Origin of the sequence: Streptomyces sp. NPDC056160 (assembly GCF_042268205.1) — a bacterium.
Classification (GTDB): domain Bacteria; phylum Actinomycetota; class Actinomycetes; order Streptomycetales; family Streptomycetaceae; genus Streptomyces.
Map to the genome: position 1 here is coordinate 1 of NZ_JBHJUW010000061.1, position 46,155 is coordinate 46,155.

General features: G+C 73.1%; 33 protein-coding genes and 3 pseudogenes. 11 read left to right on the top strand and 25 right to left on the bottom strand.

Annotation, left to right across the window (positions count from 1 at the left end; translation table 11 throughout):
• Nucleotides 1-35 precede the first annotated feature (35 nt).
• From ACFC02_RS22720 to ACFC02_RS22740, 5 genes and pseudogenes are all read right to left on the bottom strand, one after another.
• The gene (locus ACFC02_RS22720; protein ID WP_376360166.1) at nt 36-2,792 is read right to left on the bottom strand and encodes an alkaline phosphatase family protein; all 2,757 of its coding nucleotides are present in this window, start codon (nt 2,790-2,792) and stop codon (nt 36-38) included.
• A 4-nt stretch (nt 2,793-2,796) separates the two neighbouring features.
• The gene (locus ACFC02_RS22725; RefSeq protein ID WP_376360169.1) at nt 2,797-4,200 is read right to left on the bottom strand and encodes an ABC transporter permease; all 1,404 of its coding nucleotides are present in this window, start codon (nt 4,198-4,200) and stop codon (nt 2,797-2,799) included.
• Between the two features lie 188 nt (nt 4,201-4,388).
• Nucleotides 4,389-5,327: pseudogene (locus ACFC02_RS22730) on the bottom strand (ABC transporter ATP-binding protein); the annotation flags it as partial.
• 112 nt (nt 5,328-5,439) lie between these two features.
• The gene (locus tag ACFC02_RS22735) at nt 5,440-5,781 is read right to left on the bottom strand and encodes a WhiB family transcriptional regulator (protein ID WP_376360250.1); all 342 of its coding nucleotides are present in this window, start codon (nt 5,779-5,781) and stop codon (nt 5,440-5,442) included.
• Between the two features lie 235 nt (nt 5,782-6,016).
• Nucleotides 6,017-6,895 (bottom strand): alpha/beta fold hydrolase, encoded by an 879-nt coding sequence (locus ACFC02_RS22740; RefSeq protein WP_376360171.1) that lies wholly within the window; start codon nt 6,893-6,895, stop codon nt 6,017-6,019.
• Nucleotides 6,896-7,313: 418 nt separating this feature from the next.
• Between ACFC02_RS22740 and ACFC02_RS22745 the strand changes: the two genes are divergently transcribed.
• Nucleotides 7,314-9,311 carry a BTAD domain-containing putative transcriptional regulator gene (locus ACFC02_RS22745; protein ID WP_376360253.1) on the top strand — a complete coding sequence of 666 codons (1,998 nt, stop codon included), beginning with the start codon at nt 7,314-7,316 and terminating at the stop codon, nt 9,309-9,311.
• A 187-nt stretch (nt 9,312-9,498) separates the two neighbouring features.
• On the opposite strand, the gene ACFC02_RS22750 is transcribed toward ACFC02_RS22745, so the two are convergent.
• The 4 genes from ACFC02_RS22750 to ACFC02_RS22765 all read right to left on the bottom strand — a co-directional run bounded on the left by ACFC02_RS22750 (nt 9,499) and on the right by ACFC02_RS22765 (nt 12,844).
• Nucleotides 9,499-10,350, bottom strand: coding sequence for a helix-turn-helix transcriptional regulator (locus tag ACFC02_RS22750; RefSeq protein WP_376360174.1), 852 nt, complete (start codon nt 10,348-10,350; stop codon nt 9,499-9,501).
• Nucleotides 10,343-11,221: a MarR family winged helix-turn-helix transcriptional regulator gene (locus ACFC02_RS22755; RefSeq protein ID WP_376360177.1), complete on the bottom strand. Its 879-nt coding sequence runs from the start codon at nt 11,219-11,221 to the stop codon at nt 10,343-10,345. The genes ACFC02_RS22750 and ACFC02_RS22755 overlap by 8 nt, the downstream gene beginning before the upstream one ends.
• Nucleotides 11,112-11,882, bottom strand: coding sequence for a sulfite exporter TauE/SafE family protein (locus ACFC02_RS22760; RefSeq protein ID WP_376360179.1), 771 nt, complete (start codon nt 11,880-11,882; stop codon nt 11,112-11,114). Before ACFC02_RS22760 ends, ACFC02_RS22755 begins: the two co-directional genes overlap by 110 nt.
• A gap of 170 nt (nt 11,883-12,052) precedes the next feature.
• Nucleotides 12,053-12,844: a GntR family transcriptional regulator gene (locus ACFC02_RS22765; protein ID WP_376360182.1), complete on the bottom strand. Its 792-nt coding sequence runs from the start codon at nt 12,842-12,844 to the stop codon at nt 12,053-12,055.
• 543 nt (nt 12,845-13,387) lie between these two features.
• On the opposite strand from ACFC02_RS22765, the gene proS reads away from it, so the two are divergent.
• Entirely contained in the window at nt 13,388-14,800 is a 1,413-nt protein-coding gene (gene proS, locus ACFC02_RS22770) for a proline--tRNA ligase (RefSeq protein ID WP_376360184.1), read from the top strand.
• Between the two features lie 142 nt (nt 14,801-14,942).
• Here proS and ACFC02_RS22775 read toward each other — a convergent pair whose 3' ends face one another.
• From ACFC02_RS22775 to ACFC02_RS22790, 4 genes are all read right to left on the bottom strand, one after another.
• Entirely contained in the window at nt 14,943-16,154 is a 1,212-nt protein-coding gene (locus ACFC02_RS22775) for a VWA-like domain-containing protein (protein ID WP_376360187.1), read from the bottom strand.
• Between the two features lie 314 nt (nt 16,155-16,468).
• Nucleotides 16,469-17,821, bottom strand: a complete 1,353-nt coding sequence (locus ACFC02_RS22780) for an AAA family ATPase (RefSeq protein WP_376360256.1) — start codon at nt 17,819-17,821, stop codon at nt 16,469-16,471.
• Nucleotides 17,822-17,948: 127 nt separating this feature from the next.
• Complete coding sequence (locus ACFC02_RS22785) at nt 17,949-19,625, bottom strand: hypothetical protein (RefSeq protein WP_376360190.1); 1,677 nt, start codon at nt 19,623-19,625, stop codon at nt 17,949-17,951.
• Between the two features lie 89 nt (nt 19,626-19,714).
• Entirely contained in the window at nt 19,715-20,317 is a 603-nt protein-coding gene (locus ACFC02_RS22790; RefSeq protein ID WP_376360193.1) for a TetR/AcrR family transcriptional regulator, read from the bottom strand.
• 97 nt (nt 20,318-20,414) lie between these two features.
• Between ACFC02_RS22790 and ACFC02_RS22795 the strand changes: the two genes are divergently transcribed.
• The gene (locus ACFC02_RS22795; protein ID WP_376360196.1) at nt 20,415-21,341 is read left to right on the top strand and encodes an SDR family oxidoreductase; all 927 of its coding nucleotides are present in this window, start codon (nt 20,415-20,417) and stop codon (nt 21,339-21,341) included.
• A gap of 203 nt (nt 21,342-21,544) precedes the next feature.
• Here ACFC02_RS22795 and ACFC02_RS22800 read toward each other — a convergent pair whose 3' ends face one another.
• Nucleotides 21,545-23,812, bottom strand: a complete 2,268-nt coding sequence (locus tag ACFC02_RS22800; protein WP_376360199.1) for an MMPL family transporter — start codon at nt 23,810-23,812, stop codon at nt 21,545-21,547.
• 288 nt (nt 23,813-24,100) lie between these two features.
• Here ACFC02_RS22800 and ACFC02_RS22805 point away from each other — a divergent pair, with 288 nt between their 5' ends.
• Complete coding sequence (locus ACFC02_RS22805; protein WP_376360259.1) at nt 24,101-24,361, top strand: helix-turn-helix domain-containing protein; 261 nt, start codon at nt 24,101-24,103, stop codon at nt 24,359-24,361.
• Nucleotides 24,362-24,372: 11 nt separating this feature from the next.
• On the opposite strand, the gene ACFC02_RS22810 is transcribed toward ACFC02_RS22805, so the two are convergent.
• The 3 genes from ACFC02_RS22810 to ACFC02_RS22820 all read right to left on the bottom strand — a co-directional run bounded on the left by ACFC02_RS22810 (nt 24,373) and on the right by ACFC02_RS22820 (nt 26,944).
• Nucleotides 24,373-25,722 (bottom strand): alpha/beta hydrolase, encoded by a 1,350-nt coding sequence (locus ACFC02_RS22810; RefSeq protein ID WP_376360202.1) that lies wholly within the window; start codon nt 25,720-25,722, stop codon nt 24,373-24,375.
• A gap of 188 nt (nt 25,723-25,910) precedes the next feature.
• Nucleotides 25,911-26,261 (bottom strand): hypothetical protein, encoded by a 351-nt coding sequence (locus ACFC02_RS22815; protein ID WP_376360205.1) that lies wholly within the window; start codon nt 26,259-26,261, stop codon nt 25,911-25,913.
• A complete protein-coding gene (locus ACFC02_RS22820; RefSeq protein ID WP_376360208.1) occupies nt 26,258-26,944 on the bottom strand; it encodes an RNA polymerase sigma factor in 687 nt (228 codons plus the stop codon). The genes ACFC02_RS22815 and ACFC02_RS22820 overlap by 4 nt, the downstream gene beginning before the upstream one ends.
• Nucleotides 26,945-27,670: 726 nt before the next feature.
• Between ACFC02_RS22820 and ACFC02_RS22825 the strand changes: the two genes are divergently transcribed.
• Nucleotides 27,671-28,855, top strand: coding sequence for a Cmx/CmrA family chloramphenicol efflux MFS transporter (locus ACFC02_RS22825; protein WP_376360211.1), 1,185 nt, complete (start codon nt 27,671-27,673; stop codon nt 28,853-28,855).
• 112 nt (nt 28,856-28,967) lie between these two features.
• Here ACFC02_RS22825 and ACFC02_RS22830 read toward each other — a convergent pair whose 3' ends face one another.
• Entirely contained in the window at nt 28,968-29,411 is a 444-nt protein-coding gene (locus ACFC02_RS22830; RefSeq protein WP_376360214.1) for a DNA-binding protein, read from the bottom strand.
• 384 nt (nt 29,412-29,795) lie between these two features.
• On the opposite strand from ACFC02_RS22830, the gene ACFC02_RS22835 reads away from it, so the two are divergent.
• A complete protein-coding gene (locus ACFC02_RS22835) occupies nt 29,796-30,806 on the top strand; it encodes a metallophosphoesterase family protein (protein WP_376360217.1) in 1,011 nt (336 codons plus the stop codon).
• A 129-nt stretch (nt 30,807-30,935) separates the two neighbouring features.
• Here the strand turns inward: ACFC02_RS22835 and ACFC02_RS22840 are convergent, their stop codons facing one another.
• From ACFC02_RS22840 to ACFC02_RS22870, 7 genes and pseudogenes are all read right to left on the bottom strand, one after another.
• Nucleotides 30,936-31,745 (bottom strand): hypothetical protein, encoded by an 810-nt coding sequence (locus ACFC02_RS22840; RefSeq protein ID WP_376360220.1) that lies wholly within the window; start codon nt 31,743-31,745, stop codon nt 30,936-30,938.
• Between the two features lie 261 nt (nt 31,746-32,006).
• Complete coding sequence (locus ACFC02_RS22845) at nt 32,007-32,210, bottom strand: hypothetical protein (protein WP_376360223.1); 204 nt, start codon at nt 32,208-32,210, stop codon at nt 32,007-32,009.
• Nucleotides 32,211-32,831: 621 nt separating this feature from the next.
• Nucleotides 32,832-33,125, bottom strand: a complete 294-nt coding sequence (locus ACFC02_RS22850; RefSeq protein ID WP_376360226.1) for an SCO0607 family lipoprotein — start codon at nt 33,123-33,125, stop codon at nt 32,832-32,834.
• Between the two features lie 299 nt (nt 33,126-33,424).
• Nucleotides 33,425-36,526: pseudogene (locus ACFC02_RS22855) on the bottom strand (alpha-amylase family glycosyl hydrolase); the annotation flags it as partial.
• Between the two features lie 175 nt (nt 36,527-36,701).
• Entirely contained in the window at nt 36,702-38,423 is a 1,722-nt protein-coding gene (locus ACFC02_RS22860; RefSeq protein ID WP_376360229.1) for a carbohydrate-binding module family 20 domain-containing protein, read from the bottom strand.
• A 417-nt stretch (nt 38,424-38,840) separates the two neighbouring features.
• Nucleotides 38,841-39,818, bottom strand: coding sequence for a dTDP-glucose 4,6-dehydratase (gene rfbB, locus ACFC02_RS22865; protein WP_376360232.1), 978 nt, complete (start codon nt 39,816-39,818; stop codon nt 38,841-38,843).
• Nucleotides 39,815-40,882, bottom strand: a complete 1,068-nt coding sequence (locus ACFC02_RS22870; RefSeq protein ID WP_376360235.1) for a glucose-1-phosphate thymidylyltransferase — start codon at nt 40,880-40,882, stop codon at nt 39,815-39,817. Before ACFC02_RS22870 ends, rfbB begins: the two co-directional genes overlap by 4 nt.
• A gap of 272 nt (nt 40,883-41,154) precedes the next feature.
• On the opposite strand from ACFC02_RS22870, the gene ACFC02_RS22875 reads away from it, so the two are divergent.
• The 5 genes and pseudogenes from ACFC02_RS22875 to ACFC02_RS22895 form a co-directional block, all read left to right on the top strand.
• Nucleotides 41,155-42,447 carry an aspartate aminotransferase family protein gene (locus ACFC02_RS22875; protein ID WP_376360238.1) on the top strand — a complete coding sequence of 431 codons (1,293 nt, stop codon included), beginning with the start codon at nt 41,155-41,157 and terminating at the stop codon, nt 42,445-42,447.
• A complete protein-coding gene (locus ACFC02_RS22880; RefSeq protein WP_376360241.1) occupies nt 42,444-43,517 on the top strand; it encodes an ATP-binding cassette domain-containing protein in 1,074 nt (357 codons plus the stop codon). The genes ACFC02_RS22875 and ACFC02_RS22880 overlap by 4 nt, the downstream gene beginning before the upstream one ends.
• A complete protein-coding gene (locus tag ACFC02_RS22885; RefSeq protein ID WP_376360244.1) occupies nt 43,514-44,395 on the top strand; it encodes an ABC transporter permease in 882 nt (293 codons plus the stop codon). The genes ACFC02_RS22880 and ACFC02_RS22885 overlap by 4 nt, the downstream gene beginning before the upstream one ends.
• Entirely contained in the window at nt 44,392-45,195 is an 804-nt protein-coding gene (locus tag ACFC02_RS22890) for an ABC transporter permease (protein WP_376360247.1), read from the top strand. The genes ACFC02_RS22885 and ACFC02_RS22890 overlap by 4 nt, the downstream gene beginning before the upstream one ends.
• 594 nt (nt 45,196-45,789) lie before the next feature.
• A pseudogene (locus ACFC02_RS22895) lies at nt 45,790-46,155 on the top strand (hypothetical protein); the annotation flags it as partial.

Consider the following 46,155-nt stretch of genomic DNA (forward strand, 5'->3'; position numbering starts at 1 on the left):
GCCGGGGGGTCCGCGTCGCGGTCGGGCGGCCCGGGTCAGCCGTCGGACTCCGCGGACGGGATGTAGGCGCCGGGTACGTCGTCCGGGGCGAAGATCCGCTGCTCGCCCGGGTACGGCTTCGTCCACTCGTGCGTCTGGTACCACGTGAAGTGGTTCATCTGGGCCGGGTTGGCGTAGTCGGGCCTGGCGTCGGGCCCGGTCAGCCGCTGCCGCGCCTTCCACGCCTCCCACTGCGCCGCGACCGCACGCTCACCCGCCGGTACCTTCGCCGACGGTGCCGCCGCCGCACGGGGGTTCTGCGGCGCCGGGGTGTCCACGCCGCAGGCGGGCGGGGTCTTCAGGCCGGCGGTCAGCGGGGTCCGGTTGGGCAGCGCCCTGAACGGGGTGGGGTCCGCCTTGCGGCTGAACGCCCCGGTCATCGGGCTGGCCGCGCTGTCCTTCTGGTTCATCGGGTGGATCCCGAGGATCTGCTCGATGGTACGGACCACCGTGATCTGGGAGTAGTAGCGGCTGTCGACGACGCCGTGCCGGGCCCAGGGGCTGATGATCTGGATCGGGGCGCGGTGGCCGTCGACGTGGTCGAGGCCGGCCTGGGAGTCGTCCTCGACGACGAAGACGGCCGAGTCCTTCCAGTACTTGCTGTGCGAGATCTCGTCCACGATCTTGCCGGTCGCCAGGTCGTTGTCGGCGACCTGCGCGGCGGCGTTCGCCGGCCCGCCGGTGTGGTCGCTGGAGAGCCAGAACATGTTCAGGTCCGCGGGGCCGTTCTTCTCGAAGTCGCGCTTCCAGATCTGGTACCGGTAGACGTCCGGGACGCTGGTGTCGAACTTCGGGAAGCCGTGCACCGACACGTCGTTGAGGGAGGGGATCGGCGACGAGGAGACCATGGGGTAGGCGGTGTCCTGCCCGGTGGCCGCCATGTTCCTGGCGTCGCAGTACAGGTTCTGCCAGCTCGCGCCCGCCGGTTTGGTCAGGAACTGCTGGAACTCGCCGAAGTCGCGCACGGACCTCCCGGCCGCCTGCGCGCCGGTCCACAGGAACCCGGTCCGCTGGTGGCCGAGGGCGTCGTCCTCGGTGTCGTAGCTGCGCTGGTACTCGCCGGCCGAGGACTCGGTGTACTCGGGGTTGTCGGACTGCATCAGCCAGTTGTGGCCCTCGGCCGAATTGGTGCCGATGTCGTACGTGTTGTCGTAGAGCCCGAACTGCCGGGCCAGCGCGTGCTGGTTGGGTGTAACGTTCTCACCGAACTCGGCGAGCGAGGCGTCGCCGTCGCCCTCCGGTACGTCGCCGAGGACCTGGTCGTAGGTCCGGTTCTCCTTGACGATCAGGAAGACGTGCTTGATCGTCGACGGGTCGCCGAGCCGCGCCGGGACCGGCACCGGACGCGCGTGTCCCTTGCCCTTGCTCAGGGTGACGGAACCGCGGTCCCAGCCGTTCTGGCGGAAGACGTCGGCCGTCCGGGCCCGGATGGCGCGGTCGCTCGGCAGCCGGAAGCGCTGCACGCTCGACGTGGTGTCGTGCGTGGCGTGGCCGGCCTTGTTCGTGGGCCTGCGGGCGTCGATACCGCGGGTGTTGGAGACCAGCACCTGGTCGCCGACGGTGGTGACCTCGGCGGGGAAGTAGTCCGTGGGGAGCAGGCCGACGTAGCTGACGGGCTCCTGCGGGGTCGTGTACCGGTAGACGGCGACCGCGTTGGCGCGGCCGAGCGTCACCAGCAGGTGGCCGTCGCGGGTGAGCGTCACCGCGTCGGGCTCGTAGCCCACCGACGCCTCGGGCCACGGCCGGGTGGCGATGGTCTGCACGACCTTGTCGCGGGCGGTGTCGATGACCGACACGTCGTCGCTCGCGGTGTCGGTGACGAACAGCGCCCCGCCCTTGGCGTACAGGGCGGTCGGGTGCAGTCCGACGTCGATGCTCGTAGCGGCGGCGGACGGGTGCGCCAGGTCGATGACGCTGACCGTGCCGGTGGTGGTGGCCGCGGTCACCGGGTCGGCGGGCACCTGGGTGTGGTACGAGTTGACGGTGGTGTCGCCGGGCCTGGCGGGACGTCCGCCCTCGTTGCTGACGTAGAGCCGGGAGCCGACGCGGACCAGGTCCCGCGGGGCGTTGCCCACGGCCCAGCTCTGCCGGACGGCACCGGTGGCCGCGTCCAGGGCGACCACCCGGTTCTGGCCGTTGACGGCGGAGTACACGGTGGAGCCGTCCGGGGAGAACACGGCCTCGCCGACCAGCGCGTGCCGGGGCCCGTCCGCGGGGATCGGCACGGACGTCGGATCGGCGACGCTGCCGTCGGGCCGTACGGTGAACCTGGTGTAGCCGTCGGTACGGCCCAGCCACAGCTGCGTGCCGTCGGGCGAGTAGGCGGGGCCTTCCTGCCCGACGTCGTTGGCGCTGATGCGCAGGTCCGCCGAGGCGTCGGTGCCGACGAGCTGCTGCACCTTCCAGGTCTTCAGGTCGACGACCGAGAGGGCCATCCCGCCGTCGGTGACGGAGGCGGCGAGGTGGGTGCCGTCCGGGCTGACCGCAGACGACATGATCTTGCCGTGGTCCAGGACGAGCCGGTCGCCGTACGGGGCGAGGTACTGGTCGCTGGAGACGACCTGGCCCTGCCGGGTCCGCTGTCCGACCTGCTCGGTGCCGAACTGGCGGGTCTGGGCGAAGGCGGTACCGGCCGCGGCGACGGCGAGGGCCGTGAGGCCCGCCGTCGCCAGGGGTATCCGGCGGCCGATGCGTCTGCCGAGAAGACCGGGGCGGTTCTCCCCGGCGCGCCTGCGGCGGCGCGTCACCTGCATGGAGTCATCCCTTCGAGGTGGCGTGGAGCAGTTCGACATTGCCGTCGAACTGCCAGAGCGGGTTCGGTGCGTCCCCGGTCGGGGTCCGCACCAGGAAGTAGCCGTTCACTTCCTTCGGTCCGTCGCCGTCGGCGACGAACCGCCCGTCGGCGGTGATGTCGAGCTGGTAGACGGCCGTCCCGGTGGCCGCGACGCCGGGCAGGTGCCAGGTGACGACGCAGCGCCAGTCGTTGCCCGGCCCGTGGGCGCCCGCCGCGACGTCGCCCTTGGTGCACGCCGCCGAGGTCTTCAGCCGGGCCTCGGTGACGTCGGGCCGGTTCAGCTGCCTCGTCTGCACGCGGTAGAGGTGGGCGAACTCGGTGGCCAGCGAACGCTGCACCTTGTCCTGCTCGATGCCCGAGCCCGTGGGCGCCGCGGCGGTCAGGCCGAGCACCGCCACCGTCGCGGCCGTCAGCGCGGCGAGCGGCAGCAGGGCGACGGCGAGGGCCCGGTGCCCCGAGCCGTCGTCGGCCGGGTTCGTGAAGTCGCGCCGCAGGAACAGGGCGTACGCCAGCGCGGTCGCGGTCACCGCCCACACGAGGCTGACGGCGACACCGATCAGGAGCGGGGTGAGCTGGGGCGGGCCGGTGAACAGGCCGTTCCAGGCGATGAAGGCGTAGCCGGGCAGGGCGAGGCGGACCGCGACGGGCAGCGGCAGCATCTGGGCGAGCTGCAGGGTGAGCGCGAGGAGCGCGGGCAGCAGCAGTCCCATCGGGGAGCGTCCCAGGACGACGGAGCCGAGGAGCCCGACCGCGGCGAGGGCGAGGGTCGGCGCGAGGGCGCAGGCCCATGCGAGCAGGACCTTGCCGGCCGCGTCCCCTGGCGTCAGCAGGTGGCCGTCCAGGCCGACCAGTGGCTCGTCGCCGACCGCGAGCACGCCGCCGGCCGCGCTGGAGCAGACGAGCCCGGTGACGAGCAGCAGGATCACGGTGAGACCGGCCAGGGCCTTCGCCGCGAAGATCCGCCGCGGTGAGCGCACCGCCACGAGCAGGTGGCGCCAGGTGCCGAGCCGGTCCTCGGCGGCGAACACGTCACCGGCGACCACCGAGGTCAGCAGCGGCAGCGCCCAACTCCCCGCGAATCCGAGGGTGACCAGGGGTCCGGCCCACCCCGTGGCGTGCATCCAGCGGCCGAAGAGGGTGTCCGTCGGCAGGGTGCTCTGCCGGCTCACCGCGGCGACGAAGAGCGCGGGGGCGATCCAGCAGGCGAGGACCAGCAGGCGGATCCGCCATTGCGAGACCAGCTTGACCAGCTCGAACCGGTAGCCGCGGGCCACGGGCACGCGGGCGGGGCGGGAGCCGCCGGCGGGGGGCGCGGGAGGGGCGGGTGGTTCGGCAGGTGCGGGGGGTTCGGCGAGGGTGGCGCTCATCGCCCTGCCTCCTGCAGTCCGGGCAGGGAAGGGGCCGTCCGCGGACTGTCCGACCGGCCGGTGGGCGGGCTGTCCGGAAGTGGAGTTGGTGGGCTGTCCGGACGTGAGGTGGGCGGATTGTCCGGTCGGCCGGTGGGCGGGCTGTCCGGAGGTGGGGTGGACGGGCTGTCCTGTTGCTCGGTGAGTGGGCTGTCCTGCTGTCCCGTGAGGGCCAGGAACGCCGCTTCGAGGGGGGACACCACCGGGGCCAGTTCGCGCAGGGCGATGCCCGCGTGGACGAGGCGTGCCACGAGTTCGTCGAGGGCCGGTACCCGCGCGCGGACTACCAGCGTCCGCTCGTCCTGCCGGCTGCCGGTCCCGCCGGTGGTGCGGACGCCGGCCGTGGCCTCGGCCAGGCCGCGCGCGGCCGGCCCGTCGGAGGTGAGCAGCCGGTAGTCGAGTTCGCGGCTGCCGGCGGCGAGTTCACCCAGCGGGCCGGAGAAGACGACCCGTCCGGTGGCGAGGATGGTGACCTCGGCGCACAGGGCCTCCAGGTCGTCCATGCGGTGGCTGGAGAGCACGACGGCCGTTCCGTCGGCCGCGAGCCGGGTGAGCACATCGTGCACATGTTTCTTCCCGGCCGGGTCGAGGCCGTTGGCGGGTTCGTCCAGGACGATCAACCGGGGCCTGGCGAGCAGGGCCGCGGCCAGCCCGAGCCGCTGGCGCATGCCGAGCGAGAAGCCCCGGGTGCGGTCGTCGGCCACATCGGTGAGCCCGACCTGGTCGAGTACGTCGTCGATCTCCGCCCGCGTCGTCCGCGCGTCGCGGCCGTGCAGGGCGGCCAGCGCGCGGAGGTTCTGCCGGGCGGTCAGGGACGGGTAGAGGCCGGGCGCGTCCACGAACCCGGCTACGCCCTCGGGCGCGGCGAGCGCCCGCCCGACCGGTGTGCCGAGTATCTCCAGCCGGCCGCTGTCGGGGACGGCCAGGCCCAGCAGCAGGCCGAGCAGAGTCGTCTTGCCGGCCCCGTTGGGTCCGGCCAGGCCGTGGATCCGCCCCTGCCGCACGTCCAGTTCGACACCGTCGAGCGCGATGACGTCGCCGAAACACTTGGTGATCTGGCGGGCCCGGACCGCGAGGAGTGTGTCCATGATCCCCTTCTTTCGCAACCTTGGGGGACCCTAGGGACAGCACACGACGCCGACGGGGGCGCGCGGTTGAACGCTCGGGGAACGGGAGGCGTCCCGCAGCCGCAGCCGCCGGTCAGCCGACGGCGGCCCAACGCTCGGCCCAGCGCGGCCGGCCGGTGGTACGGCGGCCCTGCTGCTCGTGCTCCGCGCGGGCCGTCTCCAGCAGGAGCCGCCACGACGTCACCATGGGCCGGCGCCGCAACAGCGCGCGCCGCTCACGTTCCGTCATACCGCCCCAGACACCGTGCTCGATCCGGTTGTCGAGGGCGTGCGCCAGGCATTCGGTCCGCACGGGGCAGCCGCTGCACAGGATCTTGGCTCTGTTCTGGGCGGCCCCCTCGACGAACAGCTCGTCCGGATCGGCCGTCCGGCAGGCCGCCCGCTCGCCCCACTCCTCGTTGTCCGTGTTGCCCACGTTGCCCACGTTGCCCGCGTTGCCCGCGTTCCTCGCGTTGTCCGCAACCACCCCGGCGCCGTCCTCTCCCCTTCATGACCAGCGGCTTTCCACCCTACGTGCGGGCAGGGACGTGACAGTACGGCAGTTCGGCATATGCCGTCAGTTCCTGCCGCTTTCGTTCCACACCTTCGGGTGACCCGGATTGCAGCCGCGTAAAGCCCCGCGGTATAGGGGAGTTCGGGTAGGTGAAGAGTCAGCGGTCCATCAGGTTCCGCAGCGCCTTCGCGACGTCCCGGGGTGCTTCCTCGGCCATGAAGTGGCCGCAGGACACGGTGGAGTGGTCCAGGTCCCCGGCCCACGCACCCCACAGGGCGGCGGCCTCGTAGCCGAGCGCCGCGCCCCAGTCCTGCTGCAGCACGGAGACCGGCATCGCGAGCCGGTTGCCGTTCGCGCGGTCCGCCTTGTCGTGCTCCACGTCGATGCCGGCCGATGCCCGGTAGTCCGCCACGATGGACGGCACCGCGCCCCGGCAGGCGTCGAGGTACGCCTCGCGGACGTCCTGCGGGACGGCGTCGGGGTCCTTCGCCCACAGGTCGAGGAAGTGGGCGAAGAACGTGTCGGCGCTCGCTTCGATCATCGCCTCCGGCAGGCCGGGCGGCTGGGCCATCAGGTACAGGTGGAAGCCGACCGATGCCGACGTCCCGTGCAGCGCCTCCCACATGTCGAGGGTCGGCAGCACGTCCAGGCAGGCGAGGTGTGTGACGGCGTCCGGGTGGTCGAGCCCGGCACGGAACGCCACCAGGGCGCCGCGGTCGTGCCCCGCCAGGACGAAGCGCTCGTGCCCCAGGGCGCGGGCGAGCTTGACGATGTCGTCGGCCATGGTCCGCTTCGCGTACGTGTGCGGGCCGTCCTCCCTCGGCTTGTCGCTGGCGCCGTATCCGCGCAGGTCGGGGCAGATGACCGTGTGGTCGGCCGCCAGGTCGGCGGCCACGTGCCGCCACATCAGGTGGGTCTGCGGGAATCCGTGCAGCAGCACGATCGGAGCTCCGCTGCCACCGACGGCGACGTACAGTTCCACGCCCTCGTCGACGCGGATCCGCTGGTGGTCGAAGCCGGGGATCGTGTGGGTCATGGCGCTGCTCCTTGGCTGTGGTGACGGGTGCCGGGGGATGCCGGTGCGAGCCGCCCGGCCGGTGGGTCCAGCCTGCGGGGCTTCGATCAGCAACGGATGAACGCTTGTAGGTTGGTCGGACCGGGCGGAGTGGGTCGACCGGTCGGAATCGGTGGAACCGCCGGAAACGGCGGACCCGTGGAAAACGGCGGACCCGTGGAAAACGGCGGACCCGTCGGAAACGGCGGACCCGTCGGACTTGGCGGACCCGTGGAAAACGGCGGACCCGTCGGAAACGGCGGACCCGTGGAAATCGGCGGACCCGTCGGACTTGGCGGACCGCATGGAGAAGGTGGCCCGGATGGACTCGGTGGGCCGAGTGGACCGGGTGGACCGGGTGGGCCGTGTGCAGCGGTGGACGGAAGGGACGGCAGCGAAGGTGCGTGTGCGATTCGGGGTGCTGGGGGCCGTGGCCGCCTGGGACGGGGCGGGCGCTCCGCTCGCGCTCAAGGGCCCGCGGCACCGCGCGGTTCTGGCCCGGCTCGTCGTCGCCCGCCGACGGGTGGTGCCGGTGGCCCGGCTGACCGAGGACCTGTGGGACGACCCGCCCGCGAGGGCCGTGGGCACCGTACGCACGTTCGTCGGCGATCTGCGCCGGGCCCTGGAACCCGACCGCCCGCCGCGCAGCCCGTCCCGGCTGCTGGTCACCGAGGGGCCCGGCTACGCGCTGCGGGCCGCGAAGGACGACGTGGACGCCTGGCGGTTCGAAGACACGGTGGACGCCCTCGCGGAGGCGGGACCCGAGCGGGTGGCGGCCGGGCTCGCCGAGGCGCTCGGCTGGTGGCGCGGCCCCGCCTTCGCGGACTTCGGCGACGAACGCTGGCTGCGCGCGGAACGCACCCGGCTCACTGAGCTGCGCCTGCACGCCGTCGAGCGCCGTGCCGAGGCTCGGATCGCCCTCGGGGAGGCGGCCGGAGCCGTGCCCGACCTGGACGCCCACGTGACGGAGCACCCGTGGCGCGAGGACGCCTGGCGGCTGCTGGCCCTGGCCCTGTACCGGTCCGGACGGCAGGCCGACGCGCTGTCGGTCCTGCGGCGGGCCCGCGCCATGCTGCGCGAACACCTCGGCGTGGACCCCGGCCCGCGCCTGCGGCGCCTGGAGGAGGACGTCCTGCGGCACGCCGAGCACCTGGACCCCGGCGCCGGGGCCGGGGTCGACGACGTGTGGAGCCGGGCGACCGCCGCGTACGAGAGTTCCCTGGGCTCGCGGGCGCGGACCCGGCTGGAGTCCACGGCGAGCCTGATGCGCGACCTGGCGGTGACGGGCGGCGGCGGCCTGGAGTCGGCGCGGCGGCACCGGGTGGCGGCCGTCGCCGCGGCTGAGCAGCTGGGCGACCCGGAGCTGACGGCGCGGGTCATCGGGGTGTACGACGTACCGGCCGTCTGGACGCGTTCGGACGATCCGGAGCAGGCCCGGTGGCTGGTGGGAGCGGCCGAGCGGACGCTGCGGCTGCTGCCGTCCGGCGGGCACGACGCGACGCGCTGCCGGTTGCTGGCGACCGTCGCCGTCGAGTCCCGGGGCGCGCTGCCCGCGGACGAGGCGGTGGGCGGGGCAGCGGCGCGCCCGCTGCGGGCCGCCCGGCAGGCGGAGGAGATCGCCCGCGGGCTCGGCGACGCCGCCCTGCTCTGTTTCGCCCTGAACGGCACGTTCATGCAGACGTTCCAGCGGGCCGGGCTCGCCGCCCGGCGGGACGCCGTCGGGGCGGAGGTGGTCGCGCTGGCGGCACGGCACGGCCTGGTCCGCCACGAGGTGCTCGGCCATCTCGTCTGCATGCAGGCGCGGTGCGCCCTGTCGGACCTGGCCGGGGCCGGCCGGCACGCGGCCGCGGCCGACGCGCTGGCCGCCCGGCACGACCTGCCGCTGGTGTCCGTGTTCACCACCTGGTACCGGGCGCTGCGCACCGCCATGACCGGCCCGCCGGACGCGGCGCTGGCCGCCTACGAGGCCGCCGCACCCTGTCTGCGCGGTGCGGGCATGCCCGGGTTGCAGGAGGGCCTGGTACCGCTTGCGCTGCTGAGCGTGCGGCTGCGGCACGGGCTGCCGGTCGCCGCCGACCGGGTCGCCGACCGGGGCACGGACTGGGGGCCGTACGAGCCGTGGGTGCGGCCGGTGCTCCTGGCGGGCGAGGGACGGCAGGAGGAGGCGGCACGGGCGCTGGCTGTGGTGGCTCCGCCGCCGCGCGACCTGATGTACGAGGCCAGGTGGTGCCTGCTGGCACGGGCCGCCGTGGCGGTGGGCGACCGGCCCCTGATGGCGCGGGCGCGGACGGCGCTGACGCCGGCGGCGTTGGAGGAGGGGGGCGCGGGCAGCGGCCTGATCACCCTGGGCCCGGTCGCGGACCACCTCGCACTGCTGGCGGCGGGCGGTTCCGCGTAGGCCCTGCGGTGTGGTTCGTCCAGGTCCGCGCACGGGAGGTCAGTCGTGCGGATCGTCCAGGTCCACGCGCGGGAGGTCAGTCGTGTGGTTCGTCCAGGTCCACGCGCGGGAGGTCAGTCGTGCGGATCGTCCAGGTCCACGCGCGGAATGTCAGTCGTGTGGTTCATCCAGGTCCGTGCGCGGGAGGTCAGGTGCCGTCCGTGCCGCGGGTGACCGGCCGGGTGCGGGTCGCGTGCACGGAGCCGAGCAGGCGCAGCGCCTCCGCGCTGGAGCTGCCGGGTTCGGCCTGGTAGACGATCAGTTGCTGGCCCGGTGCCTCCCGTACGTCGAAGGCCTGGTAGTCCAGGACTAGGGGGCCGACGTCGGGGTGCAGGAACCGCTTGGCCTCGGCGGTCTTGCCGCGCACGGTGTGGCTGGCCCACAGGCGGGCGAAGTCCGTGGACGCCGCGTGCAGGCTGTCCACGAGGTGCCGCAGGCGCGGGTTGTCGGGTTCGTACCCGGCCGCCTGGCGCAGGTGCGCGACGGTGGTGTGGGCCGCACGGTCCCAGTCCTGGTAGAAGGTGCGCGCGGCGGGGTCGGTGAAGGTCGTGCGCGCCAGGTTGTCCGCGGGCTCGAAGACGCAGAAGAGGGCGTCGGCCAGGGCGTTGGAGGCGAGGACGTCCAGTGTCCGGTCGAGGACGAGGGCGGGGGTGTGGGTGGAGCCGTCCATCAGCCGGCGCAGCGCGGAGCTGACCTGGCGGGGGGCGGGGGCGACGGTGTCGTCGGGCACGGTGCCGGCCAACCGGTACAGGTGGGCCCGGGTGTCGTCGTCGAGCCGCAGGGCCCGGCCGAGCGCGTCGAGCACCTGGGCGGAAGGGCGGCGTTCGCGGCCCTGTTCCAGACGCGTGTAGTAGTCGGCGTTGATGCCGGTGAGCACCGCCACCTCCTCGCGGCGCAGCCCGGGGACCCGGCGCGTGCCGTAGCTCGCCATGCCGACGTCCTCGGGCCGCAGCGCCGACCTGCGGCTCCGCAGGAACTGTCCCAGTGCGTTGTCAGCCATGGCGCCAGGCTACGAGAGGCCCGCCCGGCGAGCCTGGGTGCGCCGCACCCAGGTTCCCGGCCCGCCCGGCGACGCCGTCGGCCTGCGGGTCACCGCGGACGGCAGGGGTGAGGCCTCGGCCCGAGTCAGGCCCCGCCCCGGCGTGGTCCGCCGGACCGGCCGCGCCGCTGGGCCTGGCCCGCTCGGATCTCCTCCGTGGCCGCGCGGAACGCGGGCGCCGCCTGGCGGAAGTAGTCGAGGAGCAGGGCCCGCTGGTCGGGGGTGTAGCGCGCCAGGACCTCGGCGATGCGGCGGGGGGGGCGAGGACGTCCTCGATGCGGCCGAGTCCCTCGGGCACCGGCTCGACGATGACGCGTCTGCGGTCCGCGGGGTCGGCGACGCGGCGGGCGTACCCGGCCCGCTCCAGGCGGTCGATCACCCGGGTGGTGGCCCCAGTGGTGAGTCCCGTCCTGGTGGCCGGTTCGCCCGAGGTGAGGCTGCCCTCACGTTCCTGAAGGGCACGGAACTGGCGGACGACGTCCTCGGCGTCCGGTTCCCCGGGCCGGACCTGGCCATCGTCAACGGACGCGGCGACACCTACAAGGGCAGGCGGCCGCACCGGCTCGGCAAGATCCAGACGTACACGATGGTCCGCCTGGGCGACGGGAAGTGGCGCATCGTGGCCTTCCGGAACACCAAGCGCAGGCCGCTGCTGGAATCCCTCTCCTTCCGGTTCGTCCCGGGCCTGGCCCCGGCGTCCGGCCGGCCGCTCTCCCCCCTGGTCAGCCGTGCAGGGCGAGGTAGGGAGCCAGGGCGAGCAGGGTGAGGACGAGGGCGTTCTTGAGGTGCCGGGTGGGCAGCGCGTGGGCGATCCGCCAGCCCAGCAGGACACCGGCGAGTTCGGGGACGCCGACCAGGGCGGCCAGGGGCCAGTCGACGGAGCCGTGGGCGAGGTAGCCCAGCGTGCCCACCGTGGCGACGACGATCGACTGGACCTGGGCCGAGGCCAGGGACTCCAGCACGGGCACGCCGAGCGCGATCAGCAGCGGGACGGTGAGCATGGGGCCTCCGACCCCCACCAGTCCGCTCGCGACGGACACGGCGAGACCGAGGCCGGTCACGGCTGCCGTAGAGGGGTGGGACGGCGCTGCCGCGCCCGTGGGGCGGCGCCGTTCGCGGTACCACACCAGTACGGCCGCCCCGGCCACGAGGAGCCCGAGAACGAGGCCGAACGCCCGTGCGGAGACAACGGTGTTGACCAGGACACCGGCGGGGGTGCCGAGCACGGCGGTGCCGGCCAGTACGGCCGCGGTACGGCGGGTGGCGGGCGCCCGCAACTGGCCGGAGCGGGTGTAGGCGGCGGTGGCCAGCGCGCCGGTGGCGACGTGCGTGACGAGGGCGGTGCCGGCCACCTCCGCCGGGGCCAGGTCGGTGAGGGCGAACAGCCCGATCGTGGGCAGCACGCCGCCCGGACCGAGCGCGGTGATGCCGATGCCGCCGACGAAACCCGCCAGGCCGAGGGCGAGCAGCACCGGGACCGCAAGCCCGGCCATCACGACACACCCGTCCGGCGGGTCCGAGGCATGCCGGGTCGGAGGAAGGACACAGGTATCTCCCGGGAAAGGCGAGGGGAAGGGATGGGTGGCACGGAAGGCGGAGCCGGGGGGTCGGGTGTGCCGGAAAGCGGGGTCGCGGTGTGGCGGAAGAGGTGGGGCAGCGCAGGTCAGTCGGCCGGCGACAACGGCGGCGGCGATGACAGCGGCGACAGCGGCGGTGCCGGTGTCGGCGAGGGGCGGTTGCGGTGCAGGGTGGCGTGCAGCGTCATCCGGTCGGCGCGGATGCGCAGCGACTCGGCGTCCACGGGGCGGCCGTCGGCCAGCCGGGTGAGACGTTCGATGGCGAAGACCGCGGCCCCGACGGGGATCTCCAGGAGCCCGGCGGTGTCGGGATCGGCGGTCACCGCGTGCACCGCCACCTCGGCCCGGCCCAGCAGGCGGCCGGTGGTCTCCTCGATCAGGGCGAAGACGTCCCGGCCCGCCAGGTCGCCCGCCAGCACCGCGCGCCCCACGTCCGCGGGCAGGTAGCTGGTGTCCAGGGACAGGGGTCGCCCGTTCAGGCGGCGCAGCCGTTCGACGCACACCACGGCCGTGCCCGCGGGGAGTTCCAGCCGCTCGGTGATCGCGGCCGGCGGGGCGGTGAGGAGTTCGGCCGCCCGGACCTCGTTGGTGACGGCGCCGTGGCCGGTCAGGGTCTCGGCCAGCCCCGCGAGACGGTCGAGCCCGTGCCCGTACTTGGGCGTCTCGATCACGGTTCCCACGCCGCGTCGGCGGCTGATCAGCCCCTCCTCCCGCAGCAGGCCCAGCGCCTCCCGCACCGCGTTCCTGGAGGCGCCCAGGTGCGCTCCCAGCGTGCGCTCGTCGGGCAGCAGGCCGCCGGGGAACAGGCCGGCCGTGATCCGCTGCCGCAGCACATCGGCGACCTGACGCGCCCGCTCGGCACGCGGCCTGGACGACACCCACTCCACGGGAATCCGCCGCTCGGACGGACGCGCCGCGCGCGGTCGCACGGATCCCCCGGACACGGGTTCCCCGGACACAGGTTTCCCGGACGCGGGTTCCTCGGCATCGCACATGCCCGCAAAACTAGTCTCCCGGTGTTACGCCAGAGTTACGCCACCCCCTGTGACCTGCACACCTTCCTGACCAGCCGGTTCACGGAGGGACACGGGCACTCCGCCGGTCCGCCGCGTCGATCCCCCGGCGCGCTCGGCACATTCCTGGACATCGGACACTCCGGCTCGCCTCGGAGCGGCGCCGGGGCCCGCGGGCGGCCGTCACTCCGAGGACCACGGAGGGAACCGCATGACGGACAGCGCCGCCCGACCCGCTCCCTCGGTCGGCCCATGCCGCCTCCCCGAGGTGTTCGGCGAAGAACCGGCTCGTCACCTCGGGGAACGCAACCGCCACCGGTGCGGTCACGACACCGTGCCGGCGCCGACCGCCCCGGCACCACGTAAACGGTTGGCGCGTGGGCCGCTGCGCGTCCTAGCCTGCGCCCCATGGCAAAGGCACCCGTGCTCACTCCCCGGGCGGACGACTTCCCCCGCTGGTACCAGGACCTGGTCGGCAAGGCCGAACTGGCCGACAACGGTCCGGTGCGCGGCACCATGGTCATCCGACCGTACGGGTACGGCCTGTGGGAGCGGATGCAGCAGGAGATGGACGCCCGGATCAAGGAGGCGGGCGCCGCCAACGCGTACTTCCCGCTCTTCATCCCGCAGTCGTACCTGACGAAGGAGGCCGAGCACGTCGAGGGCTTCGCTCCCGAGCTGGCCGTCGTGACGCACGGCGGCGGCAAGGAACTGGAGGAGCCCGTCGTCGTCCGCCCCACCTCCGAGACGATCGTCAACGAGTACTTCTCCAAGTGGGTGCAGAGCTACCGCGATCTGCCGCTGCTCATCAACCAGTGGGCGAACGTGGTGCGTTGGGAACTGCGGCCGCGCGTGTTCCTGCGGACGACGGAGTTCCTGTGGCAGGAGGGACACACCGCCCACGCCACCTACGAGGACGCCCGTGACTACGCCGCGCACATCCACCGCGAGGTCTACGGCGACTTCATGGAGAACATCCTCGCCATGGACGTCGTACCGGGCCGCAAGACAGCCAGGGAACGGTTCGCCGGCGCGATCAACACCCTCACCCTGGAAGGGATGATGGGGGACGGCAAGGCCCTGCAACTGGCCACGAGCCATGAACTCGGCCAGAACTTCGCCAAGGCCTTCCACACCCGCTACCTGTCGAAGGACGGCACGCAGGAACACGTGTGGCAGACCTCCTGGGGTTCCACCACCCGCATGGTCGGCGCGCTGGTGATGATGCACGGTGACGACGACGGTCTGCGCGTACCGCCCCGCCTGGCCCCGGTGCAGGCGGTGGTCGTCGCCGTCAAGGACGACGACGCCGTGCTGGCCGAGGTGCGCGCGATCGGCGCACGGCTGGAGGCGGCGGGGGTGCGCGTGCACGTCGACGACCGCACCGACACGCCGTTCGGCCGGCGTGTCGTCGACTGGGAGCTCAAGGGCGTGCCGGTGCGGATCGAGGTCGGGCCGCGCGATCTGGCGCACGGCAGTGCGGTCCTGGTGCGGCGCGTCGCCGGGACCAAGGAGCCGACGGAGATCGCCGCGCTGCCGCAGATCCTGCCGAAGGTGCTCGCGGACGACCAGGCGCTGCTGCTGACGCAGTCCCGGGAGCGCCGTGAGCGGCGTACCGCCGATGTGGCGACGGCCGCGGAGGCCGTGGAGGCCGCGGGCACCGGCTGGGCGCGGATCCCCTGGGCCGCGCTGGGCCCGGAGGGCGAGGCACGGCTGGCCGAACAGGGTGTGTCCGTGCGCTGCCTGGTCGCCGCGGACAGTTCGGTCCCCGAACGCGACGACCAGCCGGGCAACGTGGCCGTCGTGGCCCGGGCCTACTGACGCCCCCGGGGCGGCTCCCCCTCCCGGCGGAGCCGCCCCGGCGCGCGCCCCCGCACACGCCCTTGCACTGCCCCCGCACGACGGGCACCTGGACGTGCCGATCGGCGGCTTCCCGTGCCTGACGGACGGCGCCCCGGGCCCCTCAGCCGATGGTGACGACCCGCGCCCACGGCGGCGGGGCGTCCGGGACGTAGTCGGGGTCCTCCTCGTCCACGGCGCGATCACCGCCGTGCCGCGGGAAGAGACCGACAACGGTGCGGCACGGCGGCGGTGCGGAGGGCCACGGCGTCTGACCGTCCGTCAGGGCGACGATGACGTCCGGGCGCGGCCGGGAGCGCAGGGCCCGGCCGAAACCGGAGCGCAGGTCCGTCCCGCCGCCGCCGACCAGTTCGATGCGCTCGGCACGGCACAGCGGCACGGCGATCCCGGCGGCCGCGTCGCACGAGATCACCGAGACCATGTCGCGCCGCCCGCCCACCGCTCGCGAGATGGCCGCCACCTCCAGCAGCGCGCCGCCCAGCTCGGCGTCGCTCACCGACCCGGAGGTGTCGATCACGACGCAGACCCTGGGCGGCGTACGGCGCAGGCTCGGCAGGAGCACGCCGGGGACGCCGGCCGAACGCCGGGACGGACGCCGGTAGCTGTGGTCCTCGCCCACACCCGGCGCGCCCGCCGCCGAACGGACCGCAGCGCCCAGCAACTGCCGCCAGGGCTGCGGCGGGTGGAACGCCTCGTCCGCCCACCTGCGCCACCCCTGCGGTGCCTCCCCCGGTGTGCCCTTGACTCCCTCCGCGACCCTGAAGCGGACCGCATCCTGTTGCTGCCTGCTGAGCCCGTGCGCCCCGTCCGGCCCCAGTTCCCACGGCCGGGCCTGCCCGTCGGCGCCGCTGCCGCAGTCCAGCCAGGCGAGGTCCGCGACGAGCCCGGACATCGACGCCGTCCGCAGGTACTCCTCCATCAGCAGTCCCTCGGGCAGCCGCAGCAGCGACGGCAGCACCACCCCGGCGGGGCGGGGCAGGCCGTCGCCGTAGATGTCGTCGTTGATCTCGAAGTCGGCGGCGATGTTGCGCCGCAGCCGCTCGCCGGGTCCCCGTTCGTCGTGCGCGGCCGCGTACCGCTCGCCCCGCCCGTGGTGGTCCCGCAGCAGATGGGAGACCTCGTGCACCCACACGCCCGCCAGGTCCTCCACCGGCGTACGCGCCACGAAGCCCGGCGACACGTAGCAGCGCCAGTACGCGTCAACCGCCATCGTGGGCACGGAACGGTCCTCGACCACGTGCAGCGCGAAGAGCGCGTCGGCCAGATAGGGCCGCACCTTCACCGCGTGCAACCGGGCGGCCAGCAACTTCTCCATGTCCAGCACGAGCCGCCCCCGGACCGTCGCCCCCCGCGAACCGCCGGACGCCTCCGGGTCGCAGGCCGGTACGGAGGACCGTACCGGAGGCCGCGCGGGGGACCCGGATGGCCGTGCGGGGGCGGCGCGCACCGAGCGCTGTACGGGGGCCGGTGGGGCCGGGAGCCGAACGGCGGTCGGCGGGGCCGGGAGCTGAACGGCGGTCGGCGGGGCCGGGAGCCGAACGGGAGCCTGCGGGACCGGGAGCCGAACGGGAGCCTGCGGGACCGGGAGCCGGACGGGAGCCTGCGGCACCGGGGGCTTCGGGGTCCCTGTCATCGGTGTGCGCCCCCCGGGCGGCCGGTGCCCGCCGTCGCCGCCGTGGCCCGTCCGACCGAGCGGTCCGCCCGCTGGGCGAGCCCGACCACCGCGGCCAGCCGCTCCACGGCCCGGGGCACCTCCCAGTCGTCGCGCCGCAGCGCGGCCAGCGCGGTCGCCGGGGCGACCAGCAGGTCCGGGGCCCCGGTCTCCAGCGCCCGGACCAGGACCGCCCAGCCCGCCTCCCAGCGCTCCCGCTCCGGCCGCGCCCCGACGGCGGCCACCACCGCCTCCAGCGCCGCCTGACGCAGATCGCCGCGCACCGGCAGCTCGGCGGCGGCCGGGTCGGCCAGCAGTGACTCCGGGTCCGGCAGGTCCATCCGGTCCAGGTGGGCGAGGAGTTCGAGCCCGGGCCCGTCGCCCACCGCGCCCCGCACCAGCAGCGCCAGCACCTCCCGGGAGACCGAGGCCGCCGTGCCGAAGGCCAGCAGGGTCAGCGCGGCCTCCCAGCTCCGGGGCGAGGGCCAGGCGCCGCCGCGCCGCGTCTCGGTGGTCGGCAGCCGGTGGATCAACGTCGGCCTGGCCCGCAGGAAGCCGCAGACCGCCCGCCGGGCGAACGCCACCGCCTCCGGCAGCAGTTCCGGTACCAGCCGGGGCAGCTCGGCCCGGGGCCACACCCCGCCGAGTCCGCGCACGACCACCTCCTGGTCGTGCGCCCAGTACAGGTGCACGAAACGGTTGGCCAGCGGCGGGCTCAGCTCCCACCCGTCGGCCGCGGACGCGCGCGGGTTCGCGGCGGCCACGATGCGTACGCCCGGGGGCAGCTGGAGCGCGCCGACCCTGCGTTCCAGGACTACCCGCAGCAGCGCGGCCTGGACGGCCGGGGTGGCGGTGGAGAGTTCGTCGAGGAAGAGCAGCCCCCGTCCGGCCCGGACCAGTTCCACGGCCCACTGCGGCGGCGCCATCGGCACCCCCTGCACGGCGGGGTCGTCGCCCACGATGGGCAGCCCGGAGAAGTCGGACGGCTCGTGGACGCTGGCGATCACGGTCGTCAGCGGCAGGTCGAGGGAGGTGGCGAGCTGTGTCAGGGCCGCGGTCTTGCCGATGCCCGGCTCACCCCAGAGCAGTACGGGCAGGTCGGCCGCGACGGCCAGGGTGAGTGCTTCGAGCTGTTCGTCGGGGCGCGGCTCGGTGGTGGTCGTCCGCAGGAGGGCCAGGAGGTCGCCCGCGAGGGCGAGACGGGCAGTGGTCCTGGTTCCGGTTCCGGGGGTCTCGGACGGAGAGGAGGCGGTGCTCGATGTCGTGGGCGGGATCGAGGGCAGAGTCGTGGGCAGAGTCGTGGGCAGAGTCGTGGGCAGAGTCGTGGGCATGGGCATGGGCATCACCTGGGAGGGGGTCGTAGGAGATCGGAAGAGGGGAGGGCGCGCGGGGGGGGCGAGGCCGGCGGAGGCAGCCGGTCCGCGGCGGACACGCAGCGGCGCGCGGCTGCCCGGGTCGTCAGCGGGCCAGGCCGGTCCGGGGCCTGGCCCGGTTGCCGCGCTTGCGGCGCACCGGGAGAGGCGTACGGCGGTCGAGCCGGGGCCGGTGGTTCGCCGCCGCGTGCCCCGCGTCCGAGGCGTCCCCGTCCCCTGCCGCACCGGCGGCGGGGTGTACGGCGGCCAGCCCCGAGCGGAAGAGCCCGTGGTCGATGCGGCGGGCCACCGCCCGCTCCAGTTCCTCCCGGAGCGGCCCGTCCCGCAGGATGGCGCGCGGTCCGAGCAACCCCTCGACCACGGCCAGCGCCCCGGCGACGTCACCGTGGCCGAGCCGCTCCCGGACCGCGGGCAGCGCCTCCGGGTGGCGGTGCACCGCGTCGATCGCCCGCAGACAGGGCAGCCCCGGGCCGCCGAGGGCCACCAGCAGCTCCTCACGGCGCAGTTGGGCCGGTTCGTGATCGACCGCCGTCAGCACACCGTCCCGCAGCGCGATCCGGTGCACCTCGCCCCGGCACTCCACCCGGTGCGGGTCGCCGGGCGCGGGGGCGGGGCCGGTCTCGGAGACCGCCGCCGTCCCGGACGCCGACAATGCCCCGGCGACGAGCGGATGCAGCCGTCCCACGGTGACCAGTCCGGCGCGCAGCAGCTCCAGGTCCGGAAGGAGGCGGGCCGCTGCCTCCGGCAGCACCGGAAGCGCCGCGACCTCGTGGCGCGGCAGCGTCTTCGACAGCTGCCGCAGCGTGGGGGCGTGGCTGTCGTCGGGGGCGACGAGTTCGAGTACGGCACGGTTCCGCGCCCCCAGACGCACGGTGAACGCACCACGCGGGCGCCCTTCGGCCCGTAGCAGCAACTCTGCTTCGGCGGCCCAGCCCGCCACCGCCCACGGCACGCCGTGGACGGTGAGCCGATCGAGCCGCGGACCCGGCGGGTCCGGCAGCTCCGGCGGGTCCGGCGGCTCCGGCAGCCCCGACAGGCCCGCCAGGCCGGGCAAGTCCGCCAGGTGCGGCATGGCCTGCGGCGCCCTCGCCGGGGGGCCGGCCGCTCCGCACCGCACCGCCAGTTCCCCGCTCCGCCCGGCGTCCCAGAGGTGCCGGTGCAGGTCGAGCCGGAAACGCCGGTCGGGATGCGGATGTGGGTGTGGGTCTGGGTGTGGTTGCGGGTGCGGACTCGGGTGTGCGGGTGAGCGCGCGGTCGAGTATGTGTGCCGGCGCGAGTGCGGGTGTGGGTGTGAGTCGGAGTACGGGGGCGGTGGATGGCCGGGGACGGCGCCCCTGCCCTCCGCGCCGGCCCACAGGGCCAAGGACATCCGCTGCCCGGCATCCGCCCAGGCCGGCGGTGTCCGCACCACCAGACGCAGGGGTGGGGCACCGGGGCCGCCGTAGCGGGCCAGGGAGACGGTGATGCCGGGCCTGAGCCGCCCGTCGGGGGCGATCCGGGGCATGTGCCAGCGCAGCAGATCCGGCGCCAGGCAGCGCAGGTCCGCACGGAGGCGGGTGGCGAGGTCGGTGCCGTGGCGGTCGCGCACGGCGCGCAGATCGAGGTCGACGTCGATCCGGGCGGCGGCGCAGGCCCCCGCCCAGTCACCGACCGCACGCCGTGCGGTCGCGGTCTCGATCATGGACGGTGGCACGGCGTACTCGCGCACGCGCTGCCACATCGACAAGCGGGCGGGAATCGCGTTCGTGGAGTGAGGTGCCATCAGCACTCACCTTGCACGAACGATTCCCCCAATCCGTACGAGGAGAAGTTCTTCATCATCGGCATGATAACCACCCCGGTGACGTTCTGTCAGTCCTGTTCCGCCACCCCCGGCGAAACCCCCTGGAGGCCTCCCGCCGCCACGGTCTTCAGCTCGTCCAGTGAGTCCCGCAGCAGGCGCGCCATCCCGCGTTCCTCGCCCGGTGCCGTCCAGCGCTCGAAGCCGACCTTGAAGACGGCGACACCCGCCTCGGCGGCCAGGCTCGCGGCCGGCTCCGGCACACCGCGCCCGCGCAGGGTCTCGGCGAGCGCGGCGGAGATCGAGGCGAGCTTGATCAACTCGCGCTCGCGCAACTCCGCGTTCGCCATGATCACGGCCTGCCGGGTGCGCGCGAACTCGCGCCGGTCGGTGAACACCTCGCACACCGCTTCGAGCCCGACCGCCAGCGCGTCGATCGGCGCCGCGGTCTCCGGAGCGCCGGCGACCGCCCGGGCGAACAGCTCCTCCAAGTGACCGGCGCCGGCGAACAGCACTTCGCGCTTGTCGGCGTAGTGCCGAAAGAACGTCCGTTCGGTGAGTCCGGCCCGCTTGGCGATCTCCGCCACGGGGGTCTGCTCGAATCCGCGCTCGCTGTACAGCTGCAACGCCGCTTCGGCCAGGCGCTCCCGCGCGTTCGGCTCCCATCTGCCCATGCCGCGGATTCTACGCGACGACAGTCACTGACATCGGATGCTAGGCTCGACGTCAGTCACTGACATCACTTACCATCGACAGTCTGGGGTTCCTCCCATGCGCATCTTCGTGACCGGGGCGTCCGGCTGGATCGGCTCCGCCGTCGTTCCGCAACTCCTCGACGCGGGCCACCAGGTGGTCGGGCTCGCCCGCTCCGACGCCTCCGCCGCCGCGCTCACCGCCGCCGGGGCGGAGACCGTCCGCGGCACCCTCGACGACCTCGACGTCCTGCGGGACGCGGCCACCGCGTCGGACGGTGTGATCCATCTCGCCTTCAAACACGACATCGCCTTCTCCGGCGACTTCCGGGGCGCCGCCGAAGCCGACCGCCGCGCCGTCGACACCTTCGGCGACGCGCTCGCCGGTACCGGGCGCCCCTTCGTCCTCGCCAGTGGCCTGGCCGGCCTCGCGCCGGGGCGGGTGGCCACCGAGCGGGACGTGCCCGCACCCGACGGGTCGGCTCCCTCCATCCGGCAGACCACCGCCCAGGCGGTTCTCGCCCTGGCCTCGCGCGGCGTGCGCTCGTCCGTCGTGCGTCTCTCGCCGACGTGCCACGGCGAGGGGGACAACGGTTTCATGGCGGCCCTGACGTCCATCGCCCGCGCCAAGGGCGTGTCCGGCTACGTCGGTGACGGCACCAACCGCTGGCCGGCCGTCCACCGGCTCGACGCCGCCCGGCTGTTCCGGCTGGCGGTCGAGAAGGCCCCCGCGGGTTCGGTGCTGCACGGTGCCGCGGAGGAGGGCGTCCCGATCCGCGACATCGCCGAGGTGGTCGGCCGCCACCTGGACGTCCCGGTCGTCGCGGTGCCCGCGGAGGACGCCTCCGAGCACTTCACCTGGCTGGGCGACATCCTGAGCATGGACATCCCGGCGTCGAGCGCCCTGACCCGCGAACTGCTCGGCTGGGAGCCGGTGGAACCCGGCCTCCTCGCCGACCTCGACAAGGGCCACTACTTCGGCACGCCGGCGGCCACCACCACCTGATCCACGCGAAGACGCCATCCGCGGGGACCGTTTCCGGTCCTCGCGGATGGCGTCTGACGAGGCCGGTCCGCCCGGCGCCCAGTCCGCGGTACGCACTTCACAATCCGCGGTACGCACACAGTCCGCGGTGCACGATTCGCAGTGTGCGGTGCGGACTTCGCGGTGCGCGGTCATGCGCTTCGCGGTGCGCGGTCAGCCGCGGGTCAGCCGCGGCGGCCCGGCGAGTCCTCCGCGGGCCGCTCCTGACCGAAACCAGAACCGGAACCGGAACCGGAACCGGAGTTCAGACCGGAGTCCGTGCCCGACCCGGAAGCGACCGAACCAGCGGCAGCGGCCGACCCGGAGGCGACCGCCCCGGAATCGGTTCCGGTCGCCGTCTCCCTCGCCCGGTCCCCGTGGCCCGGCCACCACGCCGCGTGGCCGATCAGCGCGGTGAGGCTCGGAGTGAAGAACATCGCCATGACGAAGGCGGCGACCACGATGCCGAAGGAGACCGCGAAACCCATCTCCGTGAGCAGCGAGTTGCCGGCGAGCATCATGGTGGCGAAGGTCGCCGCCAGGATGAAGCCCGCCGCCGCCACGGTCGGCCCGGCGTGCCGCACCGCCATGCCGGCCGCCTCACGCGGTTCCCGGCCCTCGCGGGCCTCCTCGCGGAGCCGCGCGATCATGAGGATGTTGTAGTCGGTCCCGATGGCGACCACGAAGAGGTACATGATCACCGGGAGCATGAACATCAGTCCCGGCTTCCCCTGGCCGTCCTGGAAGATCCAGACGGTGGCCCCGAGGGTGGCACCGAAGCCGAGCCCCACCGAGGCCATCAGGTACCAGGGAGCGACCAGGCTGCGCAGCAGCAGGCCGAGGATGACCATGATCAGGACGGCGGCGACGGGGAAGACCGTCCGGTAGTCGTGGTTCACCGCCGTGTTGATGTCCTTGAAGATCGAGGACATGCCGCCGACGACCGCCTCGGTGCCGTCCGGGGCGTCGGAGTGCGCGACGTCGCGCACCTCGCCCACGGCGTCGAGGGCCTGCTCCGTGGAGGCCTCGTACTTGAGGGTGACGGTGAAGTCCGCGGTGGCGCCGTCCTTGCTGACCTGGCTCAGACGGGCGTCGGCGACGCCGTCCACCGCTGCGAGCTTCTTCGCGTAGGCGCCGAAGGCGGCCTTGTCCAGCGCCTTGCCCGCGGTGCTGGAGAGGTAGACGTCGGTGGGGGCGGCGGCGCCCGCCGAGTACGCCTTCTGCATGTCGTCCTGGACGACCATGGACTCCTTGGTCTTGGGCATGGAGCCCGAGGCCAGGTCGAAGGTGGCCTTGAAGCCGAGGGTGCCGAGGGAGAGCGCGACGAGGACGAGGCCCGAGACGGCGGCGGTCAGGGCCGGCCGGCGCCGGACGCCGCGGCCGAGCGCCGCGAAGCGGGCGTTGTCCGGCTCGTGCTGCCACGACTTGGACGGCCAGAAGACCTTCGGGCCGATGAGCGAGACCACCGCCGGTATCAGGGTCAGACCCGCGATCAGGGTGACGCCGACCGCGATGGCCAGCGCCGGGCCCATCTGCTTGAGGAAGCCCAGGGTGGACAGCGCCAGGGCGAGGAAGGCGATGATGACCGCCCCGGCGGCCGAGGCGATGGCCTCGCCGACCCGGTCCACCGCGTTGATCATGGCCTGTTTGGGTTCGTCGCCTGCGCGCAGGCGTTCTCGGTAGCGGAACATCAGGAACAGGAAGTAGTCCGTGCCCACGCCGAAGAGCACGACGATCAGGATCGACGAGATCGAGCTGTTGGCCTGGAGGCCGAACAGCTTGGTGGCGTAGGCGATCAGACCGTTGGCGATGGCGGAGACCAGACCGATCAGGACCAGGGGCAGTACGGCCAGGATCGGCGCCCGGAAGATGATCAGCAATGTCACCAGGATGATCGCGAAGGTGCCGATGCCGATCAACGCCTGACCGCGTTTGGAGGAGTCCTCCTGGTCGAGCGCCTGTGCGGCCGAACCACCCAGCTTGGCGTCCAGGTGTGTACCCTTGGCCAGTTCCTTGACGTCCGCCCGCAGCACCTTCGCCGCGTCGCTCTGTTCGGGCTGGCCGGCCTTCTTGCTGTCCATCTGGACCAGCGTCATGGCGTACTTGCCGTCCTTGGACGGCGGGCCGGGGACGACCTTCTGTACCTGGTCGATGTGCTTCTTGCCCAGTTCGGAGGTGATCCGGGCGACGTCCTGCTTGTCGTCGGCGGTCAGCGCGCCGCCGTCGGTACGCCGGTACAGCGCGATGGCGGACGGGGTGAAGGCGCTGGGGAACGCCTTCTCCTGGAGGTCCGCCGCTTTGATGGACTCGTAACTCTTGGGCAGGAAACTGCTCTCGTCACTGTTAGAGGGCAGGCTCGGGGCGGTGGCGACGATGGCCACCGCCGCTATCAGCCACGCCACGATCGTCCAGACAGGATGTCGGACGACCATGTTCCCAATGCGTCGGAACATGCGGGAGGTCCTCCTGGGTAGGAAGATCACCGCAGCCCGGGGAGCGGACCCTGGCATCGGCGACCCCGGCCGGTGCCCATACCGTCGCGCACCGGCCGAACTGTTGTCTTGACCCCGATCGTAGTGACCGACCGTCAAGCCCGGTCCACCAGGCCCAGCTCGGACAACTCCGTACATGGAACGGATGATTCGGGAACGATCCGGATCGATTCGGAAACGGCCCCCCGGGGCGACCCCGAAGCGACTCGGATGCGACTTGGAAGCAACCCGGCAGCAACCCGGAAGCAACTGAGAAGCACCTCGGTTGCGGCCGACGCAGTGGACCGCGAGTTCGCCGCCGCGGTCGGCATCACGCCCGCCAACATCGCCGTCCTGAAGAACGGCCGCGCGAAGGCCGTACGGTTCACGACGCTCGACGCGATCTGCCGCACCCTCGGCTGCCAGCCCGGCGACGTACTGCGCTGGGTGCCCGACGAGGGTGACCAGGGCGAGCAGCGTGCCGAAGGCGCCGAGAGTGCGGAGGGTGCCGAGGGTGCGGACGGTGGCTGAGCCGTTCGGTCTCAGTCTCCGGCGTCGTAGGCCGAGGTGACGACGTCGGCCGGCTCACCGGAGAACGGCCGTGTGCCGGTGAGGTAGGGCTGCCGGTCGGTCCGGCCCCGCAGGAAGCGCTCGAAGAAGGCCGTCACCCGGTCCGCGGTGATCAGCCGCTGCTCACGTTCCGTCAGGCGCGACTGGTCCCGCTGGTCCTGCGGGCCCTGGCCCTCGTACTGGGACCGGCAGGTGCCCGGCCGGACCCCGGGCACGGCGTCGTCCCGGGACGCCACCTGACCGCTGCTCGGAGACCACTGCCGGTTGTAGAAGTCGTGGTTGCCGCCGGTGAGCGTGTACTTGTAGATGGGCGCCCGGTTGGCGGCGCGGTTCTGCTCGAAGAACGAACCGGTGTTGACCTGGTCGCAGGTGCCCCACATGACGGCGAAGGGCGTGCTGGTGACGGGATCGTTGTCCCAGGTGGCGGTGGGAGCGAGGGCGAAGGCGGCCTTGATGCCGACGCCGGCCGGCCACTGGGCGCGGGAGGAGTCGGCGATCTCCTGCATGACTCCGCCGCCTCCCATGGAGTGGCCGAGCAGGCCTACGTCGCCCAGGTCGACCCGGCCGCGGAAGTCGGCCTTCACCGGAGCTCCGGTACGTCCGTCGGTGAGCGCGCCGCGCAACGGTCCGTCGCCCGAGCGGGCCAGCCGCTGCCACATCCGCAGATGTTCGTCGATGAGCGCGGCGCGGGCCCGGTAGACGGTGTCGGCCTGTCCGCCGGCGGTGGCGTTGATGCCGTTCGCGCCGACCGAGACGACCACGAAGCCCCGCCCGGCCAGGGCGCGCGCCAGGTAGTCGTACCCGCTGCTGCTGGGGATCTGGGCAGTGCCCGGGGCGCAGGGCCACGCCCACAGCCGGGCCGACGCCCGTTCGACGATCGCCTGCTGACGGGCCGCCTCGGCCTCGTCGCCCGCCTTCTCCGCACGGTCGCGGGCCGCCTCGGCGACGGCGCGCTCGGTCTCGGCGGCGGCGTCGGCACAGGTCTCCCAGGAGCCGTGCTGCATGAGAACCAGGGGGTGCCGGCCCGTGCCCAGGCGTGCCGGGTAGTAGACGTCGGCCGCGAGTTCGGAGCGGCCCTCGTAACCGAGCGCGGCCGGGGGCGTGAAGGCCTGGTCGCCGAGGTCGTAGCGGGCGTGGGCGACGGCGGTGGCGGGTACGTCGGCGAGGCGGGCCGGGGGCGGCGCGGAGGCGTTGGTCGCCGGTGCGGCGGTGGCGGGTGCGGTGAGGGCGCAGACGGAGAGGACTGACAGGGCGGACAGGGCGAGGGCGCAGATCGGCGCCGTCGGCCGGGCGCGCCCGGCGCGCCGGGTGGGATTCTTCATCGATTCCTCGGTTTCCTGGGTTCTTGGGTTCTTGGGTTCTTGGGTTCTTGGGTTCTTGGGTTCTTGGGCTCTTGGGCTCTTGGGCTCTTGGGCTCTTGGGCTCTTGGGCTCTTGGGCTCTTGGTTCTGGGTTCTGGGTTCTGGGGTTCTTGGGTTCTGGGTTCTGGGGTTCTTGGGTTCGTTGCTTGATCAACGGGGGCTCTGGACCGCCGCGCGCGGGGAGAGGGGCACTGCGGAGAGCGCCGGGGCCGGAGTCGGCGGGCCGGTCACGGAGGGGCTCGTCGCGGGCATCCTGGCGGGTGGGGCGGGGGCGTCCTGGTGGCGGCTGTCCAGCCAGAGCACGACGCCCGCCACGACCGCCGCGAGGGCGAGCAGGGCCGGGGCCCCGCGGCGGATCCGCCGCCACGCGGCAGCCGGCGCGGCGGGCGGGGCGGCGGGAGGCGCCGAGGGCCGCAGCCGGTCGGGCCCGACGAGCCGGGCGCGGGCGTCCAGGGCAGCCCGCAGGCGCTCCTCGACATGGTCGTGCCGGGCGGTGGTCATCGGGGGCCCTCCAGCTTCCTGCTCAGCGCGTCCAGGGCGCGACTGGCGGTGGACTTGACCGCTCCCCGGGACAGGCCCAGGGTCTCGGCGATCTGCGCCTCGCTGAGATGGGACCAGTAGCGCAGCACCAGGACCTCACGCTGACGCCGGGTCAGCCCGGAGAGGGCGCGCAGCACCTCGCGGTGCTCCTCGCGGAGCAGGACGTACTCCTCCGGCGGCGGGGCGGGACGCTCCCGTTGGAGGACGGCACGGCGGACGGTCCTGCGCCGTCTGAGCACGGAGCGGGCGGCGTTGACCACGCTCGTGCGCAGGTACGCCTCCGGGTCGTCCAGCCGTTCCAGAGTGTGCCCGTGACGGCGCAGCAGTGCCGTGAACGCGTCCTGCACCACGTCCTCGGCGGTGGGCAGGTCGTCGACCAGCAGGACTGCCAGGCGCACCAGCGCGAGTCGGCGGTGGTGGTACAGCCGGTGGATGTCGACTGCCTGGTCAGGGTCGCGTCGGGGGGCGCCGGGGGTGTGAGGGGTGTTGGTGCTGTGGTTGTCGGCGGCGGGGGCGGAGAAGGGAGCGGGGGTGGCCGCGTACCGCTCGGGCGCGCGCCGGAACAACCGGCCACAGGCACGCAGGAGTGCGCCCGCGGGCGGGAACGGCGGCAGCCCGGGGAAACCCGCGGGTCCGGGTCCCATGAAGCCCATACCCACCGAGGCCCCCGCTGTCCCCGCTGTCCCCGCTGTCCCCGCTGTCCCCGCGAAGTGTGCGGTCCCGGCCGTCCTCATGCCTGTCCCCGCCGGTCCGTGCCGCCCGCCGTGGCGCAGTGTGCGGGGGACGGCGCGAACGCAGTGGTGGGCGCGGGGGCGTACGCGGGCCCGCGCGGTGCGGCATGGCGTGCGGACATGACGATCCTTCACTGGGGGACAGGGCCGAGAGGGCCGGGTGGTCCGGGCCTCCATGGGCTTCAGACGTGCGGCGGGGGCCGAGGTTGCGGGCGGGTCGGCGCGAACCTCCGGGCCAGCCGGTGAGGTGGGTCACATGGGAGTCCGGTCGGCGGCCCCGCGCTCGGGGGCGGAAAACCGGCGTGCGGCGGCGGACACCGATCGGCTAACGTGCGGACCATGTCGAGCCCTGAGTCAGCCGAGGTGGGGGCTTTCGGTCACGCCGTCAGCCCCCTGCACCCCTGAACCACCGGTCCACCGGCCCACCGGCCCCCGCCAGGGCCAGAGCACCGGACCGCCGAAGGCCGGACCACTGGAGTCCGGACCGCCGAAGGCCGGTTCGCTGGCGGCCGGTTCGCCGAAGGCCGATTCGCCGGAGCGCCGGGCCCCCTGGAGCGCCGGAAGGGTGTGCCCTCCGCGGGCTGACCGCGGTGACGAGACGACGTCCTCTCGTTCCTCTCCTCACCTCGGGGTCACTCGATGCCTCTCGCTCTCTACCTGCTCGCCATGGCTGTCTTCGCCATGGGCACCTCCGAATTCATGCTCGCCGGGCTCCTGCCGGACATCGCCTCCGACCTCGATGTGCCGGTCGGCACGGCCGGCGCGCTCACCTCGGCCTTCGCGGTCGGCATGGTCGTGGGCGCCCCGCTCATGGCCGTCCTCGCCCGGAACCGCTCGGGACGGGCCGGGCTGCTCATGTTCGTCCTCGTGTTCTCGGCGGCCCATGCCGTGGGTGCCACGACGACGAGTTTTCCGGTGCTTTGCGCCACCCGGGTCGTCGCGGCGTTCGCGAACGCCGGGTTCCTCGCCGTGGCGGTGACGACGGCGGGCACGCTGGTCGGGCCCGGCCGGAAGGGGCGGGCGCTGGCCGTGCTGCTGTCCGGTACGACGGTGGCCACGGTCGCCGGGGTCCCCGGGGGTTCGGTGCTGGGCACGTTGCTCGGCTGGCGGGCCACTTTCTGGGCTGTCGCCGCCCTCTGCCTGCCCGCCGCCCTCGGCATCCTCAAGGGGCTGCCGGCGCGCCCGGCGGGGCCGCACGCGGGAGGCGGGAGGCCTGAACTCTCCTCGGAGTTGGCCCAGTTGCGCAGTCCGCGTCTGCTCCTGGTGCTGCTGCTCGCCGCGGTGGTGAACGCCGCGACGTTCGCGGGCTTCACCTTCCTCGCCCCCGTCGTGACCGGTACGGCCGGGCTGGGCGCGCTGTGGGTCCCCGTGGTGCTGGTGCTCTTCGGGGCGGGCTCGTTCGTGGGGGTCACCGTCGCCGGGCGGCTGTCCGACCGGCGGCCCGGTGCCGTCGTGGCGGTCGGCGGGCCGGCCCTGGCCGTCGGCTGGCCGGTCCTCGCCGTGTCGGCGGGCGAGCCGGTCGCTCTCCTCGTCCTCGTGTTCCTGCTGGGCGCGCTGTCGTTCGCGCTGGGCGGCACGCTGATCACACGGGCCCTCTACGAGGCTCCCCAGGCTCCGACGATGGCCGGCGCGTACGCGACGGCGGCCCTGAACGTCGGCGCCCCCGCCGGACCACTCATCGCCGCGGGCACCCTCGGTACGGCGGCCGGGGACCTCGGTCCGCTGTGGACGAGCGGGGCGCTTGTGGTGGCGGCCCTTCCGGCCGCCTGCGCGTATCCCTTCCGGAGGCCGAACACGCCTGCCCACCCGGAAGGGACGCACTGACCGCGACCGAACCCGGGACCGAACCACCCGGACCGGGACCGGGGCCGGGACCAGTACCGCGACCCGGACAAGGGCCGGGACCAGGCCAGGGCCGGGGCCCGGACCGGGACCGCTACTCGGCGTCCGTCGCGGTACGGCTGACCAGTCGCTCGTAGCGCTGCCTGGCCGCCTGCGGGGTGGCCAGGCCGAGGCCGAAGGCGATCTCCGGCCAGGTCATACCGCGCCCCCGGGCCATCCCGAGGAGCCCGGCCTCCAGTTCGTCCATCTCGGCGCGGGCGAGCGGTACGAGGGTCAGCGCGGCGGTGATGTCCGCTCGGTCGACCTCGGGCTCCCCGCTCTCGGGCAACGCCGCGCCGCTGAGCAGGAACGACACGATCCTGACCGCCTCGTGCGGGCCGGGCATCCGGGGATGAGCCTGCCGGCGGCGCTGCTGGTCCGTGGCGGCATGGCGTTCGGCGATGCGGAACAGGGAGGCGTACACACGTTGGGTCCTCGCCTCCTGCGCGCTCGGGGGCGTGAAGGCGTCGTCGGCGGGCTGCTGCGGGGTTGACGGCATGCGATCATCGTGGGAGACAAACACTTTGTTGTCAATGTTTCGTTGTCATGCCGATGCCGACCGAAGGGAAGCAGCATGGACATGGATCCCTACGGGACCGCACGCTCCGGGACCGACCGTGCCGCGTTCGCGGGACGGCTGCGCGTGGCGCCGGAACGACCCGCCTGGCCCGGTCCGCCGCCCGCCACGATCCCGCCCTGTCAGACCTGGCCACCCGGGTCGCCGCCTTGGCGGCCCGACAACTCGGCGAGGGCACCGGGAGCAGCCCGTCCGGTGGCGCAGACGGTGAGCGCCGGGCGGGCGGTGCCGAAGTCGCCCGGCGTTCATCCCGTGGCCTCGTTGGTCGCATATGAGTAACGGGTCCAGACCAGAAAGGACCCCTCCATGGAACGCAGATCCCTCATCGCCGCGACGGCCGGTGCCGTCGCGCTCGGTACGCTCGCCGAGGCCCCCGCCGAAGCCGCACCGAGGCGCGGCGGTGCGCCGCTGACCACCTTCGACGTCATCAGTGACATCCAGGGCGACCTCGGTGACCTGGCCGTCGCGCTGAAGGACATGCGCGCCACCAACCCGCACAGCTCCGGCCTGGCCGTAGCCGGGGACATCACCCCGCGCGGTTACGACGCCGAATACGCCGAGGTGCGCGAGGTGTTCGCGCGCAATCCGCATCCACGCGAGATCGCCTGGGCCATCGGCAACCACGAGTTCTACGTTCCGAAGTGGGCCGATCCCGACACGCTGGCCCAGGCCACCTGGCCCAACGGCACCACCGAGGACTCCCTGTTCCGCAGCTTCTACCGGTTCGCCGAACGCGGCCGGGTCTACGCGGAGACGACGTTCGGCGGCATACCGGTCCTCACGATCGGCACCGAGCGCTACATGCACTACCACGACCCGAAGCTGTGGGACGAAGTGTGGCTGAGCGAGGCGCAGTTCCGGTGGCTGGAGGAGCGCCTCGCCTACTGGGCACGCCGGCGCAGGCCCGTCATGGTGATCACACACCACCCGCTGCCCGACACCGTTTCCGGCACCCGCAACAAGCTCTACATGAGCGACTACCTCCAGTCCGACCGGCTGCTCGGCCTCCTCGGCCGCCACCGCGACGTGTTCCTCTTCTCCGGACACACGCACTGGGACCTCGGCCTGTCCGACTGGTACGTGCGCCGCGTGGTGCCCGGGACGGCCAACCTCGACGGCTTCGCGGTCATCAACACCGGTGCCGTGCAGACCGGTTTCACCGACAACGGGCAGGGCGGCGAGAACGCCGTCGACGGCGCGTTCAACCAGGGCCTCCAGGTCGAGGTGTACCGCGACCGAGTGGTGGTCAAGGCGCGCGACTTCGCCTCCGGCGCCTGGCTGAAGCAGGTCACCGTGCCGCTCGCCACCCGGATCTGACCGCGCCGGCCCGCGAGTTCGCGGGCCGGCCCCCGTCCTCGTCCCGTGTCTCGCGCTCAACTCACGGGCCCGGTCCCTTCGCTCCCTCCGGGTGGGCGAAGCGTGCAGCGGACACAGGCCGAACGGTCGTCAGACGCACTTCCCCTGGAGCCAGGTCGTGAGGTCCTTGGTCCACGAGGTGGCGACGGGCACCGAGGCCGTGGTCGAGCCCAGCCGTGTCCAGGCCGCCTGCCACGAGGCGTAGTTGCCGGAGGCCGCGGGCGGCGGCTCCTCCCAGCCGATCCCGTCGATCCAGCTGGGGTGCCCGGTGAGCGTGGCCGAGAGGCCGGCCGCTTCGATGCGCTTGTCGAGTTCGGGCTTCAGCTCGGTGTCGTGCGTGTAGATCATGATCTTCTGCGAGGCGATGCGCTCCGACATGGGTGCGATCACCTCGGCCCACGCCCGCTCACGGATGGCCGAGTCGCTGTTGAGCAGCGACTGCTTGGCCTCGCCCTTGAGTTCCACCAGAGGTGTCAGGTTCTTGGACTTGGCGCTGTCGAGCCATTCCCGGAAGGTGTAGACGGTCTCCCCGGTGTACGGTCCGCGAGTGATCGTCCGGCCCTTGAGCTGGTCGGCTCCGGTGGCCCACCACAGCTCCGTGATGGCCTTGCGGGTGCCCGTCAGGCCGTTGGTCGTGGTGTTGTGCCACATGACGCCCTTGGTACCGTCCCGGGTGAGCTGGAGGTCGGCCTCCACGCCGCCCGCTCCCCAGCTCTTCTGCTGGGCCAGGCCCTTGGGGTTGTTCGGCTGCCGCACCTGGTCGCGGTCCCAGGGGTTGGCTCCCGTGGGGTAGCCGCCGTGCCCGAAGACCGTCGGGCAGAGCGGGAGCGCGGTCGTGGCCGCTCCCGCGGGTGAGGCCTGTGCGGTGCAGAGCAGCAGGACGGCCGAAGCGGCGGCCACCCCCCAGGTCCGCGGTCCCGGTATGTTCCACGATCTCGGCATCGTTCCACCTCGTGTCGTTCCCGGCGCGCGCGAGCACGCCTGTGGCGGTGTCCCCGGCCGCGGTCGGCGGCCGAGCCGCGCCTCCGGGCCGCGAATCGCACGGCGGTTCGAACCCAGGGCGTCGCCGCAGCATACGAGAACGCGGACAAGTCGCCTACTCCTTTGGCGCTCTGAGGGGGCGACGGACCATGCGGGGCGGTGCGGGTCGGTAGGCCTCCGTCACCGCACGCGGACCACCTCCAGGCTGCTCGGCCCCCCGTCCGCGCCCCGCAGCGTGATGTCGAACAGCAGCCGTCCCTCTCCTGGCCGGAGCGTCACCTCATGGCCCGGTTCGACCACCTGTTGCGGGCCCTGCTCGCGGACGCCCTGCCCGCGGCCCGCGATGTACGTGACGTATACGCGGGACCTGCCCGAGTTGCGCACCGTCACCATCGTCGTCCGGGCGCACCGCCCGCCGCCCCCGCCCCCGCCCCCGGCGGAGCAGACGTAGCGCAGTCGCCGAACCCGTACGTACCGCAGGACAGTTCCATGGCCCGCGGGAGCGAGGAACGGCACTCGCGGCCGACGGCCACCCGGTCGGCACCGGCCGACGGCTCGCCGGGCCGCCCGAGGAACCAGCATCCCGCGACCACCAGTCCGGCCACGGCGGGCCAGGTGCACGCGGCGGGCCACACGACTCCCCGGCGCGCAGACCTCATCAGCGGGCAGCCTCCACTCTTCCGCATCCGCCGGGTGGTGTGCGCTGAGCGAACGGCGCGGACATGTACCGTCCCCCGTGCGAGAAACCTGCGTCAGTCTACGCATGCCGCCGGAACTGCCCGTATTCGCGGCACGCACACCTGTCGGCCCGCCCGTGAACACCTTTCGACGTGCCCGGGAATACATTTCGACCCGGTACTCGGATACTTCCCGACCCGCCTCGAAATACCTGTCACCTTGCCCGGAAATACCTGACCCGAATGCCCTGGCCTGCCGGGTCTGCCGCCCCCTCCCGGTTACCGCCCCCTCCCGGTTACCGCCCCACCCGGCAACTGCCCGTCCCCGCTACTGCCCGTCCCTGGCCTCGCTGATGTGGCCGTTCTTGTCGATCACGTGGGTGTTCCAGTACTCGTCCCACTTGTCACCGACCGTCTTGGGCACCTTGCCCTCGGGATAGCGGACGTAGCCCTTCGGCGGCTCCTTCCCCTTCGCAGTGCAGGCGCTGCCGGTGCTGCCCACCGCCTGGACCGGGTACTCGCCGCCGCCGCAGACCGCGTCCTCCATCGAGCACGCCGTGAGCGTGGCGAAGGCCATGGCCCCGACCGCGGCCAGTGCCGCTCCCCGTCGGATGTTCCGCATGTCTGGTGTCTCCTCTGGGACCGGGCGAACCGCAGGACTCCACCACAGCGTCGCCGAGAGTCCTGCCCGGCGCATGGGCGCGGGTACTCAAGCGGGTCTGAGTACCCGCGCAGGCAACCCGGGCGGGCCGCACGACCTCCGCGTCCTACGCCGGATGCCCGCCCGCGTGACCGGACCGACGCCGCAAACGGACGTCACCGCCGCCCGGGTGGCCCCGGCCGCGGACGACCCGACCGGGGCCCGCGCGCCCTGCCCGGGCGAGCGGAACCGGCGGGAGTGTGAGCGGGTCAGGGGCTGCGGCGGACGGTGGTGGCGGCGAGCAGGGCGCCGTCGTCGGCCCGCTGAGTGGCGATGACCTGAGCGCTCGCCCGTGCGTCGGCGACCCGGTCGCGGTCGCGCGGGTCGACGGTGAAGGCCTGCTGGCCCGCGTACTGCGGGTGGGCGGCCCATTGCGCCCCGGTCAGGGCGGCGGGGACCAGGCGCAGCCAGTGGCCCTCGTCGGACAGTGCGCCGTCCTGGACGGTGATGCCGCCCTGCGGGGCGTACACGAGCTGCCGGCTGGCGACGCCCGTGCCGGTGCCCTTCCACACGACGGTGGTGTCGTCGAGCCAGGTCGCGGCGGAGGCGCTGAGGTCCAGGCCGAACGCGCCGGCGAGGGAGGGAGCCAGGTAGGCCGGGTCGCCGGCCACCCGCCACACCTCGTGCCCGTACAGGGAGAAGTCGAGGGCCTCGTCGACGGGGACGTCCTTCTCCTCCTTCTTGTGCAGGATGTAGCTGAGCGAGTCCGCGTGGGCGGTCAGCGGGATTTCGAAGACGAGGCCGAAGGAGTCCTGGCCGACCGGCCGGATGGGATCGTTCCACTCCGGCGGGTGCGCGGCGCCCGTCCAGGCGTGCAGGCCCCAGCCGGTGTAGTCGCCGTCCGCGCGACGGTAGTGGATGACCGCCTTCGCCCGGTCCTGCGGCGGGTAGGCGCCGGTGGGCCGGGTCTGCTCCACGGCGGCGCTGCCCTGCGCGGTCCAGACCTCGGCCGCGGCGGCGAAGTCCAGCGTCCGCTCGGGTCCGTCGGCGGTGCCGTCCTTCGCCACGGTGAAGCCGATCCGCGTGGCCCCCGCGGCGGGTTCGAACCAGGCGAAGGCGCCGTAGGCGTCGCGGCCGGTGAACTGCGCGGTGCGGCCGTCTGCCGTGCGCAGCCCGAGGCCGGTGTAGTCGCCGTCGGCGCGGTGGTAGTGGACGACGGCGCGGTGGCGGGCCGCCGTCGGTCGCCCGGCCGGCGGGGCCGCGCCCGCGGTGGTCGCGGCGACGGCGCTCGCGGTGCGTCCGGCGCGGTCGACGACGACCGCCTTGTAACGCAGGGGGGTCCCGGCGGGTACGTCGGCCGGGATGTGCTGGGTGATCGTGTAGGAGGCGTGGTCGGCGGTGCCCAGGGTGTGCCACGCGCCGCTGCCGGTGCGGGCGGCGAACACGACGCGGTCGAGTTCGCCGCCGCCCGTGTCCGCGGTGATCTCCACGGTGCCGGTGGCCCCGGCGGCCGGGGCGCGGAGTGTGACGGCGGGCCGGGCCGCCGGTGCGGGCAGCCGCTTCACCGCCTCGAACACGACGGAGGACCAGGCCGGTACGGTCACGGTGACCTTGCCGTCGGCGCCGCCGCGCACGGTGCCCGAGGTGCCGTACAGCGCCCGGAACGCCGTGTTCGCGGTGCCGGTCGGGACGTCGACGGTCCGCGCCTGTGCGGCGTTGTTGAACGCGACGAGGTAGGGGCGCTGTTCGTTGGCGCCGGTGCGGGTGAAGGCGTACACGGAGCCCTGGGCGTACCGCTCGCTCTGGACGCCGTCGCGCAGGGCGGGGTGGCGCCGGGTCAGTTCGGAGAGGGCGGCGATGGCCCGGTAGAGGGGGTGGGTGGTGTCGTAGGCGTCCGAGGCGGCGGTGCGGTCGGTGCCGATCTCGTCGTCGTCGAGGTAGTCGGGGACGCGGGAGGCGAACATCGTCTGGCGGGCGTCGACGTCCCCGCCCGCGCCGGTGAAGCCCTGTTCGTCGCCGGAGTAGATCACCGGGTTGCCGCGGGAGAGGAACATCAGCTCGTGGGCGAGGCGGTCACGGCGCAGCAGTTCCGCGTCGCCGGCGCCGGGGTTGTCCTGGGCGAGGAAGGTGCCGATGCGTCCCATGTCGTGGCTGCCGAGGAAGGTGACCTCGCGGTGGGCGTCGGTCTTGTCGGTGCCGTAGCGGTAGTCCTGGGCGAAGACGTGGGCGAGGTCGTCGGCGGGGCCGCCGCGGGAGGCGAAGTTGCGGGCGGCGGCCTGGAAGGGGAAGTCGAGGGTGGAGTCGAGCCGGCCCTGGGTGACGTAGGGGGCGGTGACGGCGGGGTCGGCGGAGAAGGCCTCGGCGAACAGGAAGAAGTGCCTGCGTCCGTGCTGTGCGGCGTACCGGTCGAGCGTGGTGGCCCACTGGGTCCAGAAGTCCATGTCGACGTTCTTGGCGGTGTCGACCCTGAAGCCGTCCACGCGGAAGTCCCTGACCCACTTATCGTAGATCTTCTCCATGCCCCGGACGACCTCGGGGCGTTCGGTCCACAGGTCGTCCATGCCCTGGAAGTCGCCGTAGAGGGCGCTCTCCCCGGCGAAGGTGGAGTTGCCCCGGTTGTGGTACATCGCCGGGTCGTTCAGCCAGGCGGGGACCTTGCGGTCGCGTGGGTCGGTGGAGGGGCGGGGGGTGTAGGGGGCGCCGGCCGCGTCCGTCGGCCGCATCCCCCGGGTGTCGTCGAAGGGGCGGCCGGTGGTGTCGAGGTAGGGGTAGGCGCCCTTGCTGCGGTAGCCGTACTGCTGTTCGGCGTAGTCGATGGTGTCGGCGGTGTGGTTGGTGATGACGTCGAAGAAGACCTTCATGCCCTTGCGGTGGGCCTTGTCGATGAGTTCGGTGAGGTCGGCCTCGGTGCCGAAGTGCGGGTCGACGCTGCTGAAGTCGGTGATGGCGTAGCCGTGGTAGTTCGCGGTGGCGTGGCCGTCGCGTACGGTGACGGGTTTGTTGCGGAAGACCGGTGCCAGCCAGATGGCGGTGGTGCCCAGGCCCTTGATGTAGTCGAGGTGGTCGATGACGCCGCGCAGGTCACCGCCCTGGAAGAAGTCCTTGTCGGTGGGGTCGTAGCCGGTGGTCAGGCGGTCGCCGGTGAGGCCGCCGCGGTCGTTGGCCGGGGAGCCGTTCGCGAACCGGTCGGGCAGCAGGAGGTAGAACTGCTCTCTGCTCGGTGCCGGGCGGGAGGCCTGCGCGGCGAGCTTGGCGTCCGAGGGCGCGGGTACGGCCGAGTGCGCCGGTGCGGGTACGGCCGTGCGGGCGGGCTCGGGCGGGTCCGCGGCAGAGGCGCGCGGTGCCAGGGGTGGCAGCAGCGCGGCGGCCAGGGCGACGGCCAGGGCGGTTGCGTTACGACGGGCGGTGCCGACCACGTGAGGTCTCTCCTCGGGTTCTCGGTGCGGGCACACGGGCCGGGCCCCCGTCGGGGGGCACCGGCCCGTGCCGGGACCTGTGGGCGGCTCGTGCGGTACGGCGGTCAGCCGCCCGGGTGGGCGGCCGCGCGCTGTACGGCGGTCAGCCGCGCCAGGTGTCGTTCAGGGTGAGCAGGCCGGTGGTGCCGGTGGTGGCGGTGCGGTTGGCGCCGCTCTCCCAGGTGACGTTGCCGCTCGCGTCCTTGCGGAGGTACTTGTACTGGAAGGACGTTCCGGCGGGCAGGGAGACGTCGAGCTTCCACACGGGGTAGCTCGACGCATCCAGCTTCAGTGCGTTCGCGGTGTTCCAGCCGCCGAGCGCGGAGTTGTCGCCGGTGACGTAGATGTTCTCGCCCCACTGGGTGGTGGCGCTGACGTGGAAGGATGCGCCGGTGGCGGTGTTCCCGCCGCCGTCGCCGCTGCCCCCGCTGCCGCCGTTGGAGCCGCCGCAGGTCTTGGCGCCCACGTGCAGGGCGAGCGCGGTGTCGGCGCCGAGGGTGGCGGTGAACTGCCCGGAGGAGTTCACGGTGACACCCTTGCCGCTCTGCACGTCGCAGTAGTCACCGGCCGGCAGGGAGGTCTGGAAGGTGCGGGTCAGCGCGGAGCCCTCGTGGTTGATGGCGACGTACGCCTTGTCGCCGCGGCCGAAGGCGATCTGGTTGCCCCCGTTGTCCCACCAGTTCGTCACCGCGGTTCCGGCGGCCGTGTTGCGGAAGCCGACCATGCTCGCGATCTCGCGCCAGGCGTGCTCGCACTTCCACCCGTCGGTGTAACAGGCGTTGACCTGGCCGTTGTTCGGGCCGCCCGCGTCCTTGTCGCTAAACTCGTAGCCGGAGTGCACGTCGGGCGAGCCGTAGGGCCAGGCCAGCATGAAGACGTGCGCGAGGGTGTAGTTGGCGCCGTCCTTGTAGGTGAGGGTGCCGCCGTTGCGTTCGGTGTCGTGGTTGGTGACGAACACGGAGGCCTTGTCGGAGCGGACCAGGCCCCAGGCCTCACCGAAGTTCTTCAGCTCGGAGAGTTTCTCGTTGTTGAAGACCCGCTTGAGGTCGTAGGCGTAGTTGAACTCCTGGACGTCGCCGGTGCCGTAGTACTCGGGCGGCTGGACCGCCTCGCCGGCCGCGCCGATCGTCTCCTGCTTCCAGTAGACGCCGGAATTGCTCAGCCGGGACTTGATGTTGGCGAGGTCGTCCTCGGGGATGTGCTTGGCGGCGTCGATCCGGAAGCCGTCGACGCCGAGGGAGAGCAGGTCGTTCATGTACCCGGCGATGGTCTTGCGGACGTACTCCTCGCCGGTGTCCAGGTCGGGCAGGCCGCCCATCTCACAGTGCTGGACGTTCCAGCGGTCCGCGTAGTTGGTCACGGGCGAGGTGCAGTCGTCCATGTCGGCGGGTGAGTACGTGCCCGGATAGTTGTACTTGGTGAAGGACGACCCGGCGGTGCCGGTGCCGGAGGCGTTCGCCATGTGGTTGATCACGGTGTCGGCGACGACCTTGACGCCGGCGGCGTGGCAGGTGTCGACCATGCTCTTGAACGCGGCGCGGTCGCCGAGCTTGGTGCCGATCTTGTAGCTGACCGGCTGGTACGCCGTCCACCAGGAACTGCCCTGGATGTGCTCGTTCGGCGGGGAGACCTGAACGTATCCGTATCCGTCGGGGCCCAGCTCGTCCGTGCAGGCCTTGGCGACGGAGGCGAAGTTCCACTCGAACATCACCGCGGTGACGTCCTTCCCGCCCGGCGCTGCGGCCTGCGCGGGGGTGGGTGCCGTGACGGCCACAGCGGCTCCCGCCAGGGCGGCGAGTGCAGCGGCCACGGTCTTTCTGGCCATGGTTTCTCCAGTTCGTGAGTGGGGTGATACCGGAGCAGCAGCCTCGAGTGGCAACGCGCCGTGCCGGAGAAGGCCGTGTGGTCTCTTGCCGCTGATGTTTTTTGCTGCAAGAGATTGCGGCCGAGAACGTACGGCGCCGCATTACCGCGGGTCAACCCCTCCCACGGAAAAGACCGTTCATCAGGCAATCGACGCCCGTAGAACACCGCAAGGTCTTTCGCAAAAATTTCAACGATGCTACGTTCGTCGAACTCCGGCCCCCGGCCGGGGGGTTGGGCCGCCGGTCAGCCAGCGGGCCGCCCCTACGCGCCCGGCCGGTCGGCCGGAGTACCCCCGCCCCGCACCCCGCACCCCCATCCCCCGGAACCTCCCCGTTTCCCCCGGAACCCCTCTCCCCCTGTTCTCCGCCGCTCCCGCTCAGTGCGATGTCAGCAAGGGCTCCCACCACGACCGGTGCGCGCGGTACCAGTCCACCGTCGCGGTCAGTGCGGGCTCGAAGCCGACGCGGGGCCGGTAGCCGAGTTCCGCGCCGATCCGGCCGTCGTCGACGGCGTACCGGCGATCGTGCCCCGGGCGGTCGGCGACGTGCGCGATGCGGTCGGGGCCCGCGCCGCACCGGTCCAGCAGGCGGTGCGCGAGTTCGAGGTTGGTCAGTGAGGTCCCGCCGCCGATGTTGTAGACGCGTCCGGGCCGGCCGCCCGTGCGCACCAGTTCCACCGCGTGGACGTGGTCGTCCACGTGCAGCCAGTCGCGCACCTGCTCGCCGTCGCCGTACACCGGCAGGTTCCCGCCGGTCAGCAGCGTCGTCACGAAACGCGGGATGACCTTCTCGGGGTGCTGGTAGGGGCCGAAGTTGTTGGTGCAGCGCGTCACCCGGACGTCGAGGCCGTGGGTGTGGTGGTGGGCGAGCGCGATGAGGTCGGCCGCGGCCTTGGAGGCGGCGTACGGCGAGCTGGGCCGCAGCGGGTCGTCCTCGCGGGCGGCGCCCTCGGGCAGGGAGCCGTAGACCTCGTCGGTGGAGATCTGTACGAAGGTGCGCACGCCGTGCCGCAGGGCCGCGTCGAGGAGGGTCTGGGTGCCGACGACGTTGGTGCGGGTGAAGCCGGAGCCGTCCTCGATCGAGCGGTCCACGTGGGACTCCGCCGCGAAGTGCACGATGTCGTCGTGCCCGGCGGCCAGCCGCCGTACCGTCGCCGCGTCGCACACGTCGCCCTCGACGAAGGTGAGCCGGCCGTCCCCCCGGACCGGTTCGAGGCGGGTGAGGCTGCCCGCGTAGGTGAGTTTGTCGAGCACGGTCACCTGGACGCCGGGCGGGCCGGCCGGGCCGAGCAGCGCGCGGACGTAGGCGGAGCCGATGAAGCCGGCTCCGCCGGTGACGAGGACACGGGATGTCATGAGTACAACTGCACCTTGCTGTGGTCGCCGATGACGAGACGGTGGGCCTGGGGAAGACGGGGCGCCGCGGCCACGACGGCCTCGCGGCCGATGAGTGACTGCTCGATCCGGGTGGCGCCCTCCACACACGCGCCCCGCAGGAGCACGGAGTAGCCGATCGCGCTGTCCTCGACGCGGCAGCCCTCGGCGATGGCCGTGTAGGGGCCGACGCTGGAGTTGCTGACGACGGCTCCCGCCCCGATCACCACGGGACCGACGATACGCGACCCCCTGACGACGGCGCCCTCGGCGACACGGACCCGGCCCACCAGCACGCTGTGCGGGTCGACCTTGCCGTCGACGCGCCCCTCGATCCGGTCCAGGACGTGCCGGTTGGCCTCCAGCATGTCGTCGACGCTGCCGGTGTCGCGCCAGGGCCGGGTCGTCGTCTCGGCGCGCACGGGCAGGCCCCGGTCGATCATCCACTGCACCGCGTGGGTGATCTCCAGTTCGCCGCGGCCGGAGGGCGCGATGGCGCGCACCGCCTCGTGCACGGCGGGAGTGAAGGCGTAGACGCCGATGAGCGCGAGGTCGCTGGCGGGGTGCTCGGGTTTCTCCTCCAGGCGCCGTACGAGCCCGGCGGCGTCGACCTCGGCGACGCCGAAGGCGCTGGGGTCGGACACCGGGGTGAGCAGCAGCCGTGCGGCGTCGGGGCCGGCCTCGGCGCGGCGGACGAAGCCGGTGACGCCGTCCTCCAGGTAGTTGTCGCCGAGGTACAGCAGGAAGTCGTCCGCGCCGAGGAAGTCCCGGGCGAGCAGCACCGCGTGCGCGAGGCCGAGCGGTTCGCGCTGGTGCAGGTAGGTCACGTGCACGCCGAACGCGGCCCCGTCGCCCAGGGCCTGGCGGATGTCGTCGGCATGGCCGCCGACCACGACACCCACCTCCTCGATGCCCGCCTCGGCGATGGCCTGGAGGGCGTAGACGAGGACCGGTTTGTTGGCAATGGGGAGGAGCTGCTTGGCGCGCGCGTGGGTGAAGGGCCGCAGTCTGCTGCCGGTACCGCCCGCCAAGACCAGGGCTTTCACACCGGCCACCGGTATCGCGCAGGGGGCTGGGTCTGTGGTCTCACGGATCTCTCCTCGAACGCGGGTCGCGGTGTCACCGGTTGAGCTGTTCCCGACTCAAGCAGAGGGGGGCGGAACTGCGCAAGGCGCTTCTGAAATTTTCAGCAAGTCCTTGCAGACGGTGGTTCTTTGGTGTTTGACTCGCCCCCGGCATCGCCCGACGGCGCGGCCGGCATCGCCCGACGGCGCGGAACGCAGCGAGCGGTTCGCACACATGAGGTGGGGGGCAGCAAGTGACAGGTCGGCACCAGCTCGAACGGCTGGAGCGGGAGGCCGGGCATCTGGCCCCGGGCGCCTCGGAGGAGGCGGCCGTGGGGCGCCGGGTGTTCGCCGAGGGGCACGGCCCGGTCCTCACCGATCTCGACGGCAACCAGTACCTGGATTTCGCGGCGGGCACCCTGACCCAGTCACTGGGCCACGGGCACCCCGAGGTCGTCCGGGCGCTCACCGAGCAGGCGGGCCGGCTGTGGAACGTGCACGACTCGGCGACACCCGAGCGGGCCGCGCTGCTCGACCTGCTGGCTCGGCTGCTGCCCGAGCGCCTGAACACGTATGCGCTGTTCTCCACCGGCGCCGAGGTCGTGGAGGCCGCGCTGCGCGTGGTGCAGGCGACCGCGCCGCCCGGCCGCAACCGGATCGGCGCGCTGCGCGGCGGCTTCCACGGCAAGACCATGGGCGCGCGGATGCTCGTGCACTGGGACGTCGGCAACCAGGCGTTCGCCGGGAACTCCGTGCTCGGGTACTCGGCCTACTGCTACCGCTGCCCGCTGGAACTGACCTACCCCTCGTGCGGGGTGCGGTGCGCCTCACTGGTGCGCCGGCACATCGCCGAGAAACCCAACGTCTCCGCGCTGGTCTTCGAACCGGTGCTCGGCGCCGCCGGCGTCATCGTGCCGCCCCCGGGCTACTGGGAGCAGATCGCGGAGGCGTGCCGCTCCCACGGTGTGCTGCTCGTCGCCGACGAGGTGCTGACCGGTGGCGGCCGGACCGGAACGTTCCTGGCCAGCGAGCAGTTCGGTGTCGAACCCGACCTGGTGACCCTGTCCAAGGGCATGGCCAGCGGCTTCCCGTTCGCCGTACTGGCCGGGCGCTCGGAGCTGCTGCGTGATCCGGCGGCGGCAGGCTCGGGGGCGTACGCCTCGACCTACGCGGGCAACCCACTGGGCATCGCCGCCGCCCGGGCCACCCTGGAGGTCGTCGAACGCGACCGGCTGATCGAGCGGGTACGAGTCCTCGGGGACCGGCTGCGCGAGCGGCTGGCGGCGCTGCACGCACGGTTCGACAACCTCGGTGACGTGCGCGGCATCGGGCTGCTGTACGGCCTGGAGTTCGTCACCGACCGGGCGAGCCGCACCCCCGCGCCCGACCTGGCCCGCGCCGTGTACGCGACCGCCCTCGACCTGGGTCTGCGGGTCGCCCTCGGCGGGCACATCCTGCGCCTGGCACCGCCGTTCAACCTCGACGAGCCACTGCTCGACGAGGGCGTGGGACTGCTCGAACAGGCCATGGAGCGGGTGCTGTCGTGATCGTCGCGGAGAACCTCGTCAAGGAGTTCCGGCTCGCCGAACGCAGGTCCGGCCTGGCCGGCAGCCTGTCCACGCTGCTGACCCGCAGACACCGCGTCGTCCGCGCGGTCGACGACGTGTCCTTCACCATCCCGGCCGGATCCAAGACGGCGTACATCGGCGCCAACGGGGCCGGCAAGTCCACCACGATCAAGATGCTCACAGGCATCATGACGCCCACCAGCGGGCGCTGCCTGGTCGGCGGCATCGAGCCCTACCGGCACCGGCAGCTCAACGCCCGCGGCATCGGCGTCGTCTTCGGGCAGCGCAGCCAGCTGTGGTGGGACCTGTCCGTGCCGGACTCCTTCCGCATCCTGCGCAGGATCTACGACATCCCCGACGCGGTGTACCGCCGCAACCTCGCCCTGTACCGGGAACTCCTGGACATCGACGCCCTCGGCACCACGCCCGTGCGCCAGCTGAGCCTGGGGCAGCGGATGCGTGCGGAGATCGCGGCGAGCCTGCTGCACGACCCGGCGGTGGTGTTCTGGGACGAGCCGACCATCGGCCTGGACATGGTCCTCAAGGACGCGGTGCGGCTCCTGGTCAACCGCGTCCACCGGGAGCTGGGCACCACGGTCGTCCTGACCAGCCACGACATCACCGACATCGCCGCGATCTGCGACAGCGCGCTGGTCGTGGACCGCGGGCGTGTGGTGCACCAGGGCAGCATCCGGGACCTGCTGCGCGGCGCCGACCGGCGGTCGGTCCTGTTCGACCACCGGGGCGGCCCCGCTCCGGCGGCGGCCTGCGCGGACATCGAGCGGGGGCTGCCGGGCGTGACGGCCGCGCCCGCCGGCGACGGCCGGATCCGCGTGGACTACCCGGTGGACCGCTTCACCTCGCGGCAGGTACTGGGCTTCCTCCTGGACCGGTTCGACCTGGCGGACTGCTACGCGCCCGAACCGGACCTGGAGGACGTGCTCCGCAAGATCTACGGGGGCGGGCGGCGGGCGGCGGACGCCTCGGGGGCGGGGGCGGCCGACGTTTCGGGGGCGGTCGCGGCCGACGTCCCGGGGGCAGGCTCATGAGCGGCTCCGCACCCGGGCAGGAGGTCCGCCGCCCCGGCCCGCCGGGCTCGGTGGGTCCGCTGGGCGCGCTGGGGCGTGTCCGCCCCTACCTCTCCTTCGCCACCGGCGGCCTCCAGTCCCTGCTCCAGTACCGCTCGACGTTCGTCATGACCGGGCTCACCGCGGCGGCCGGCGCCGCCGTCACCGTCTTCCTGTGGCGGGCGGTGTACGCGGACGCCCCGCCCGGCGGCGGTCCGGGCGGCTTCACCGCCGAGGGCATCACCACCTACCTGCTGATGGCGCAGGTGCTCCAGGTGCTGCACGCCAACCGGGTGGACGACGAGGTCGCCGCCGAGGTGTACCGCGGCGACGTCGCGGTCATGCTGGTGCGGCCGGTCAGCTACCCGGTGGTGCGGTTCTTCGCCTGCCTGCCGGTGGTCGCGGCCAACGCCGTGCTGGTCGGGGTGCCCGTGCTCGTCCTGTTCGCCCTGGTCGTGCCGCTGACCGTGCCGCGGCCGGTGGACGTGCTCCTGTTCCTGGTGTCCGCCGCGCTGTCGGTCCTCCTCGCCTTCTTCGTGAACCTGCTGACCGGGATGACCGGCTTCCTCACCACCAACACCTGGGGGGTGCGGATGGTGAAGCAGAGCGTGGTGGCCTTCTTCGCCGGCCAGCTGGTGCCGATCGCGCTCATGCCGCACCCGCTCGCGGCGCTCGCCTCCGCGCTGCCCTTCCGGGGCATGGTCGACGGCCCGCTGACCCTGCTGCTCGGCCGCTACGACGGCTGGGCGGGCGCGGCCGACGTCCTCGCCCGGCAACTGGGCTGGGTGGCCGCCCTGACCCTGCTCACCACCGCCTTGTGGCGGGCCTCGCTGAGCCGGCTGGAGGTGCTCGGCGGATGACGACCCGGACGGTATGGCGCCATGTGCGCCTCGCGTTCTTCCTCGGCGGTGTCGGACTGCACCGGCTGACCGCGTACCGGATGGACTTCGCCCTCGGGGCGGGTGCCTTCCTGGTGCGGGTCGGGCTCCAGACGGCGGTGGTGGGCCTGGTCTTCCGCCAGGTCCCGGCGGTCGGCGGCTGGACCTACCACGAGGTGCTGTTCCTGCTCGGCTTCTCGCTGCTGCCGCGCGGCCTGGACCACCTCTTCACCGACCAGCTGTGGGAGCTGGGCCGCAAGCTCGTGCAGCGCGGCGAGTTCTACCGCTACCTGATCCGCCCGGTCAACCCGCTGTTCTCCCTGCTGTCGGAACGCTTCTTCCACCCGGACGGCCTGGGCGAACTGATCGTCGGCGCCGCACTGGTGGGCTGGACGGGCAGCGAACTGGGCCTGCACCTGACGCCGTTGCAGTGGGCGGTGGCGCCGCTGCTCGTGCTGTGCGGGGCGCTCATCCACACCGCCGTGAAGCTGCTCTTCGCCTCGCTGTCCTTCTGGACCGTGACCAGTCTGCCGTCGATGTACGCGGCGAGCCAGGTGTCGGAGTTCGCGGCCTACCCGCTGGACATCTACCACTCCTCGCTGCGCGCCCTGCTGACCTGGGTGCTGCCCTTCGCCTTCACCTCCTACGTGCCGTGCGTCTACCTCCTGACCGGCGCCACGGGGCTGGTGGTGTGGCTTCCCGTGGTGAGCGCCGCAGCGCTGGCCGTCGCCCTGACCGTCTGGCGGCGCGGTGTCAACGCCTACGAAATGACCGGGAGTTGAGTCAGTTGAGCATGAACGTGCCGAGCGACGAACAGCTCGGTCGGCTGCTGCGGGAGGCACCCTGGATGTCCCGGGACGCCCGCGCCGCCGACCGCTACGAGCGGATCGACCACGTGGTGCTGGGCCCGCGGGAGGTGCTGCTCGTGGTGGCCGCCGTGGGCGGTGAGGCAGCCGGGCAGCGGTTCTTCGTCCCGGTGTGGACCGGGGGACCGACCGGCGGGGACGAGGGCAGGGACGGAGACGGGGACAGGGTCGGAGACGGGGACAGGGTCGGAGACGGGGGCGGGGTCGGAGACGGGGGCGGGGACGAGGGCGCCACCGCCGGGCTCGCGGCCGTCCGCCGGATGCTGGCCGGGGCACCGCTGCGCACCGCGCGCGGCGGGGTCCTGGAGTTCCGGCGGGCGCCGGGCGCCCCGGCCGGCGAGGTGCGGCGGCTGCCGTTCGAGCAGGACTGGTCCTCCAACGCCCTGTCGCTCGTGGCGATCGGCGGCGTCCCGCACATCCACAAGACCTACCGGCGCCTGGACGAGACCGTCCGCGAACCCGAGCTGCTGCGGCGGCTGAGCGGCACCGGCCGCACACCCGAGTGGGCCGGTGACTACACGTACACCGATCCGGTACGCGGCACCCGGCACCCGGCACCCGCTGGGCGTCGTCTACCGCCACGCGCCGGGCCGGGGCATCGACGTACCGCTGCGGGAGAACCTGTGGCCGCGGCTGGCCGCCGGGTCCGCGCCGGAACCGCTCGTGCGCGCCCACCTGCGCCCGCTGGAGCGGAACCTGCGCGCCGCCGGGAGCTTCCTGCGCGCCTTCCACCGGGACCTGTCCGTGCTCCTGGGCGCTCCCGCCACCGGCTATCCGGTGGGCGAGGCGCTGGAGCACGCCTCGGTGCGGCTGGCCGCGCTGACGCGGGCCGCCGCCGGGCCGGCCGGCCCCGCGGGCGCCCTCGCACCGCTGCCG

Excerpts from the sequence above, each read along its gene's own strand:
- ACFC02_RS22720 (WP_376360166.1), bottom strand. The coding sequence starts at position 2,792 with ATGCAGGTGACGCGCCGCCGCAGGCGCGCCGGGGAGAACCGCCCCGGT.
- ACFC02_RS22725 (WP_376360169.1), bottom strand. The coding sequence starts at position 4,200 with ATGAGCGCCACCCTCGCCGAACCCCCCGCACCTGCCGAACCACCCGCC.
- ACFC02_RS22740 (WP_376360171.1), bottom strand. The coding sequence starts at position 6,895 with ATGACCCACACGATCCCCGGCTTCGACCACCAGCGGATCCGCGTCGAC.
- ACFC02_RS22750 (WP_376360174.1), bottom strand. The coding sequence starts at position 10,350 with ATGGCTGACAACGCACTGGGACAGTTCCTGCGGAGCCGCAGGTCGGCG.
- ACFC02_RS22760 (WP_376360179.1), bottom strand. The coding sequence starts at position 11,882 with ATGGCCGGGCTTGCGGTCCCGGTGCTGCTCGCCCTCGGCCTGGCGGGT.
- proS (WP_376360184.1), top strand. The coding sequence starts at position 13,388 with ATGGCAAAGGCACCCGTGCTCACTCCCCGGGCGGACGACTTCCCCCGC.
- ACFC02_RS22775 (WP_376360187.1), bottom strand. The coding sequence starts at position 16,154 with ATGGAGAAGTTGCTGGCCGCCCGGTTGCACGCGGTGAAGGTGCGGCCC.
- ACFC02_RS22780 (WP_376360256.1), bottom strand. The coding sequence starts at position 17,821 with ATGCCCACGACTCTGCCCACGACTCTGCCCACGACTCTGCCCACGACT.
- ACFC02_RS22785 (WP_376360190.1), bottom strand. The coding sequence starts at position 19,625 with ATGGCACCTCACTCCACGAACGCGATTCCCGCCCGCTTGTCGATGTGG.
- ACFC02_RS22790 (WP_376360193.1), bottom strand. The coding sequence starts at position 20,317 with ATGGGCAGATGGGAGCCGAACGCGCGGGAGCGCCTGGCCGAAGCGGCG.
- ACFC02_RS22795 (WP_376360196.1), top strand. The coding sequence starts at position 20,415 with ATGCGCATCTTCGTGACCGGGGCGTCCGGCTGGATCGGCTCCGCCGTC.
- ACFC02_RS22800 (WP_376360199.1), bottom strand. The coding sequence starts at position 23,812 with ATGTTCCGACGCATTGGGAACATGGTCGTCCGACATCCTGTCTGGACG.
- ACFC02_RS22810 (WP_376360202.1), bottom strand. The coding sequence starts at position 25,722 with ATGAAGAATCCCACCCGGCGCGCCGGGCGCGCCCGGCCGACGGCGCCG.
- ACFC02_RS22815 (WP_376360205.1), bottom strand. The coding sequence starts at position 26,261 with ATGACCACCGCCCGGCACGACCATGTCGAGGAGCGCCTGCGGGCTGCC.
- ACFC02_RS22820 (WP_376360208.1), bottom strand. The coding sequence starts at position 26,944 with ATGGGACCCGGACCCGCGGGTTTCCCCGGGCTGCCGCCGTTCCCGCCC.
- ACFC02_RS22825 (WP_376360211.1), top strand. The coding sequence starts at position 27,671 with ATGCCTCTCGCTCTCTACCTGCTCGCCATGGCTGTCTTCGCCATGGGC.
- ACFC02_RS22830 (WP_376360214.1), bottom strand. The coding sequence starts at position 29,411 with ATGCCGTCAACCCCGCAGCAGCCCGCCGACGACGCCTTCACGCCCCCG.
- ACFC02_RS22835 (WP_376360217.1), top strand. The coding sequence starts at position 29,796 with ATGGAACGCAGATCCCTCATCGCCGCGACGGCCGGTGCCGTCGCGCTC.
- ACFC02_RS22850 (WP_376360226.1), bottom strand. The coding sequence starts at position 33,125 with ATGCGGAACATCCGACGGGGAGCGGCACTGGCCGCGGTCGGGGCCATG.
- ACFC02_RS22860 (WP_376360229.1), bottom strand. The coding sequence starts at position 38,423 with ATGGCCAGAAAGACCGTGGCCGCTGCACTCGCCGCCCTGGCGGGAGCC.
- rfbB (WP_376360232.1), bottom strand. The coding sequence starts at position 39,818 with ATGACATCCCGTGTCCTCGTCACCGGCGGAGCCGGCTTCATCGGCTCC.
- ACFC02_RS22885 (WP_376360244.1), top strand. The coding sequence starts at position 43,514 with ATGAGCGGCTCCGCACCCGGGCAGGAGGTCCGCCGCCCCGGCCCGCCG.
- ACFC02_RS22890 (WP_376360247.1), top strand. The coding sequence starts at position 44,392 with ATGACGACCCGGACGGTATGGCGCCATGTGCGCCTCGCGTTCTTCCTC.